Origin of the sequence: Colwellia sp. MB02u-14, from assembly GCF_014076915.1 — a bacterium.
Classification (GTDB): Bacteria; Pseudomonadota; Gammaproteobacteria; order Enterobacterales; family Alteromonadaceae; genus Colwellia_A.
On sequence record NZ_JACGUX010000087.1, the window covers coordinates 346,029 to 403,699 of the forward strand.

The following is a 57,671-nucleotide window of genomic DNA, read 5'->3' on the forward strand; positions in this document are numbered from 1 at the left end:
AAAATACCTAAAAGTAAATCACTCATGATTGATCAACTTTTAGCTATTAAAACTAAATATAATCATAAACTTATTTTTGTTGCTGCAGATAAAGCTAAAGATATTCACAGTTCAACATTAAAATTATTTGAAAAGTATTTAGGCACAACAAAAACATCGTTAGCAGTAAAAAAAGCACGTTTAGTCTTTTCTCAGCTTGATAATACACAAATATTTGCTTCGCCTTTTCCTACCCTTTGGCCCTTAGAAAACACACCATTTTCTATCAGTAATCACTCTGGCGTGTATGCCCGTGAAAAGCTTGATATTGGTGCTCGCCACTTTATGAAAAATCTTCCTGAAGTAAATGCAGGTACAAAGGTTATTGATTTAGGCTGTGGGAATGGCGTTATAGGCTTAACTGTATTAGCACAACAACCCGAAGCTTTAATCACTTTTGTTGATGAATCCTATATGGCTGTCGCTTCGGCCATGACTAATATCAGTCAAAATTTACCTGAACAGTTAGCGCAATGTCAGTTCGTCATTAATGACTGTTTAGCTGACGTAGAACCTAACAGTGTTGACTTAATTTTGTGTAATCCGCCTTTTCATCAGCAAAACGCGACAACGGATCATATTGCCTGGCAAATGTTCCGTGATAGTCATCGAGCATTAAAGAATGGTGGTGAATTACGTATTATAGGTAACCGACAATTAGGTTACCATATTAAGCTAAAACGACTTTTTGGTAATGAAAAACTGATTGCCAGCAACGATAAGTTTGTTACTCTTTCAGCCAGAAAATAATAGGATTAAGCAAATCATGAAAAATATATTCGTTCACAATAACGTAAAAACGCTAGCAGTAAGCACATTATTAGTTTTACTCACCGCTTGTGCCAACAAACCTACTCACGTGGTTATTGCACCTGATTTAAGCATCACCAATAACGCATCAAACCAAAGTAATTATCAGAATAAGCAGGCAAGTTTAACGGTTACTGATATGCGCACAGCTCAACACGTTGTACAAATTTTAAGAAAAGATGAAGCTGCCGAAGTTTATTCAAGCCAACAACCGTTAAACCAAATTATTGAGCAAACGTTAACTGCTGAATTTAAAAAGCAAGGCCTAGAAATTAATGCCCAAGCGGGTAATATAATTGAAATCATTATTGATAATGGCGTAATAAGCGTGCAACAAGAACTGATAAAATATAAAGTTAACAATGAATTAGTGATCCGCGTAACCGTCAATAATGGTACACAAACCTTGAGTAACACTTTTAAAGTACGTGGTACAAGCGAAGGCCCATTTAAAGCTGATATTGCAGTATTAGAGCGAGACTTTAGCCAGCAGCTTACTCAACTTTTATCACAAGTTATTACTAACAGTGAAATTCAACGCTTTATAAAATAATGATTAACAACTCTTAAAGAAGCAACAATGATGAAACATTTACTTTTCTTATTCATATTTTTATCGACAACTTTATCAGCAACGAATATTGCTATTGATCCCAATAACTTATTTCCAAAAGTAAAATTAGAAACGTCAAAAGGAATAATTATTGTTGAACTCGATCGTATTCGCGCTCCGTTAACCGTTGATAATTTTTTAACGTATGTCGTTAAAGGTGAGTATAACAACACGATATTTCATCGTATTGTCGTCAATTTTATCGTACAAGGCGGAGGTTACGATGAGAATTTCAATTTAAAAAAAGTTGATGGCGATATTGCTAATGAATCAGGCAATGGTTTAAAAAATGAAATAGGCACAATTGCCATGGCAAAAGAAAATCGCCCACACACGGCTAATCGTCAATTTTTCTTTAATATGGCAGATAATAAAAGCCTAGATCCTGGCCGTCGTTGGGGATATACGGTATTTGGCACCATTGTCGAGGGCCAAGAAGTTGTAAATGCAATGAACTTAGCCAAAACAGAGTACAGCGATGCTATGGGCTGGGATGATGTTCCAATAGAGCTAATAACCTTGAACAAAGCAACCTTGCTGCCCGCAGAATAGGTTTGACCGTTCAATTTCAAAAGAGTGTAAAGGCAATATATTTCTTTATCAAATGGTAATAACAAACGTTTTTGACTATTATTACTGTTAAATAGAATTAATTTGTCTACACCTTTGACAAATTCTTTTTAATCTACGATATATAAGGTAATAAATTGGCCATTCAACAACTCATAAAATTTCAATAAAGCGCTAGCTACTTTCTTACTTCCGTTTATTTAAACAGAAGAGCAAACTGAGGGTGTCATGATAATAGAGCCGTTTATCAACGAAAAAACACTGCAAATAGCTTATTATATTAACGCAGTTATTAATCAGTCACTACATTACACTGAACTAGACACATTCATTATTGATACCATGGAAGAGTGGACATTACTTAAAGTAAATGATGAAACACCGGGAAGTGCAAAAGAACGCGTTTTTTGGCACTTAGTTCATGAAATGAGTTTGCACGGTGCTCAGTCGCTTAACTACGACTTATATTTCAAAAGTGAGATAACCACCTGTTTAGATTTCTTCAGCGGTACGGGCAGTTATCCAATCGACTGTATTGGTTGGCGGCCTCTGCCTTGAGCAAATTAAAAAATAATGAACAAAACGTTCTAATTTCTTGCGCTATCTTCTTGCGTTCTGTTAGGCTAAGCGCTCTTAAAACTTAAAATAACCATCAATAAATGTCTGCTACTCACTCTTTTTCGGATACACTTTCTTACTTTAAAAACCGTCGTTTACTCAGTGTTTTTTTCTTTGGTATAGCCAGTGGTTTTCCATGGGTGATGACTGGATCAGCAATGAGTGGCTGGTTAAAAGATGAAGGACTCAGTCGGTCAAGTATTGGTTTATTTGGGCTTATCTTTGTTACCTATAGTATTAATTTTTTATGGTCCCCATTGGTCGATCGATTGAAGATACCTTTTCTGACAGTAAAAGTTGGACAACGTCGCAGTTGGATTTTACTGACACAACTTGTCATAGTTATTGCTACCTTTCAATTAAGTCAAGTGAATGTCGTTGATCAACTTAGCATTGTCGCATTATTTGGTTTATTAATTGCCTTTGCAGGCTCAAGCCAAGACATTGCTATCGATGCTTACCGTATTGATATACTCAGCAATGATGATAGTAATTATATGACCGCCGGTTCAGCAATGGCAACTGCGGGTTGGTGGACTGGTTTTGCAGGCTTAGGTAGCGTTCCTTTTATTTTAGTCGATCAACCTAACTGGCAATGGCCAGAAGTTTATTTTGTATTAGCCACTATGATGGCAGTATTAATGATCACTGCATTCGTAGTAGAGGAACCCAATAATGACCGAGAGCAAATACTCAATGCAATTCAGAATAATTATTTATTGGCAATGCCAAATCAAGGACATCGTCCTTTAGCCATTTTATTAATACTTCCGCTAATTTTTGTTAGTATTATTTACGCTAACATTGGATACCCCGCTTGGCCTGTAAGTTTTATTTCCACCGATTATCAACTTATTCTTATTACTTTATTTATTATCAGCTTATTGTTTATTTTTAGTCAGCAATTAAGTCGATTGAATCTATCGATTCGTCATGATCAAAACAGTAATAATATATCAGTAATACGTTTTAGTCATAAATTAACCGCTTGGTTATTAGCAACACTTGTTGCACCTATTCAAGAGTTTTTTGATCGAAACGGTAAGCATTTAGCGATTTCTATTTTATTATTTATTTTCTTATTCAAACTAGGTGAAGCTTATTTAGGCAGAATGTCGATTGTTTTCTACCGTGAAGTAGGTTTTTCAAATAGTGATATTGCTTATTACTCAAAAATGATCAATTGGGCAACTACCATCGTATTTTCATTAATTGGCAGTGTTTTTACTATTCGCTACGGTATATTGAAAGGCTTGTTTATTGGCGGTATTGCTATGGCATCTAGTAATTTATTATTTGCTGTAATGGCCGTTGTTGGTCCTGACAAGTTACTGTTCGCTTTTACTGTTTTTGTTGACGGGTTTACTTCTGCTTGGGGCTCAGTAGCATTTGTTGCGCTGCTGTCTGTACTTTGTAATAAAACGTTTACTGCCAGCCAATACGCATTAATGGTCTCATTAGGTACTTTTGGACGCGTTATGCTTGGATCATATTCAGGGATTATTGTCGACTGGTTAGATGGTAATTGGGCACTGTTTTTTGTTTTAACTGCTTTTATGGTCATTCCAAGTTTAATTTTCTTATATAGCATTAGAAAACCATTAACAGCGCTAATTGAAAAGAATGATCGTGAATCAAAAGGAAATGTTACAAGCCAATAGCAATTCAAACGTTTTTTACCTATGATGTTGATAAGCTTATTTTTAAAATTCGGACTCTTATGATCAAACTGTTCTTCCTCCTTCCCATTATTATGTGCCTTTTTTGGTGGCGATATTTAGATACTAAGGGCTTTAGTGTAAAAGAAGGTGTAAAAGGTTTTGCTTATATCATTGCCTTAAATATGGTGCTAATCGGATTCCTTGTGATGATGATATACGTAACTCACGGATGACCACTTTAGTTACCCTGATCTGAGCCCAACCCATTATCTTAATATTGACATCGTTCCCTGCTACTCATTTCGTTAACCTGAACTTGCCTACGTGACTGCAGGTATTTAGGTTTAGTTAGAAAAAAAAATCACCGTTGAACTGCACGGATACACTATTGCTTTGAAAGACAGGATGTCTGAGAGAGGCCATCCTGAATACCGTCATTCTTTCACATCCATGTGATCATGACATACCGTTCATCCTGAACACCGTCATTCTTTCACATCCGTATGATCATGACATACCGTTCATCCTGAACATAAAAAAGCTTACTCAATAAAATGAGTAAGCTTTTAAATTAACATTTTTTGACTTTTAAATTAAAAAACAGATCTAAATGATGAGCGACCACTTCGACGTGTAGAACGGCGATTTCTCATACGACTGTGAAGCTCTCGACGCTTTGAATCTAACCACTCTTCACGTGTAATTTTTGCATCGCCACTGCGCCCTTCTTCTCGACTGCGATAAGCGCAAAATTCTTCAAAGGCTTCAATATCGTCTTTTAGTTCTTCAGCAACTAATTCAATCATAATTGCATCGTCTAAAAAGCCTAATACAGGAATATGATCAGGCACTAAATCTTCTGGATCACTAAAGTAAGCCAAAGCACTTAGCACATCAGTGCGCTCTTCTGCTGGAATTTTCCATTCAGAGTCTTCTATCATCGCCACTAAAGTTTCAAGCTTTTTAATACGTTCGCTTACAAATTCAGGAACACTTCCTTTTATATCTTGGCTAATTTTCTTAGCGTTACTTAAAATAAGTGCTTCACTAAGTTTTTCAGCTCCTGATTGTGCTTTACGCATTACATCACGGAAGTGCTCTAAGTCTGATTCTGTTAATTCAAATTTCACTTCAAACGCCATTATAATTCTCCTGTATTTGGCTTTTCTATTTATACACTTTGCTTAAATCTTATTAACTAGCGCAATTATAAACAGAGTATATTTTCTTAGATTTATTTTAAAATCTAATTAAACTTAACAGATAGTTACGCAGACAGCACTAAGTTAACTTAAATTTTTTGTAAAAATTTATAATTTTTCATTCACACTTTTTATAAGCATAATGATATGATTTTGTTATATTGTTTCTAGCAACCTGCAAATACTTTTATGCGAAATAACGAGTTAGTTGAAAAAAACAGTGATGTTACCCTCAATGCAACCTTACCTGACAAGCCTGAATCCTTTAAAGTATCAGATGGTCATCAATGTGAAAATTGCCATCAACCACTCCGTGGTCCTTTCTGTGCACAGTGTGGTCAACAAGCCGAGTCGACATTAAAGTATTTTTGGGTGGTTATATTACATTTACTTGATGATATTTTTAGTTTCGATTCACGAGCTACTCGTACTATACTGCCATTACTTTCTCGTCCTGGTTTTTTAACCAACGAATATATCGCCGGAAAGCGCGTACATTTTGTGCCACCACTTAGGCTATATTTGTTCATCAGTATTGTTTTCTTTATAACATTGAATTTCTTAGTTTCTTTAGAAAACAACAAAATCTTAACTGTTAATAACAATCAAACAACAATAACTGAAATCAAAAAACACCTTACTTTACTTGAAGCTAGTAGGCTTTCAGCGATAAAAAAATCTCCTCTTAATACGAACGAATTATTAGAAATAAGCAGTGAAACATCAAAATTCCAAAATTTTTTAGATGACATGAATAAAGACTATAGTATTGATAAAAACAAAACGTTAGCAGATATTACCAGTAAGTTAGTAAAAATAGAGTTAAAGCAATTAAACAATGATCAAGCGCTATCAAAAGAACTAAAAAAACGTTACGAGTTACTTACGTTAAACATTACCAAGGTTAAAAATGGAGAGGAAATCACTAACGTCGATAAACCGGTTACTTTTGGAAATAATGCTGATGGTACATTATCTTTCGACTTTTTAAGTAAACAGAGTAATGAAAAGCTTAATGTTTTTGTAAAATCTTTGGTCAAGAAAGCAGAAAAAACCTTTCATTCAGATCCGACCCCATTAGTTCAAGAGGCCATAGGTAAATTACCTCAATTAATGTTTATACTCCTTCCAATTTTTGCGTTATTACTCAAAATAATGTTCCTTTTTTCAAAACGTTTATATATGGAACATTTAACTGTGGCGCTGCATAGTCATAGTTTTATATTTATCACTATATTACTCGTAGAATTACTCGATATTTTTTACGACTATTGTGAAACAGCTTTACCATCGCTTACGGGGACTATTGAAGTTGCCATTAAAGCATTACTCATTTGGATTCCTATATATTTATTCATCATGCAAAAACGTGTCTATAAGCAAGGGTATTTATTTACTTTTATTAAATATGCTTTCATTGGCAGTGCTTATATATTTCTGATTGGATTTACGGGTGTCATTGCTTTTATTTGGGGATTAACCGATATATAAAAGTTCACTCACATACCTTTAATTCTGAACACATACGTTCACTGGCATCCATGCCACCACGACATACCGTTCATCCTGGACATAAAAAAGCCGGATAAGTCATAACTTATCCGGCTTTTTAATATTCAATTACCTCTTTTAAAGGAGTAGTTAAAGACGCTACTCAGCTAAAGGACGCATATGTGGGAATAAAATAACGTCTTTAATCGTTGGTGAATCAGTAAATAACATCACTAAACGATCAATGCCAATACCTTCACCCGCTGTTGGCGGCAAACCATACTCAAGTGCTTGTATATAGTCTTCATCATAATGCATCGCTTCATCATCACCAGCGTCTTTACCTGCCACTTGGTTTTTGAAACGTGCCGCTTGGTCTTCTGCATCGTTAAGCTCAGAAAAACCATTGGCTAATTCACGGCCACCAACAAAGAATTCAAAACGGTCAGTAATAAATGGGTTGTCATCATTACGACGTGCTAATGGTGAAACTTCCCAAGGGTATTCGGTAATAAAGGTTGGTTGATCAAGCATATGCTCGGCAACTTCTTCAAATATTTCACAAACATATTTACCCGCACCCCAAACTTTAGAAGCTTCAGTTTCTTTAACGCCCACTTGTTTAGCCATTGCTTTAAGTGCGTCAAAATTTTCTTCTGGGTTACGTAAAACATTTTCATCCAAATCGTTACCGTATAATAAAATGGCATCAACCATCGATAAACGTGTAAACGATTTGCCAAAGTCATAGAATTTCTCTTCTGTTACTTCACCATCACTATTTTTAACAGTATTACGAATAACCGAGCTACCCATTACATTTTCAGCAAGCGTACGTAACATGTCTTCGGTAATGTTCATTAAGTCTTTATAGTCAGCATAAGCTTGGTAGAATTCAATCATGGTGAATTCTGGATTATGACGTGACGATAAACCTTCATTACGGAAGTTACGGTTAATTTCGAATACTTTTTCAAAACCGCCAACCACTAAACGCTTCAAGTAAAGCTCAGGTGCAATACGCATATACATGTCTATATCTAAAGCATTATGAAAAGTTTCAAAGGGTTTAGCTGTTGCGCCACCAGGAATGGTTTGAAGCATTGGCGTTTCTACTTCCATAAAGCCACGCACTGTTAAAAACTGACGAATACCTTCAACGATTTTAGAACGTATTTTGAACGTATTACGTGTTTCTTCATTGATGATCAAATCAACATAACGTTGACGATACTTGGTTTCAACATCAGATAAACCGTGGAACTTTTCTGGCAACGGGCGTAAAGACTTAGTCAATAAATGATACTCATCCATATTGACATATAAATCGCCTTTACCAGACATATGCATAGTACCCGTAACGCCAATAATATCGCCTATATCTAAAGTACCCCAACGCTCTTTAATGTCTTTTTGCACCGTTTTATGTGCATACGCTTGAATGCGACCAGACATATCTTGAAGAACAAGAAATGGACCACGTTTAGCCATAACACGACCAGCAATACTGTACGTTGCTGTTTCAGCTTCAAGTGTTTCTTTATCTTTTTCGCCATGCTCAGCTTGTAAATCAGCAGCGTAGTGTTTTCGGTCAAACTTGTTTGGATGACCATTAGCCGGACAGTTTTCACGAATCTTCGCTAATTTACCGCGACGTTCGGCGATTAATTTATTCTCTTCTTGCTGATTTACTTGTGCTTGGTCGGTCATGTTGTTTCTCGTTAACTTTTTAAGTTTTGATTATCGAACCAGGTTTCACGTGGTTCGACCTACATATTATTTTATAAACCAGATTTAAGGCTAGCTTCTAAAAATTTGTCTAAATCACCATCTAAAACCGCTTGTGCATTACGGTTTTCAACGCCGGTGCGTAAATCTTTAATGCGGCTGTCGTCTAAAACGTATGAGCGTATCTGACTGCCCCAACCGATGTCTGATTTTCCGTCTTCTAATTCTTGCTTACCTTCATTTTTCTTTTGCATTTCCATTTCAAAAAGCTTGGCTTTTAGCAATTTCATTGCCGTAGCTCTGTTTTTATGCTGAGAACGGTCAGCCTGACAAGCGACAACGGCCCCAGTAGGAACATGCGTGATACGGATAGCTGAATCCGTTTTGTTTACATGCTGACCACCTGCACCCGAAGCGCGAAAGGTATCAATGCGTAAATCTGCAGGATTAATATCTATTTGAATATTGTCGTCTATTTCAGGGTAAATAAAGGCCGAAGCAAATGAAGTATGACGACGTCCGCTTGAGTCAAACGGTGACTTTCTCACAAGACGATGAACACCTGTTTCCGTGCGTAGCCAACCATAAGCATATTCGCCGGTATATTTAATTGTACAGCCTTTAATACCAGCCACATCACCGTCAGTAATTTCAATCGCTTCAGTCTTATAACCGTGCGCTTCGCCCCAACGTAGATACATACGCATCAGCATTTCAGCCCAGTCTTGTGCTTCGGTGCCACCTGAGCCTGACTGAATATCTAGATAACAACTGTTTTCGTCGTGTTCACCAGAAAACATGCGGCGAAACTCTAGTTTTTCTAGGCTTTTCTCTAACGCCTTTATTTCTTCTTCTGCGTCATTAAAGGTTTCTTCATCTTCTTCTTCAACAGCAAGTTCAACTAAGCCTTCAATATCTTCACAGCCTCTGTCCATTTCGTCAATCGTTTCAACAATCGCTTCAAGTGATGACCTTTCTTTACCAAGCGCTTGTGCACGTTCGGGGTCATTCCAAACTTCGGGCGATTCGAGCTCTCGAACAACTTCAACTAAACGTTCGGATCTTTGGTCATAGTCAAAGGTACCCCCGAAGCATATCTGTACGCTCGCGGATATCTTTAATTTTGTTTATTACCGGGTTAGCTTCAATCATAGTTTATAATTTTACGTCGCAAATTTGGCGCTAAAATGAACGCCCTAAAGAATAAAATAAAATAGTGGCGCATTGTAGCGTAATTTAATTGCTAAATAAACGATTTAACTGACTAAACTGGGTGAAAAAAAGTGAAGAATAGCCCACTTTTTATGCAAGGTACTCAACTATAAATTGCACACTTTGTTTACCGCGAAATTCATTAATATCGAGACGATAAGCAAGGTGTACTTGTTGAGTTTTGTGATCAGGCCAGCGGGTTAAATCGACATTAAAAGCAATCGCATCAAAAACTTGCCCCTCTTTTTCAATAACGAGTTTTAAATGCTTGTGACCAACAATACGTTGCTGTACGAGGGTAAATTTATCGTCAAATAACGGTTCGATAAAATTTTGTCCCCAAGGACCTGAGTCACGTAGTAATTGGGCAAAAGATAACGTCATTTGATTCACGGGTAATTCACCATCAGAAGATAGTGTGCCCTTGAGGTCATCACTGCTTAACCAGAGTTCAGCATATTGATTAAACAACTGCTGAAATTTTTCAAAGTTATCTTCGGCTATTGATAAACCAGCCGCCATCGCATGGCCACCAAACTTTATAATGATATTAGGGTGTTGCGTATCAAGATGCTCGAGTAAATCGCGAATATGCAATCCAGGTATAGAACGTGCTGAGCCTTTAATTTCGCTGACTTTTCCTGATTTATCTGGAGATAAGTCGTCACTTGTTCCAGCAAATACGATACTTGGGCGATGAAATTTTTCTTTTAAACGCCCCGCAACAATACCAATAACCCCTTGATGCCAATCCCTTTGGAACAATGAAATAGCATGTGGTAAGTTGTCGTTTGAAAAGTTTAAGCTTTTTAATACTTGTTCTGCTTCTTGCTGCATACCTTGCTCTATTTCTCTACGCGACTTATTTAAGTCGTCAAGATCTGCCGCCATCACTCTCGCCGAAGTAAGATCTTTTGCGAGCAAACAATTAATTCCGTAAGACATATCGTCTAAACGCCCAGCCGCATTTATTCTAGGGCCCAAAGCAAAACCAAAATCACTGGCTACTATTCTTTTTTGATCTTTCCCTGCTATCTCTAATAATGCTTGAATACCGGGTCGCGTAACACCTGCACGTATTCTTTTTAAACCTTGCTCGACAAGAATACGATTATTATTATCAAGGGAAACAACATCAGCCACTGTCCCAAGAGCCACTAAATCGAGTAATTGGGCAATATTAGGCTCAGCTATTTTTTTATCAACAAACCAATTCTTCTCTCGTAAATATTTGCGCATTGCCATCATAAAATAAAAAGCGACACCCACACCCGCCAGCGCTTTACTGGGGAAATTACAACCCACTTGATTTGGATTAATAATAGCGTCGGCATCTGGTAGCGTCATACCTGGTAGGTGATGATCGGTGACAATAACACTTAAATCTAATGACTTTGCTTTGGCAACCCCTGCAACACAACTAATGCCATTATCAACCGTAATTAATAGCTCAGCACCCTGCTTAGCCGCAATTTCAACAATTTCAGGGGTTAATCCATAGCCATATAAAAATCGATTTGGCACTAAAAACTGATAATTATCGCTGCCAAACAAACGTAATGCCTCCATCATTAACGCCGTACTTGTGGCTCCATCAGCATCAAAATCACCGATAATAGCAATATTTTTATTTTCAATTAATGCTTGATGTAAAACCTGACAGCCTTGGTTTATCCCTTTTAAACTTTCTATAGCACAGAGCTGGCTAACCTTCAGTTCAAGTTCACGCTCATTTTTGATACCTCGACTCGCATATATTTGCTTTATAAGTGGATGGAGATGATTTGGCAGGTGATTATCATTAAGATAAGGGCGACGAACAATTTGCTTTTGCATAAGAAGGGAGTCTAATAATTAATTTCAATGAAAGTAAGAGAAAAATGGCAGGCCAAGGCCTGCCATCTAAGTGAGAATGATTCATGGTGGTAGGTAAGTTATCCTGCGACTTTCATCTGTTCAAGTATGCCAATAAGTGCATCAGGCTCTTGATAGCCCGGTAACATCATGCCATTTTCTAGAATAACAGCAGGTGTACCGCTGACCCCCACTTGGCGGCCAAAGTTAAACTCATCTTCTATAGGCTTGTCACATATGCGCTGGGCAACATTCGATCCCATTTTAGCTTTCGTTAATGCGTCGGCTGGGTCTTCATGACACCAAATCGAGCGGAGATCTTTAAAGCCTTGTGAGTATTGCCCCGTACGGTCTTTCACGCCTGAACGCGGATAAGCCAAATAACGTACAGTGATCCCTTTGTCATTATATTCATCCATCTGTTCGTGCATTTTACGACAGTAACCGCAAGTAATGTCAGTAAATACAGTAACAACATGCTTTTCATTTTTTGCAGGATAAACGATCATTGAGTCAGCAAATTTATCCATGCCGTCGAGTCTAACTTGCGCTAAACTTTCTTCTGAATAATTAACAACTTTACCGCCTAAACCATAAAGTTTACCTTGAATAAAAAATTTACCGTCCGCACTTGCATAGAACAAACCTTGGTTAGTAACCAGCTCAACTAAGCCTGGCATCGCTGAAGGTTTAATTACATCAATTTCTAAACCTAACATTAACGTGAGCTTTGCTTTTAATTTAGCCGCATCAAAATGAGTGGTGTTATTGATGGTAGCGGTATTAGTTGATGCGTTATTTACAGCAACTGTTGGCTGTTCTCCAGCAAAGACTAAACTAGCAACACAAACTGCCGTAAGGGCAAGGGAAATTTTCTTAAACATTAATGACTTCCTAAAAGTAGAACTTATAACCAAAGAATAATAATCAACCTAATAGATTACACCAGATCGATTTAGCTATATAACATGACCGTTTTATTAGCACTAAAATTACAGTGAATTGCCTGTAAATGCAATAAACCTGACCATATCCCCGTATTAATAAATGTAAATAGGTATTTTATTCGTTACCATTAATTTGTAAAAATCTCCGCACTGATTGTTATGGGTATATTTTTTTTACTGGTTTGATATGATCTATCTGGTAAACTCTTATAAAATAGCGGCTTTAAAGTCAGCCCGTTCACATTTTTTTAAGCTCAAATATATTCTTAAGGTTCCCTCATGAAAGTTGGTTTGTTTTACGGTTCTACCACTTGTTATACCGAAATGGCAGCGGAAAAAATTCAACAATATTTTATTGAACACTCGACCATTAAACCACAACTTCAAGTCGAATTGTTTAATATTAAAGAAACTCCCCTAGATAAAACCACTGATTTTGACATCGTCATTATGGGTATTTCGACTTGGGATTACGGTCAAATCCAAGAAGACTGGGAAGGCCACTGGGACGACATTGCAACATTAGATTTATCTGGGAAAATTATCGCACTCTTCGGCATGGGCGACCAAATAGGCTATACCGAATGGTTTCAAGACGCATTGGGCATGTTACATGAGCAAGTAATCGCCCAAGACGGTTTTGTGATAGGTTATTGGCCAAACCAAGGCTATGAATTTGAAGCATCAAAAGCGCTCACCGAGGATAAGAGCCAATTTGTGGGTTTATCATTAGATGAAGATAATCAATACGAACAAAGTGATGAGCGCATATCGCTATGGTGTCAGCAAATTCAAGGTGAAATCGCTGAAATTATTGAAAGTGAATAAAAAATCAAAATAAAAGGTGACTATCTCAAATAGCTTTAGCTAAATACCCTTTTTCACTTTATAATTCACCGCAATATTACCCTGACCGAAATTATACTTTATGTTTGAGCAATTTGACCTAGATTCAGCACTACTAGGCGGCATTCAAAATGCCGGTTATAAAAAACCAACCTCTATTCAAGAGTTGGTCTTACCTGTCGCCATGACCGGTAAAGATGTTTTAGCTTCGGCGCCAACCGGCACAGGTAAAACAGCTGCTTTTATATTACCTATCGCTCAACATTTATTAGATTACCCGCGTAAAAGCCCAGGTTTTCCTCGTGTACTTATTTTATCTCCAACGCGCGAGCTTGCTATTCAAACCAGCGAACAATGTACGCAATTAACTGAATTAACAGACATTAAAACAGGCTTAATTACCGGTGGTGTTAGTTACGATAGCCACAAAGACGTACTAACAAAAAATACCGATATTTTAGTCGCAACACCCGGTCGTTTACTCGAATATCTTGAATCAGAACAATTTGAAGCACGTGACATTGAAATTCTTGTGCTTGATGAAGCAGACCGTATGCTTGATATGGGATTCTCTGATGCAATTAACCGTATTGTGGGCGAAGCTCGCTGGCGTAAACAAACAATGCTTTTTTCAGCAACACTCGAAGGTGCTGGTGTTTTACGTTTTTCGAAAGAAGTACTTAACGAGCCCGTATTCTTAGAGTCTCACCCTTCACGGAAAGAAAAAGCTAAAATTCATCAATGGCTTCACTTAGCTGATGACAAAGAACATAAATTTAAATTGTTAATTAACTTGTTAAAACAAGAAGGCTTCGAACGGACGGTAGTTTTTGCCAATAAACGTGAAACCGTTCAGCATTTATCAGGAAAACTATACGCAGAAGAAATTCCTTGTGCATGGCTTGAGGGTAAAATGCCACAAGACAAGCGTAATCATGCCATTAATCGCCTGCGTTCTGGTATGGTGAAAGTACTCGTTGCTACCGATGTTGCTGCGCGTGGTTTAGATATTGACGACATTACCCATGTTATTAATTTTGACATGCCCCGTAAAGCTGACATTTATTTACATCGTATTGGCAGAACCGGCAGAGCAGGTAATAAAGGCACCGCGATATCTTTAGTAGAAGCGCACGACATGCCTGTAATAGCTAAAATTGAACGTTACATGGACGAGCGATTAACACGCAGAAATATTGAAGGCTTAAAGCCACAATATAAAGAGTCTAAACTCGCATTGAAAAAGCCAAAAATAAAAATAAGTAAGTCACAGAAAAAAGCTAAGGCGAAAAAACAAGCGAAACGTGCAAATAAAAAGAAATAAAGGTAGAGTATAAAAATAGGTAGATGAGGTATTGAGTATGTACCCCTATTTATTATTTCGACTTATTAACATATCTACAGTAAGACCTGAATGATATAAATACAGTCGTTTGCTATTAAGCAAGGATGCCGGCATGGTCGAATAAATATATCGATGTTTGCGTAAATTGAATTAACACAAGATATTTATGATGACTAAAATACAATGTAATAGTGAAATAGAAGTGCAAGCAAAATATTGGTTATGGCGCGTTGAACAAGGTTTATCGCAGCAGGAGCGACAAGCCTTTGTTGCTTGGGTAAACCAAGATAACAAGCATCATTTAGCATTGCACAAATATTCGCCTTCAATAAAGACCTCTAAATTATTTGCTGAGTTCAATGGCTTATTCCCGTTAGAAAAAAAACATTCAAACAATACTCAAAAACTATTTAAACACTTATCATTAGCTGCCAGCGTTATTTTTTTTAGTATGCTGACCAGTGAAATATTTTTAAATAAAAGTTTATTCTCATTTTTTCAACAAACTTCATCCGCAATTGTTTACCAACAGTTTTCTACTAAAACAGGTGAGCAAGCCAGTTTTAGCTTACCCGATGGTTCACTTGTTCACCTCAATACCAACAGTTTACTCACCCTAAGTTTCAGTGATAATCATCGCCAATTAAACTTGGTAAAAGGTGAGGCTTTATTTGACGTAGCAAAAGATCAATCCCGTCCATTTAGTGTCACTTCTGGTCAACAATCATTTACCGCTTTAGGCACCATTTTTAACGTACAGAAAAATGATAATAATCATCTAGAATTAATTGTTACTGAAGGGCGAGTATTAATCGCTGATTCTAATGAGCCACTCATTGAATTAACGCAACAGATAGCAAATACGGTTCAATTTCCTGAGAGAAACAACATTGTCATTGCGGGTGAAAAAACAGTTATAGCCAACAAAATTCAATTACCAAAAAATAAAATTTCGCCGCTAGCACTCTCCCATGAGCTTGCCTGGCAAAAAGGCATGCTTATTTTTGATGGTGAAACACTCGCAACGGCCCTTGATGAAATTAGCCGCTACACAGACATAAGGTTTACGATTCAAGATCAAGAGCTTGCCAAAATAAAAGTTGCGGGTTACTTTAAGGCTGGTGATGTTGAGACCTTGTTAGATTCCATTAGTTATAACTTCGATTTAACATATACAAAGACTAATAATAACAACGTATTGATCACTAAAGCGATTCATTCAGCAACCTTAGGGCCAACAACCTCAAGTACGCTATAGATTAGTGCGATGAACAAACATTATAAATAACAGGTGATCTTTTTGTATTCCATGATAACAATCAGAGCACTTGTTCAGATATTACTACCCTCTTCATTTAAAGAAAGAAAAAAAAGCGAATGAGCTATCCTTTAGCAAAAAAATTCAACACTTTCTCTTTATTAATCTTCATTACCTCCTCATTGACTTTTAGCTTAGTGAGTCGAGCTGACATATCAACGATTACGTCAAAAATTATTTACTTTAGTGTTGACGCGCAACCTGTTGACCAAGCATTAATTAAACTTGCTCAGCAAGCTGATCAGAGCATTTTATTTTCCTATGATTTAACTAATGCTTTAAACAGTAAAGCGATAGATGGATATTACTCAGTTTCTTTAGCTTTAAGAAAGCTGTTAAAAAACACTCACCTTATCGCTCAAATAAATGCTAAAGGCCAATGGTCTATTAAGCAAAAGGTTAAGGTTGAGGGTTATAAAGATACTAAGCCAATAATTAAAGCTAAAAAGAAGATAAAGTCTATTGAAAGAATAGCGATTGTGGGTAGCCATATCAATGGTAGAACAGTAAAAGACTTGCCTGTTCCTGTTGATATTATTTCTGGTGATACTTTACGCAATAGTGGCCACACAAACCTTGGCCAAATGTTGCAAGCGCTTGTGCCTTCTTTCAACTTTTCTCGGTCAGCAATAAGTGACGGTAGTGATGTATTACAGCCAGCAACTTTACGGGGATTAGGACCGGACCAAACACTTATTTTATTAAATGGTAAACGTCGTCATCAAGCGAGCTTAATTCATATAAACAGCTCTGTTGGTCGAGGCACTGCTGGAACAGATATGAATGCTATTGCAGTAAGAGCGATCAAACGAATTGAAATTTTACGAGACGGTGCCGCTGCTCAATATGGCTCTGATGCAATAGCGGGGGTGATTAACATTGTACTCAATGATAGTAGCGACCAATCAACCTTAGAAACATCTGTTGGTGCATATAAGCAAGGCGATGGTGAAGACTTTACATTATCCTATACGCAGGGTTTAGCGTTGAGTCATGATGGTTTTGTCAATGCTACCTTAAGTTTAGTTGAGCACCAAAGTACTAATCGGTCTGGATTACATGGTGCCTGCCAGTTTGACCAGTGTGTTCAAGTAGAAAATGGTCATTGGCAAACCAGTGATCCTCGGGAATTATCCGCTAGCAGGGAAACATTTCGAATAGGTGATCCCTCTTACCAGCAACTTTCTTTTGCGGCAAATAGTGAGTTAGAGCTAAATAAAGGACAACTTTATGGTTTCTTAACCTATTCACACCGAGAAAATGAATCGGCTGCTTTTTTTCGTCATAATGCAAATACTCACGAAAACCCAATCTTAGGCGATAGCAGTGCTGCTATCCCACAAGGTTATTTACCTAAAATAAATTCAGATATAGAAGATATTTCATATAGCCTCGGCTATAAAGTTTCTTTTGATAATGACGCTACTATTGATATTTCATATACCTATGGGAAAAATCAAATAGACTACACCACGAGTGATTCACTGAATGCCTCTTATGCTAACTATCTATTATATACCAGTGATTTAACAACAGATGAGCTTCGTACACAACTTCCTTGTTCTGCCTTTGCCTACGGTTTGTCATTATCACTAGAGACCGTTAATTTATTATTTAAAAAAGATTATGAAAATTATTCTCTGGTATTAGGCGCTGAGTTTCGCCAAGACAAATACGAAATAATACCCGGAGAAGCATACAGTTTTGAGGATTATGATACAAAAAACCATCAGCCGTTGTTTGAGCATGATGCGGCGGGGGGTATTCAAGGCTTTCCCGGTGTTTCACCTGAACTTGGCGTTAATGAAAGCCGGAATGTTGTTTCACTTTTTGCTGAATCTGTTACGCAAATCAATGATTTTTTACAACTTAGCGCGGCTGTCCGCTATGATGATTATGATGTCTTTGGTAACAGTAGTAACTCTAAAATTGCGGCTCATTGGCAGGTAAACGACAACATTATTTTACGTGGTGCTTATAGCACTGGTTTTCGTGCACCTTCGATGCAACAAATGTACTTTAATAACATTAGCACACAGTTTATTGTTGACGAAAGTGGTTCACTGTTAAGTGAGGAAGTGGAAACATTTAGAAATGATAGCACCTTAACAACTCGCCTTGGTGTCCCTACACTTAAAGAAGAAGAGTCTGACAACCTCAGTATAGGTTTGATTTACAGCCCTACTGATAATATTGATTTAAGTGTTGATTTTTATCAAATAAATATTGACGACCGTATCGTTATTAGCAGTAAATTAGGCATGGGAATATCTCATTTACTTGATCAAGCTTTTATCGAAGAAGGTGTCACCAAAGGGCAATTCTTCTTGAATGGGGCGGGTACAAAAACTCAAGGTACTGATATTGTCGCCTCTTGGCAGACTCAAGCTTTAGCAGGGAATATTAATTTCACTCTGGCTGCAAACTTTACAAATACAGAGGTAACAAAATTATTTACACCTAGCCACAGTACGTTACACACAATTGCGGTTGAAAAGATTTTTTCAGAGCAAGATATTTCTATTATTGAAGAATGGCAACCTCGCAGTAAAGTAAGCTTAAACACTCGTTATAAAAACCTATATTGGACAGTAAATTTATTACTCAACCATTATGGTAAATACACGATAACAGATGGAGGTAAACAAACGTATAGTGAAGAACTTTTGACTGACGTTTCGATTAATTATCAAGTGTCAAAAAAGCTTTCTGTTACTTTAGGCAGTCATAATTTATTCAATGTCATGCCTGATGTAAATAGCATAGGAAACTCTCGAGGTGGCACAATTGAAAATGAACAGGGCGATATAATTGTTGAAAGTACGGGGGTTTTTAAATATTCGCGCCGCTCTGCTCCTTTCGGTTTCAACGGCGCCTATTATTATATGAATTTACACTATGCTTTTTAGGCTGTGCTTTGCCTCTTAATAATAAGTCACGTCTTTAATTTCACGCTTGGGTGCAGAAGCGACATATATATTGTAAACATCTTCAAAATCTAAACTTAGCTCTGTGGTGTAACTGTCGCCTACCGGGTAGCTTTTTATCACTTTAGCTGCGCGAATAATGCCATAAACTGATGCCGACACCTCGTGCTTTCCTAGTAATAATTGTGACATGGTCATTTCACCATTTATTTTTTGTCCGTAGACTTGTTCAGCAAGTTCCGCATAAGCGGCAAGTTTTGACGCATTAATAGCCATCAGCATCCGCTGTGTCTCATGTTCTGAATTTTGCAAACTGATCGGTGCTTGTCCAATAGCCCGTAAGACAGGGAAGGTTTCAGGCTTCACACTTTGCCACTGTACATGTTTATCATACACACTAGAACAGCTCGCGAGTAAAAAACCGACCCCCATAAAAAACAATAAATTAAGAATTATTTTTTTCATCATAAATACCAAACGTTAGCCCTAAATTTATTTAAACAAATTAATTAATTAACAATTTCAATTGACCGTTCATCTTCAGCCAACATAACGCTGTTTCGAATGATTAATCCGTCTTTTATGCGCACACTTTCATCTTGATTAATTTGTTCGCCGATGACCCAACTTGGAATAAATGATTGCGCGGTTGCAACAACGACACGTGATTGCATACCAATCATACGGGCGTTAATCATCACACCATTTTCTTGTTCCATCATGGTACCCGTCACTACGTAGTCAATAATCTGGCGTTCGGGTAATTCTTTCCAGTCACGACTAAACACATAATCACCTTGGGGAGTTACACGAATATGTCCTGTGGTTTTAAAATCAATAACCACTAAACCATGACGTTGTAATTCATGAACAAAGTTTTCTGATATTTGGTTACCTAGCCAATTGGTTGACTCAAGATCTGCTAACTCAACAAAAGAAGCAACCGCAATAGGTGTTTTAGGATTAACAAAAGAGCTACTTTCAAGCATCTGATAAGTAAGACCTTTAACAACATCAGCTATTGCATGTCGAGGTAAATTAAAGCTGTCAATTTCACCTCGTACTTCTTGCTTTGATTTATAAAAGTCATCCTCTTCATTCATCATATTCATTGATGAACATGACATCAACGTTGGAATAAATAATGGAATAAATAATGGAATAAGCCACTTTTTCATTGAGCTCCCCTTAATCGCCATTAAGCGAATAATAAGTCTAATAGTAATATCGATAATCGACATTAAAGAGTATATGGCAAATATAAAGCACAAATCGCGCCAATGTATGTAACTATTACTGTATAAAATAAGTGGGCATAGAAACTGCATATTCACCTATTAATAATAAACCCATTTTTACTGACGGACATCTTATGCGCTTATTTATATTAGCTCTTCTTTTATTTTTCATGACTAATTCAGCTATTGCTCAATGGTATGAAGCACAAGGCAAGTCAGTAATAATGCAGGGAAACAGTGAACGAGCAAAAACATTAGCCATGGAGAATGCGTTAAAAAAAGCGCTGTTGGTTGCTGGTGCTTCTGTTTCAAGTGTTCAAAAAACGGTTAACGGATTATTGACACAAAATGAAATTAATATTCGCGCAAGTGGTACGGTTAACTCCTTTGAACTTGTCGATGAAACCTATGAAGGAAATTTAGTCACTGTGACCATTCGCGCTGATATATTTCCACAGAGCAAGCAGTGTTTTTCTTCAGATTACCGTAAATCATTATTAATCACACGCAGTAACTTAATGCATAGAGAACAGGCAAGCATTGGCAAAATTTATCCTATTGATAGTAAGTTGATGGAAAAACTTGCGTATAAAATTAATAATCAAGGCATTTACCTAGATACAAAATTATTGTTAAAAGAAAAAGCGCAATTTTCACGCTTAAACAATAGCTTGCAAATTGAAGCCATAAAAAACTTAACCATGTCGTTAGCGAATATTAGTGACACTCAATATGTGATGTATTCTGAAATTAATGATATTAGCTTTGAACAAGCAACCACTAACGGCTGGCAATTTTGGCAAGAAGATTTTTTTAACCGACAGTTTAGTGTCAGCCTATATATTTACAACGGTAGTAATGGCGAATCTGTTTTCAATAAAAAATACCGCAGCTCCGCCCCATGGGAATTCGGCAAACGTCAACAAGTTGATGTTCACAGTGAAGTTTTTTGGCAAAGCCAGTATGGTATGTCTATCGAAAAAGTATTATCTGATATGATCATCGACATAGACGAAAATATGATGTGCCAGCCTACTCGTGGCAAGATAGTACAAGTTTCAGGTAATTCATTAACAATTAATTTAGGTAAACGACATGGCGTAAAAATTGGTGATGAATTTTCTTTATTACACTTAAATAATATTATTACCGATGCAGGGAAAACCTATGCCGGTTTTAATGTTAGCCCTTATAACGTTAAAGTAACGCAAGTATCTCAGCAAAGTGCGCAAGCTGTGACCACTGATGAGCAATTACTGGGTAATATACAGTTAAATGATTTAGCGGTGCGTTACTAATGTTATTAGCGCTATGAATGTGTAAGAGAAATTCTTTTAATAAGTAGCGCTGAAAGTACTGCAAATAATGCAGAAATGATTAAACACGTTATTAGGTCTGTAAATTGGTAGATAACACCTGACATTACGGTACCTAATAACCGGCCAAGCGCATTAGCCATATAATAAAACCCAACATCCATTGAAACACCGTCTTCTTTTGCCATAGCAATTATTACATAACTATGTAGCGCTGAATTCACGGCAAAAACCACACCAAAAACAAATAAGCCAACGATGATAATAATTTCAGCGTTAATATTGAGCGTTGGAGCATAGAACATCAACAGTGCTAATAATAAAGTAACACCTGATAAAATTCCTCCCCAGCAGAAGAGTAAATAGCCATTAATATGATGTTGGTTATTTTTAATAAAGACCTTAGGTGTTAACCCTTGAACAATACCGTAAGCAATAACCCATAGCGCCATAAATATACCCACATCGGTGTGTTGCCAACCTAAATGGCTTACCAAATATATTGGCAGTGCTACAACAAACCAAACATCTCGGGCAGCAAATAAAAATAAGCGCGCTCCGGCTAAATAATTCAGCGAAGCATGATTCGAAAATATCTGCTTAAATTTAACTTTGTCTTTAGCTTTGCCTAAATCACCTTGCAACACAATAAGACTTAAGACAAAAACTATCGCTAAAACGCTTGCCATAATCAACATCGCTCCAGAGAAACCGACCGTGCTTAACAACAATGCCCCAAGAAAAAAACCAATGCCCTTTAAGGCATTTTTTGAACCGGTAAGATAGGCAACCCAGCGGAAGAGTCCATTTTGATATTCATTCTCATTACTTGAAGAAACCAGCGTTTTAATACTGCTTTTAGCACTCATTTTATTAAGATCTTTAGCAATACCTGACAATGCCTGCGCCAGCATTACCCAGACCACGGTTAAATACTGTTCAGGCACCGTAAGCATTAATAAGGCAATTACTTGGGTAAACAACCCAATATTCATGGTTTTATTTAAGCCAATACGTGCGCCTAACCATCCACCGACGAGGTTAGTTACCACCCCAAAGATTTCATAGAATAAAAATAACATCGCGATGGCAAGTGGGGCATAACCTAAATGGTGAAAATGCAATAACACCAGCATACGTAAAGCGCCATCAGTTAAGGTGAAAAACCAATAGTTAGCGGTAATCAATAAATATTGTTTTACCGCACTTGGCAGTGCGGTTAATTTTTTTAACATAAAAGTATCAGTATTGTGCTCTGCAACCAGCACGCCTGCTTTTTGTATGACTCATCATACAAATCGTTCAAAAATAGCAGCAAGCTATTATAATTTTTAGCCGACTAAAAAAGCCAATAATGGTGAACTCTATATGACTACTGATTAATATCAGAAAGCCCAACGAGAAGCATTAGCTCTGCAGCTCGATTCGCATAGCCCCATTCATTGTCGTACCATAAATACATTTTAAGTTGTGTGTCGTTAACGACCATAGTTGATAGCGCGTCAACAATACATGAACGTGGATCAGTTTTGTAATCAACAGAAACCAGTGGCCGCTCTTCATAGCCAAGAATACCTTTTAATTCGCCATGCGCGGCAGTGGCCATGAATTGATTAATTTCATCAACCGTTACAGCACGGTTGAGCTCAAAGACACAATCAGTAATCGAGGCATTAGCTAATGGAACTCGCACCGCATGGCCATTTAACTTCCCTTTAAGCTCAGGAAAAATATGCGTAATGGCTGTTGCTGACCCAGTAGTTGTTGGGATTAAACTTTGCCCACAAGCTCTCGCTCTGCGTAAATCTTTATGAGGCGCATCAAGGATAGTTTGCGTATTTGTAATATCATGAATCGTTGTCATACTGCCGTGTTTTATACCGACACTGTCTTGCAACACTTTAACCACCGGCGCTAAGCAATTAGTTGTACAAGAAGCTGCGGTAACTATTTTATGCAGTTCTTTATCATAAAGGTGATGGTTAACACCCATAACAATATTTAAAATACCCGCTTCTTTTACCGGCGCTGTTACCATGACACGCTTAACGCCTTGTTCTAAATAAGCGGTTAATAGTTTAGTGGTTTTAATTACCCCAGAGGCTTCAACAACAACGTCACACTGCGACCAGTCAGTTTCACCGATGGTCGAATTTTGGCTCATATTGATTTTATGCTCGCCAACATCATCACAAACAATTATTTGATTATCTTTGACCTGTGCATCGAGCGTCCAGCGACCATGAATCGAATCAAAATTGAGTAAATGCGCTAATGTTTTAGCATCGCCAGCGGGATCATTAATCTGAATAAACTCTACTTCAGGCCACTGCCATGCTGCACGTAAAACTAAACGCCCTATTCGACCAAAACCATTAATACCTACTTTGATTGTCATGACTTATTCCTATTTATTAATGTTTATTAATGTTTATTACTATTATTCGCAACATTTTTCCTGCCTGGTAGGCCGATTGCCCATACCCATAAGGTTAACGACACATTGCGCTATGTATTCTTGATTATTAACATTTGATAATTCGATCACTTCTTTTTGCCATTGCGGAATAACATCAACGAGACGATAAAAAACCCAGCGCCCTACTTTTCGTTCAGACAGCAGTTTATGTAATTTAAGTTGAGCAATATGACGGGATATTTTGGGTTGAGATAGACCCAAAGCTACCGTTAGTTCACAGACACACAGCTCTCTTTCCATCTGTATAAGTAAAATTATTTTTAGCCGTGTATCGTCTGCTAAGTTTTTAAAGAATTGAACAGCTGTAGAATTATTCATAAATTGGCAAAGTATTTATCAGAACGTTTATTTAGAAACGTCTATAAAATATAAATTAACAGGCATTATATATGTTTAAAAAACACATACGAAAAAACATATGTTATTTTATATAAAGAATATTTGCAAATACACAATAAAAATAAATATCGAAGGAGGAAAAGTGAGGCAAAAAAAAGCATGAGTTAACTCATGCTTTTATTTTTCAAAACGAACAGTTAAATTTCAATCATATCGCCTTTACTTTGTAACCATGTTTTTCTATCTGGGCTACGTTTTTTTGAAAGTAACATATCCATAAGCTCCATGGTTTCAGAATGCTCATCAACGGTTAATTGTACTAACCGTCTGGTATTAGGGTCCATGGTCGTTTCACGAAGTTGCAAAGGGTTCATCTCACCCAATCCTTTAAAGCGTTGCACATTCACTTTACCCCGTTTTTTTTCCGCTTCTATTCGGTCTAAAACACCGTCTTTTTCAGCTTCATCTAACGCATAAAAAACTTCTTTACCTACATCGATACGATAAAGTGGTGGCATCGCCACATAAACATGTCCTTTTTGTACCAGCGGCAAAAAATGCTGCATAAACAGGGCACACAATAAGGTAGCAATGTGTAATCCATCAGAGTCGGCATCGGCAAGGATACAAATTTTTCCGTAGCGTAATTCTGACAAATCATCACTGTCAGGGTCAATGCCCAATGCCACAGAAATATCATGTACCTCTTGTGAGGCCAGTATTTGTCCCGAGTCGACTTCCCACGTGTTTAAAATTTTACCTCTAAGCGGCATGATCGCCTGAAACTCACGATCTCTCGCTTGTTTAGCACTACCTCCAGCAGAGTCCCCTTCCACTAAAAACAATTCAGTTCGGGTAATATCTTGACTACCACAATCCGTTAATTTTCCAGGTAAGGCAGGTCCTTGAGTAATTTTTTTACGAATTATTTTTTTACTCGCTCGTAAGCGACGTTGAGCATTTGAGATACAAAATTCAGCAAGGTTTTCTGCTATTTCAGTGTGTTCATTTAGCCATAAACTAAAAGAGTCTTTAACTACCCCTGTAACAAAAGCGGCGCATTGTCGAGAAGATAAACGCTCTTTAGTTTGACCCGCAAATTGAGGTTCTTGCATTTTTACCGACAATATATACGAACATTTATCCCATATATCGTCCGGGGTTAATTTAACGCCACGTGGGATCAGGTTTCTAAATTCGCAAAACTCTCGCATTGATTCTAATAAACCTTGTCGCAAGCCATTAACGTGTGTACCCCCTTGAATCGTTGGAATTAAATTAACATAACTTTCACCAACCCCTTCCCCACCTTCAGATAGCCACGTTACCGCCCAATCAGCGGCCTCATGTGAAGAAGTAAAAGTGCCAACAAAAGGTTCTTCAGGTAAACAAATACAGGTTTTAAGAGAGTCTTTGAGATAGTCGACTAGACCGTCTTCGTAATACCATTGATATTTTTTGTCTTCATTTTTATCATGGAACTTAATTGTTAAGCCTGGGCATAAAACAGCTTTAGCTTTTAATAAATGAATTAAACGACGAGCAGAGAAATTGGGTGAGTCAAAATACTTAGGATCAGGCCAAAACTTAACTCTTGAGCCAGTATTTCTTCGACCTACTGTACCGGTTTCACGCAGTTCTTCAACTTTTTCTCCGTGCTCAAAAGCCATTTCATAGACTTTAGCATCACGGCGAACTGAAACGTCAACCCGAGTCGAAAGGGCATTCACGACAGAGATGCCAACACCATGTAAACCACCAGAAAATTGATAGTTTTTATTGGAAAATTTACCACCGGCATGAAGTTTACAGAAAATAAGTTCGACACCTGAAACCCCTTCTTCCGGATGTATATCTGTTGGCATGCCTCGACCATCATCGATAATCTCTAGCGATTGATCTTTATCGAGGACTACCGTGATATTTTGTGCATGCCCAGCTAATGCCTCATCGACCGAGTTATCAATAACTTCTTGGCCTAAATGATTTGGACGGGCTGTATCTGTGTACATGCCCGGACGGTGTCTTACTGGGTCTAAACCACTGAGAACTTCAATGGAGTCTGAATTATATTGTTCGCTCATTTAACTATTCTAATAATTTTTATGATGAAAAAATGTTTTAATACCTATCGGTCTATTTTATCAATCCGTTTGGTATAAATTAAAAAACATCGCAATTTGGGGTAATACTTTTGAGTAATGAATAAAGCTGTGATCACCACCTTGTTGAACAATTATTTGGCAGTCACAATATTTATCTACAGCTTCTTGATAATCTAACACTTCATCGCCTGTTTGTACCATGACCAAGTAATTATTTTTAGAAATAATTACTTGGTCAATATTTTTTAGTGACTTTATAAAGTGTTTTTCGATTAAAAACACCTCATTAGTATAAGGATTAGTCTGCTCGCCTAAATAATCAGCTAACAACTCAAAAGGCTTAACAGCAGGGTTAATTAATGCGGCTTTACTTTGATATTTTTCGGAGAGATACGTGGAAAAATACCCTCCTAGTGATGAACCAATAAAATACCAAATGTTTTCTTTATTACTTTTTGAATCAATTAATGTCGTTAACTGTTCAATAACTGCAGCTGGTGACGACGCGAGTTGAGGGCTAAAAAAGGAGATATTAGGGAAATGTTCACCAAAGTAATTTTTCGTTAATTGTGCTTTCATCGACTGTGGCGATGAATTAAAACCATGTAAATATAAAATATTAATGTGCTTAGACATTTTATTCCTTTGATAAAAAATAGTGATCTGCCTTTATTCTTCCATCAGAAAATAAAGAAAAAACACGGTACCCAGCCCCTTGCCCATTAGAAGTTCCACTACTCTTAGTTGTGTCAAATTGAATAGATGTTGCAGGACACGTAAATAACGAAAGGGAAGATAACGGCTCTGCATGTAACGTTAATGCTTGGTGAACATGACCACAAGCAATAGCTTTTATGCTCGAAAATTTATTAATCGTTTGCCAAAAATGCTCTTTATTTTCTAAACCATGTTGGTCAATAAAATACCCCACATCAATAGGATGGTGGTGCATCATCAGTAATTGATGTTTTTGTATATCGACAGTTGATTCTAGTGCGAACAAATCTCGGGTAGTCACTAACCCTTTTGGCGTATCACTTTTACTATTAAGTAAAACAATTTGCCAGTATTGTTCATTGATAACTTTTTCATTGATAAAGGGCGGGACTGATAAATACTTATCAAGTAATTCATGCTCATCATGGTTGCCCGCTAGGTAATAAAAGGGCACCGTTATACCACTTTCAAGTACCGCTTGCACAAAACGTTGGTAAGATTTCTCACTGTGGTCTTGCGTAATATCACCAGTGAATACGATCGCTTTTACTGCATGGTGATTTTTAATCTCGTGTAAAACACAGACTAAGTTTTGATAAACATTTGCACCATAATGCAGACCATCAGTTTGGGAAAAAAGATGACAATCACTTATTTGGGCTATTTTATAAAAAGGTGACAAAAGGATTACTCAAAAAGTGATAAGTTAACTTGACCTAACTTTAAACAAAGTTGCAGCCATTCTTTTAGAAATTGGTTAATCTGCTCCTTTTCATCGGGTAAATGCATTTTACTATTAGGATAATCGTATCGGGGTTTAACTTGCTTAATATCTTGATTGCTAATCACTTCTGCCATTCTGGCATCATGATATAAGCGAATTGTCATTTTAGGGCGTAAGATACGATCAAATATCGTTTGATTATCGTTACCCTTCACCTTTTTATCTTGCTTTGCATGAGGCAGTTCTTGACAGATACTAATAAGACTGGTGTAACGCGTAATTTCAAGTATCGTTATGTTGTAAGATAAAAAATCAGAAATAAAAAAGTCCCGTTTATCACCAACAACCTCTCCATCGTTATTACTTGCCAGTAAACGCACTAAGAACATATAGTTTATTTCACAAAGATTCATCAAGGTTGATAATCTAGGTTGATATTTCTTACTTTGCTTTATCATTTACGAAGACCATTTTTGCTGCAGCTGATGAAAGTTATTCTGTAGCCATTGTAACCCAATTATTGTTGCTGCATTGGTGATTTTCCCGTTTTCTAAAAGCGATATTGCCTGCTCTCTTGGCATGACATGTAACAAAATATCTTCATTTTCAGTTTCTAAACCATGCACACCATAAACATTTTCGCTATTAACATTAGCGACATAGAGGTGAATGACTTCACTCATACCACCAGGGCTTGAAAAATACTCCAGTACTTTATCTAACTGATTTTTATTCAACGTTAAGTCAGCTTCTTCTTTTGCTTCGCGAATAGCAACGTCAATAGGAGCTTCATCTTGGCCAAACATACCCGCAACAAATTCTAATAACCAGGGGGTTTCACCCTGACCAATAGCACCGACACGAAATTGTTCGATTAAGACAATACGGTCATTGGCGGCATCATAAGGTATTACAACTACCGCATGACCGCGTTCAAAGACTTCTCGCGTTAATACCTTACTTTCCCCACCATCAAATAAGCGATGACTAAGTTGATATTCATCCATTTTAAAAACACCTTGATAACAGGTTTTTTGTTGATAAATGGTGACATCTTCAGATGAAAACCGTAAAGATTGAGTGTTTTTTTTATACATAAACTTGTTTTTTTATCCATAATAAAGATTTTTAAGTAGAGAAAATATTACAGTTGAAGTAGCACTAGCAAAAAACATTTTGTTACACTAGAATGCTTTCCTAAACACTTATTTTATTTAGCTAAATAGAAAATAAGGATACGATAGTAACATAATAATATAGCGCACATGGCACACTCAAAGGAATAGCTCACTCATGAAAAAAACAATTTCGGCACTTATCATCGGTTTGGTTTGTGCAACTAACTCTACGTTAGTTAACGCTGAAGATTTATTGAGCGTATACAAACAAGCGCAAGCCAGTGATCCTACAGTATTAAAACTTCAAGCTTTATTTAATGCATCAAAAGAAGATATTGATCAAGCGAGATCTGTTTTATTGCCACAACTTAGTGCTGCTGCTAGCTACACAGAAAGTGAGGGTGAGTTTATACCTACATCAGATGATGGGAAATCGTCTGATCAAACACTGACTAATAAAAGTGATAGCCTACGCTATGGCCTTAACTTAAACATGCAACTATATAATCATAGCACTTGGTTAAGATTAGATAATGCGAAAAAAGCAGCCCATCGTAGTGATGTAACTTACCAATCGGCAAAACAAGAATTAATTGTTCGGGTAACAACAGCTTACTTTGATGTGCTCAGTGCAAAAGATGATTTAGATTTTGCAAAAGCTGAAAAAGCCGCAATAGAACGTCAATTAGAGCAAACAAAACAACGTTATTCTGTTGGCCTAAAAGCGGTGACGGATGTTCATGAGGCACAATCACAGTACGATAATGCTGTTACTTCTGAAATTCGTGCTGAAAATAGCGTATTTACTGCTGAAGAAGCCTTACGTGTTATTACTAATGTTTATCCTCGTGATTTAAATATATTAAATACTGAACGCTTTAGCACTTCTCGTCCTATACCTGATAGCGCTAACGAATGGCAACAAACAGCTGAAGCTAAGAACTTAGATCTTATTAGTCAAAAAATAGCGGTTGACGTAGCAAAAGAAAATATCAATATTGCAAGATCAGGTCATTACCCAACGTTAAGCCTAACCGGTAGCTATACAACTTCGGATCAAGACAATGAAGTAAACAATATTACCTTTAACAATCCTGCACTAGATAGTCAGTCTATCGGTATAACTTTAAACGTGCCTATTTATTCAGGTGGTGCTATCACAAGTGCTGTTCGTCAAGCGCAAAGTAACTATGTTGCCGCAAGCCAAGATTTAGAACAAACACACCGCAATGTTGTTCGTAATACACGAAATGCTTATAACACAGTGATTGCTGCTGTTTCAGCAATTAAAGCCCTAGAGCAAGCGCTTGTTAGTGCTGAGAGTGCATTAAAAGCGACAGATGCTGGCTTTGAAGTGGGTACTCGTACTATTGTTGATGTATTAGATAGCACGCGTAATTTATACAACGCAAAACGTAATTTGTCTTCAACGCGTTATAACTATGTACAATCAATTTTATCGTTAAAACGTGCGGCTGGAACCATTAGCGAGCAAGACTTAGTTAATATTAACAAAGGGTTAATAGAAGCTAAGTAAACGAATTGTTCATTACCATCCATGGCACCACGCTATTGCCTCCATGGATGAAGCTACTTAGTTATTGTCTGGAACAAAAAAACTGACCGTTGACGTGCATGGATGGACTAATGCCTAGAAAGACAGGATGTCTGAGAGAGGCCATCCTGAACATATACGTTCATTGCCATCCATGGCACCACGCTATACCGTTCATCCTGAACATAAAAAAGCCCTGAAATTCAGGGCTTTTTGTTATTAACTAAACATAGCTTTTACATCAGTCACCATTTTTTGAAATTCTTCGCTCTCCATAAAGTTCACGTCAGATAAAATGCCTTTATTCACATAACTCTTTAAAAGCACTTCACAGGTAGATTCATTTTTGAAAATACCGTGATAAATAGCACCGACGCGAATAAAATCTAAGTAATGAGCTTCTGCTGGCAATACCGTTAAATCCCCCCAACTCGTCACTAAAGTGATAAAATCGTTTGAGAATCCCCAAGCTTTAGTCACTTCCCCACCTATATCTCCAGATAACTTGGCGATAGCTTGCTTTAAGAATGTAGGGTTAGCGAAAACATCTGGGTGCTTTTCAGCTTCAGTTAAAATCGGTAAAACACCAATGTTATGCACGAGCGCGGCGAGGGTTAATGTATCTAATGTTAATGACGTATGTTTATGGCCTTGTATATAAAAAGTCATTAAGCTAATTGCGACAGAGGCAACATCGATAGTTTTTTCCCATGATTGTTTCAAATACATTGAAACAATCTTATTTTTAGAAACAAATACTTGTTCTAATGCCATTGCTGTAGCAATGCTTTTTATTTGGCGAAGCCCAATACGAGTAACCGCTTGATTAACTGTTTCTACTTTTACAGAACGGCCTAAAATAACGCTATTAGCAACTTTCAACATACCCATAGACAATGCTGGGTCATGACCGATAATATCACTCATTTGGTTTAAATTAATATCTGGATTATCTGCAGCCTCACGTACCTTGAGTGCTATTTCTGGTAACGTTGGCAGTACAAGTGCATCTTGTTTAATCTTTTCTACTAAAATTGTATAAAGGGCATTTTCAGCTCCCATAGTCTCGCCTTAATTATTATTATGATTTATAACTTCTAATACATAAAAAATAGCACACTTTTATGCTTATATTATTATTTTAAGTCAAATATTAGTAAATTTTTCAATACGGTACCTTTACAGATTTACCGCCTGTATTTGTAATTTATGTATTTAATGACTTATTATGATTTTCATCAAAGAACAGCTTAATAAGCTGATTGCCTAAGGTAAACGAAATTCTTATAATTTGCAGAATTTAAAATAACCTGCCTCATAAATTATCTTAGCACCTCAATTACTCTCTCCTGCTGGAAGCTTAAAAAATATGCGTTATGCCTTTGCTTACGAGGCTGATGCGGTCTATGCAGGCCAACCTCGTTATTTTTACGGGGATCTAATAATGAATTCAATCTAGAAAATTTGAAGATTGGTATCAATGAAGCTCATGCGTTAGATAAGACGTTTTATTTAGTTAATAATATTGCCCCGCACAATAGCAAATTGAAAACCTTTATTAAAGATATTGCCCCCGTTATAGCAATGAAACCTGATCTGATAATCATGTCTGATCCTGTACTCATCATGACGATACGAGAAGTATTCCCCGATATGGCAATTCATCTCTGTGTTCAAGCAAATACTGTAAATTGGGCAACAGTGAAATTTTGGCACCAATAAGGCGTTGAACGCGTTATTTTGTCACGTCAATTATCGATTGATGAAATTGAAGAGTTACACTTTCACTGCCCTAAAATGGATTAAGAAGTTTTTGTACGTTATGCGTGGCATATTCTGGCCGTTGCTTATTATCTGGCTATATCTATAAGCGTGACCCAAACCAAGGAACATGCACGAATTCATGTCGGTGGAAGTACGATAGCCATCAAGTAAAAGAAAACGAAACAGGCAATATAATTGCAATTAATCCAGAGATATTAGTAAAACCACAAATATTTACACCTAGCCCAAAAGACATCATCATTCCAGAGCAAAAACCAGTCGATGAACTTGTTTTACTTCAAGAATAAGGCCGACCCGGTGAATATATGTATGCGTTTGAAGATGAGTACGGCACTTACATCATGAATTCAAAGGATTTACGCGCTGTTGAACATGTTGAGCGTTTCGTTAAAATAGGGGGACATTCATTGAAAACAGAAGGCAGAACAAAGTCACTTTATTACGGGGCTCGAACTACACGAATTTATCGCCCAGCCATTAACGATACTTTAAACAATAAACCTTTTAATAAAAACTTAAATATTGATTTAGAGCATCTTGCTCACCGTGGTTATACCGAAGGTTTTTTAAAGCGTCATCGCCACGGTGACACACAAAATTATGACCAAGGCTATTCAAAGGGTGGCACCCAACAATTTGTTGGCGAAGTATTAGCTCACAACGAACCAACAGGTTTAGTTGAAATTGACGTAAAGAATAAGTTTTTAGTGGGTGACCACTTAGAACTAATAACACCTACAGGTAATAAATCTTTTACCTTGTCTCACATGGAGAACGTTAAGGGATAAGCCATTCTTGATACAAAAGGATCTGGCCATAAAGTATCAATCCTTTTAGAAACAGAGCATGATCTAACCTTTGGAGTTATTATGCGCTACCTTGACCAAGGAAGTACAACACGCCATCCCTTTGCAAAAAATCAACTAACCTAGTGACACTTTATGGCACTTATTATCCAAAGCACATGTATCGACTGTGATATGTGTATCCAGAATGCCCTAACGAGGCGATCGCATTAGGTGAAGATATTTACGAAATTGATACCAGTAAATGTACCGAATGCACCGGGCATTATGACAAGCCTACTTGTATTAGCGTTTGCCCTATTAATTGTATCAAAAAAAATCTAAAGCATATTGAAAATGAAGCGACGCTCTTAGCTAAATTTATGCGTATGCATGGTTAACTGTATTTTCAGCTAAAAAAGGAGCTAACCAGCTCCTTTTTTATTTAAGATAGAGGGTACTAAACAGAAATAGGCGCTTTTATATGAGCGTGAGATTTATAATCAACTAATTCAAAGTCTTCAAAAGTAAAATCAAAAATACTGTCTATGTCAGGGTTTATTTTCATGGTTGGCAAAGCTAATGGTGTGCGCGAAAGTTGTTCGTCAACTTGTTCCATATGATTTGAGTATAAGTGTGCATCGCCAAAAGTATGTACAAAATCACCTAATTCTAAATCACAAACTTGTGCGATCATCATCGTAAATAAAGCATAGCTAGCAATATTAAATGGCACCCCTAAAAAGATATCAGCACTACGTTGATAAAGCTGACACGAAAGTTTGCCATTTAAAACATAAAATTGAAAAAGTGTATGACACGGTGGTAAGGCTTGTTTGCCCTGTGCCGCATTTTCTGATGGACTAATAGATGTATCAGGTAACAATGCCGGATTCCAAGCCGTGATAATATGACGTCTAGAATCAGGGTTAGTTTTTAAGTCGTGTATAAGTTGTGCAAGCTGGTCAATCGTTTCACCGGTTGCAGATGGCCAATTACGCCATTGCACCCCGTACACTGGACCCAGCTCCCCCTCTTCGGTAGCCCAAGCATCCCAAATTTTCACACCGTTTTCACTCAAATACGCAATATTAGATTCACCCTTGATAAACCATAATAACTCATGAATAATTGATTTTAAGTGGCATTTTTTAGTGGTAACCAGCGGAAAACCTTTAGCTAAATCAAAACGCATTTGATAACCAAAAATACTTTTGGTGCCCGTACCTGTGCGGTCTGATTTTTCAACACCGTTATCACGAACATGTCGCATTAAATCTAAATATGCTTTCACTCTATTTCCTTCTCTAAAAATGCGTAGTCTTAAACAAACGGTATTTTATACAAAATGTTATTAGCTTAGTATCATTTTTAACGCAACTAACATTAAAAATATCGCAAATGCTTTTTTGATAGTACTCACGGGTAACTTGCTTGCCGCTTTAACCCCTATAGGAGCAAAAAAAGAAGACGTTATGATAATACCGAGCAAAGCTGGTAGATATACATAGCCTAAGCTGTATTCGGGTAAATGTTCTTCTCCAAAACCGGCAATAACATAACCACTAACACCAAATATAGCGACAACCATACCACTGACTGTTGCCACCCCAATAGATTGACGTAAAGGCACTTTAAAGTAACTTAGTACGGGCACCAAAATAGCGCCACCCGCAATACCCATAAGGCTTGCTAAGATACCGGTGAAAAAGCCAATAAGCTTAATGATGATATTTTTAGGTAGTTTTTCATCATCACTATTATTAATCAATTTATGTTTCTTGGCACGACTAATCGCAATAAACATATATGATGAGAGAAGAAACACCGCAATAGCAAACGTATTTTTTAAGGCTTCCACTGAAAGTATATCAGCAATAAAAGCGCCCAATAATGAGCCTAATGCAATCGCTAGCATTAATAGTTTTGCCAGGGGCCAAGGGATATTACTATTACGATGATGTGCCAAAGCAGCAGAGAGTGAAGTAATAACAATAGTGGCTAACGAGGTGGCAAGTGCCATCGGCATCACTAAGTTTGGCTCAATCCCTAACTGTGGTAATAAATAAACCAAAGCAGGGACAATAATGAGCCCACCACCAATACCTAAAAGGCCAGCACAAAAGCCGACAACCGAGCCGAGTAATACGCAAGTTAGAAAAATACTCAATAACATTATTAACTGCTTCTTAAATTAAAGTAACAAAGAAAACTACCTGCCTGCACGTACGAAGCCGCCTAAACCAAATAGCTCAAGTTGTTCATTTAAATAGCTGTGTACTTTTTTAGACGTTGATAGGGTAAGCACATGCGCCAACATCAATTTAACTTGATGAAAGTCAACATGACGGATCACCCATTTTATTTTTGCAATATTATGCGCGTTCATACTGAGTTTGTCATACCCCATTGCTAATAATAATAAAGCACCTGCTGGTTCACTCGCTAACTCACCACATAAGCTCAATGGCACTAATGAGCGAGTTGATTGCTCAGCTATATGGTTAAGTGCTCTTAAAACCGCGGGATGATATGAATTATATAAACCTGAAACACGTGCATTGTTACGATCAACCGCTAATAAATACTGGGTTAAATCATTACTACCTACCGAAAAAAAATCAACCTTGTCCGCTAATTCAGGCAGTTGATAAATAATACCCGGCACTTCAATCATTATACCAATTTTGGGACGAGTAAGCTTTTTTTCACTGGTAAAGTTAAGTTCAGCAGACAGTTCATAATAAGCTTGATTGATTAAACGAGAAGCTTCATCTACCTCTACAACACTTGAAATCATCGGTAACATTATTTCTAAGTTTTCTTGCCCAACATTAGCGCGCAACATCGCACGTACTTGTAACAGGAAAATCTCAGGGTGGTCGAGTGTGATACGTATGCCACGCCAACCAAGAAATGGATTGTCTTCATTTATAGGAAAGTATGGCAAAGACTTGTCGCCACCCACATCAAGCGTACGCATAGTAACAGGCTGATTGGGGAAGGCGCTTAATACTTGACGATAAAGTTGAGTTTGCTCACTCTCTGAAGGAAAACAACTACGATTCATAAAAGGAATTTCAGTACGATATAAACCGATCCCCGCTGCCCCTGAGTTTTTTGAATGTTCAAACCCTGAAGAAAGTCCTGCATTTAATTGCAGTTCAATAGCATGACCATCTTTTGTAATAGCAGGTAATTTCTCTACTTTTTTAACCTTATCAGCAAGTCGTGTCTCTTGTTTAATTAAGTGCTGATATTCACGTTGTAACGCCTCGTTAGGCTGAACAAAAAGCTCACCACTGTAACCATCAACAATGCAGTTTTTTTGATGTAAACGACTCAGTGAAATTTTATCGATCCCCATTACAGCGGGCACACCTAAAGCTCTTGCTAAAATAGCCGCATGGGAATTATTAGAGCCTAATAGCGAAACAACACCTTTCAAACCTTGGTGTTGATACTGCGCGAGCATAGCAGCGGTAACTTCTTCAGCAACGAGTATAAACTCGTTAGGAGGCGCTTTTTCATTGATATTTAAATTTTTTAAATTTAGTAGTAAACGATTACCCAAATCACGGATATCACTGGCTCTTTCACGAAAGTAACTATCATCTAATGCTTCAAATTGAATTACATAACCATCAATTATCTGCTTTAAAGCACTTTCAGCAGTCCAGCCTAGTTTTATTTTATCAGACACCTCTTTCCCGATATTAGCATTGTCTAATAGTTGCTTGTACATATCGAAAATATCAAGAGAACTGTCAGCAATAATGCCTTGCAGTTTACTTGTCATGAGATCGAAGTCTATGCGTGTTTTCGTAACCGCTTCTTCAAAGAGTTGTAATTCTAGAACAGGGGTTTTAGTTCGCTGCAAATATACGGTGGCTAAACTTACCACAGGATAAACAACAAACATTTCGCCTATCATGACCCCTGAAGATCCAGCAACACCTTGCAATGCTTTAGTCCAATGACTATTGGTATCTTGCTCGGTGATTAAAAAATTAGCTTCGGCATTGGCTAATGACGTTGCTAATTGGGCTGATAAAGTCACTAAAAAGGCTTCTTCATTTTCGGTAAAATACCTAGCCTCTTTTTGTTGAATAGAGAGTATGCCCAATACTTTACGGCGATGAATAATGGGGGTACCTAAAAAAGCATTGAGTTCATCTTCTTCAACTTCTGGGGCATGAACAAATTGTGGATGATGTTGCGCGTTCGCAATATTGAGGGGTTCTTCTCGTTGACCAACTAAGCCGACTAACCCTTCGGTGAAGCCAATCGTTGTTTGACCTAATGAACGTTCTGCTAATCCGTCAGAAGCCACCAATAAAAAATGTTGTTTATGATGATCCGCAAGATAAATGGAGCAACAATCAGTATTCATCGTTTCTTTTATTTGTACAACCATACGATGCAAAGCACTGTCGAGTTCAGCATTTTGGCTAAATTCAAGAACGATTTTACGTAGGGTTGTTAACATACTGCTCCTTAAATAAAAATAGCTTGCAAGCAAGCTATTTATAACCTATTACACTTTAAGATACAGCTTATATCTTAAAGTGTAATAGGTATATTATACATCTGTTGTTTTAATCGTAAAAACGGCTACATAATAATAATCAACTACGTCGTTTACGGTTATGATGACGATAAGAAGGCATAGACGCCTGCGCAAATTCCTTCATCACTTTACGGTAAACTTCACGTTTAAAAGACACCACCTGACGCACTGGGTACCAGTAACTTACCCAACGCCAATCATCAAACTCTGGATGATCAGAGTGAAGCAAGTCAACCGCAGACTCTTCTGAAGTTAGCTTAAGTAAAAACCATTTCTGTTTTTGCCCAATACAAACAGGTTTACTTTCATGCCTAATTAAACGTTTTGGTAATTTATATCTCAACCAGTGTTTTGTCGAAGCAACAATACTGACATGTTCCGGTTTTAATCCCACTTCTTCGTGTAATTCCCGGTACATGGTTTCTTCTGCTGTTTCTCCCTCATCAACCCCCCCTTGTGGATATTGCCAAGAGTGTTGACCATAACGCCTAGCCCAAAACACTTGTCCTCTATCATTGATTATGACTATGCCGACATTAGCTCGATAGCCTTCGGCATCTATCAAAGGAATTCCCAATAACTTCATAAAATATAGTTTGATTCTTCCATAATATGGGCTTGCGGGCAATTAATTAATTTTTTATTTTATTTAACTATAGCGCGAAAAGTTTCGAATCTTTATACTGACCAAAGAAAGATCACTACTAAAGAGCTTTAGTTATTAACATTAATATTCCCACTAATGAAAATGAATTACGCAAAAGAGCACAGGCACTAGCGGGGGTTAATTTAGCCGAAATAGCTGAGCAAGCAGGCGTAATCGTCCCTAAGAATTTAACACGCGAAAAAGGTTGGATAGGCCTTTTACTTGAGCAAGTTCTTGGCGCTAGCGCAGGGTCAAAGCCCGAACCAGATTTTCCACATTTAGGTATTGAATTAAAGTCATTGCCCATTAATACACAAGGTAAGCCTTTAGAAACCACCTTTGTTTGCGTTGCACCATTAACAGGCTTAGTAGGTGCGAGTTGGCAAACTAGTCATATTCGTAACAAAATGGCCCGGGTGCTATGGGTGCCAGTTATTTCTGAGCGACATATTCCAATAGGTGAACGCATAGTTGGCACTCCCTTTATTTGGTCTCCGTCTCCTGAAGAAGAACAATTACTTGCATTAGATTGGCAAGAACTTACTGATATGATTGTTCTAGGGGAAGTTGAAAATATTTCAGGAAAACACGGACAAGTGCTACAACTTCGCCCTAAAGCGGCCAATAGCCAAGCTAAAACACAAGCCTTTAATAAACACGGTCAACCGTTTCAAACTCTCCCTCGAGGTTTTTATTTAAAAACTTCTTTTACCCACATGTTATTACGTAATCATTTGCGTATTGATTAATCCTCAACATATTATTTGTTGTGGTTTAGGTAAGCTGAAATACTTGGAAGCGCTTTACAGCAAAGGTGGTGGGCGCGGCAGGAGTCCAACTTGCGACCGGAAGAGGTTAGCTTCGTAGCCATTTTTGTCTGCTCGGTCTATCAAGCATCATTTTAATCCTATAAAGCCTTCACTTTATTTTAGCCGAAAAAAAACCAATCCGAAGATTGGTTCATACCATTTCCATTAAGTTTGTGTTCAGCTTGTGCGTAGGGGAAATTAATCAGGACAAGGCACCCGATTGAGCAATAGCTGGCTATTGGGATTGAGAGTAACGCAGTAATGGTTGATTTTAACCAGCACAAATGAGCAATAACTTGGTGGCCCTGGTATCAATCCTGCTTTACAGCAAAGGTGGTGGGCGCGGCAGGAGTCGAACCTGCGACCGGAAGAGGTTAGCTTCGTAGCCATTTTTGTCTGCTCGGTCTATCAAGCATCATTTTAATCCTATAAAGCCTTTACTTTATTTTAGCCGAAAAAAAACCAATCCGAAGATTGGTTTATTCCTGCTTTACAGCAAAGGTGGTGGGCGCGGCAGGAGTCGAACCTGCGACCGCCTGGTTCGTAGCCAGGTACTCTATCCAGCTGAGCTACGCGCCCACAGTAAACGTTATTTAATATCTGGTTAAAAGATAATACCCATTATTTTTATAAGCTTGGTATATGCTTAACAATTTAAACACTATCACAAAGGATTATATTTTAATTATTGATGGTGCTATTTTACAGGAGAAAAAAAACCAATCCGAAGATTGGTTTTTTCAGCTTTACAGCAAAGGTGGTGGGCGCGGCAGGAGTCGAACCTGCGACCGCCTGGTTCGTAGCCAGGTACTCTATCCAGCTGAGCTACGCGCCCACAGTAAACCTTTTTTAATATCTTGTTCAAAGATAATATCCATTAATTTTATAAGCCTTGATATTTGCTTATTCCACAATTCAATAAAGAAGAATGGTGGGCGCGGCAGGAGTCGAACCTGCGACCGCCTGGTTCGTAGCCAGGTACTCTATCCAGCTGAGCTACGCGCCCTCACATGAACTATTTTTTATATCTTAGTCTAAAGATAGCAAATTTCTTTGCGTTTACTATTCTTATCAAAGTTACCCATGATAAAAGTAATGGCGGAGAGCGAGAGATTCGAACTCTCGAACGGATTTAAAGCCGTTACTCCCTTAGCAGGGGAGCTCCTTCGGCCACTCGGACAGCTCTCCATTTTTACTTCCTTACTACAGAGTTATGGTATGTATTTAACATGCATACTATATAAAACGCTCTATCAGGCTATTAACCAGATACTCCCTTAACGGGTGAGTGTCTTCAACCTCTCGGTCACATCTCCAGTGGGTGCGAATACTAATGGATCGAGAAAATAAGTCAAACATTTTTTTCAATTTTTCTATAGTTTTAGAACTGTTTGCTGGGAATTCAACCAACAAGGCTATTATTCATGCTTAAAATGGTATTGTTCAATAAATTAAGTAAAAATAAATTAATTTTTAGCCATTAAAAAAGTCGGCTTTTGCCGACTTTTTTTAACGACAGTAATTAACAAAGCTAAAATTTGTTACCTGCTTCTGTTTCCCCTTCGCTATTATCACTTCCTGTTTTCTCTGCTTGTATGCGCATGTAAATTTCTTCACGGTGAACAGATATTTCTTTTGGTGCATTTACACCAATGCGAACCTGATTACCTTTTACGCCTAAAACAGTAACGGTAACTTCATCACCGATCATTAACGTTTCACCAACCCTACGAGTTAAAATTAACATCCTAAATATCCTTTATGTTTAAAAGCCAGTCCACTAAAAAATTATAAGCTAGTAATAAATTTAGTTTAATTTTGGTAAAAGTACATAATAAAAATTAAAAACTTTGTAGAAAATAGTTACTTAAGTTCACTAATACTCAGTTTTACTGCTATTTACAAAGATTTTATTACCACAAGTGATAACGAGTTATTAACTTTGTACTTATAACCAATATTGGCATTCTAGCAAGCTTATTCAAGCAATAAATAGATTTTTATAATATTTTTATAACTATTTGTTATTATTAATATTATAGGTAACGTTAGCTAAGGTTACATTAACATTTTTGTAACCTACTTCGCTATTTAAAAGATTTCCCATCAAAAAAGGAGCTAAAGAGCTCCTTAATGAAATATTAGCTGAGTATCATATTACGATAGTTTATCAGTTAACCATGCTTTCGCAGCGTCTAGTGCTAATGTTAGATTCTCAGGCTGAGTCCCCCCTGCTTGAGCCATATCTGGACGTCCTCCACCTTTACCCCCAACGTGTTGAGCTGCTGTGTTAACTAAATCACCCGCTTTTACTTGTCCGGTTAGATCTTTGGTAACACCCGCGATTAAACCCACTTTCCCCTCTGATGCTGTGCCTAAGAGAATAATACCTGAACCCATTTTATTTTTGAGTTCATCCATCATGCCACGAAGCGCTTTAGACTCTACGCCCGCTAAATCTGCAATAAGTACTTTTACACCATTAACATCTACAGCCTCACTGATTAAATCAGAACCGGCTTGAGCCGCCACTTGCTGTTTTAGGATTTGAATTTCTTTTTCGAGTTGCTTACCACGACTTATTAATTGTTCAACTTTCCCAGGCATATTAGCAATATCAGATTTCACCATAGAAGCAATCAAAGCTATATTTGATCCTTGCTGCTCAGTGAAAGCAAGTGCACACTCACCAGAAACTGCTTCGATTCTGCGCACGCCAGCAGCTATTCCTGACTCAGAAACTATTTTAACAAACCCTATATCGCCAGTACGCTCAACATGAACACCGCCACAAAGTTCTGTTGAGAAGCCGCCTAAAGTAACAACACGTACTTCATCATCATATTTTTCACCAAACAATGCCATCGCGCCTTTTTCTTTAGCGTCATCTATCTGCATTAATTCAGTTTCACGTGCTAAATTATTACGTATTTGTTGATTGACTAAACGTTCGACAGTTTGTAGCTCTGTTGGTGTTACCCCCTCAAAATGAGAAAAATCAAAACGTAACTTTTCAGCATCACATAACGAACCTTTTTGCGTAACATGTTCACCCAAGACGCTACGTAATGCCGCATGAAGAATATGGGTAGCGGTGTGATTTTTAACAATAGCGGCACGTCGTTCAATATTTATTTCAGCTTTTACACGACGATTTACGCCTAAATCAGCACGTGCAATACCTTTATGAGCAAAGGCATTACCCATTTTAGTCGTATCATGTACTTCAAAAATCCCATCATCAATATGAAGAACACCTTGGTCGCCTGCCTGACCACCCGACTCTGCATAAAAAGGCGTTTTGTCTAAAATAACAATGCCCTGCTCGCCTGCTTTTAATTCAACAACCGACGTTTCACTATTGAATAACTCGACAATTGTTGAAGAAAATTCATTACGGGTATAACCTTTAAACTCTGTGTTGTGATCAGATTTAAGCTGATCATTATAATTAGAACCGAACTGACTCGCTTGCTGAGCACGTTCACGCTGCAGGCCCATGGCTATATCAAAGCCATTGTGATCGACTTTCAATTGACGCTCGCGAGCAATATCTGCAGTTAAGTCAGCAGGAAAACCATAGGTGTCATAAAGCTTAAAGGTATCCTCGCCTGAAATAGTATCGCCTTTAAGACGAGCTAAAATATCTTCAAGTAAGAGCATACCGCGATCAAGGGTACGGCCAAATTGCTCTTCTTCAATACGTAATATTTTTTCAATAACCGCTTGTTGACTAATCAGCTCAGGGTAGGCTTCACCCATTTGCTTGCCTAGTGAGGCGACTAGTTTATGAAAAAAGTGTGATTTCGCTTCTAATTTATGACCATGACGGACAGCACGTCGAATAATGCGACGTAATACATACCCGCGACCTTCGTTTGAAGGCATAACACCATCGGCGATTAGAAAGCTACATGAACGAATATGGTCCGCAATAACACGCAAAGATTTATGTTCTAAATCATTACATTGCAGTAACTCAGCCGTATCTTTAATTAATCCTTGAAAAATATCAATTTCATAATTGCTATGCACGCCTTGCATTATCGCTGAAATGCGCTCTAAGCCCATGCCTGTATCAACAGAAGGTTTTGGTAAGTTTTCCATGGTACCGTCAGCATGGCGATTGTACTGCATAAAAACTAAGTTCCATATTTCAATGAAGCGGTCGCCATCTTCATCGGGTGAGCCAGGAGGTCCACCAAAAATATTTTCACCGTGATCATAAAATATTTCAGAGCAAGGGCCACATGGCCCAGTATCACCCATTGACCAAAAGTTATCAGACTCGTATTTTTTATCTGGCGACTTATCGCCAATACGAATAATTTTTTCTACCGGAATACCAATTTCATCACGCCAAAAAGCAAAAGCTTCTTCATCGCTGTCATAAACAGTTACTAATAATTTTTCTTTAGGTAACGCTAATTTAGTGGTCAAAAATTCCCATGCAAAACGTATAGCATCTTCTTTGAAATAGTCACCAAAACTAAAGTTTCCTAGCATTTCAAAGAAAGTATGGTGACGGGCCGTATAGCCAACATTCTCTAGGTCATTATGTTTACCACCGGCACGAACACAACGTTGCGAAGAAGTCGCACGGGTATAACTTCGGCTCTCCCCCCCCAGAAAAACATCCTTAAAAGGAACCATGCCCGCATTGGTAAATAATAACGTCGCGTCATTACCTGGAACTAATGAACTACTTGGAACAATTTGATGTTGCTTCGACGCATAAAAGTCTAAAAATGTTTGACGTAATTGGGCACTAGTTTTAATCATGGGAACGTTCACTCTCTGAAAAGTTAATTCTTGAATTTTATTCGTTTAATCGTTACGAGTATCTTTAATCAGCGGTATGATTTCATCAGGAGAGAAACCTCGATACTGCATAAATCGAATGCGTTTTATTTTGTCTTTTTGGTCTTTTGGGTCTTTTTGGTCTTTTTGGTCTTTAATCATACTTTGCCAATACGTTTATTATACGCAAGCTCGGCTTGAAGATACCAACCAATTTGTGGCTTTTTGTTCAGTTCAACTATAATACTGTCACAAACACCTTTTTGTGCCAATTCATTACTGATATAAAGCCAACCATAACCTTTATTGAGACGATTACCAAACAAGCATTAGGCAAAGTGTTGCCCACTCAAATAGTTTTTTTCAATTCAGTATTCAAGAACTGGCGTAATTTCATCTTCACTGTGTTCACGTAATTTGAGTTTTTCCATTAACTCTTGATCAGAATGCTCGCGACGGGAGAGAATATCTACCGAACAATGTAAAATTGCTTTATTCAATGAATAATTACCTTTAAAGACATTTTTTCTCTTATTTTAACGCTAAATTAACGCATAATCATAGTGTTCACTATTTGCTTTTCGCATGAATAATTAAGTTTTTACTTTGAGTGAATAATCACGCAGAATAAGTTGTTATAAAGTAAGCGTTACGTTTATAGATAATCAGCAAATCAACAGGGATCTGTATGAAGGTATATTTTAAGAACCTCAGTCAAACTTTTACCATTTTTTGTATGACATTATTGCTTTCTGCCTGTGGTGGTTCTAATGATAAATCAAAAAATTACGCCATTAACGCTGATGTTTCAACGATTAGCTTTAGCAATGAGATAATTACTGAGTTTGACGATTCAATAACCGTTAATGTTACTTTTGCTGGCGACGGTTTATTAGTGGGTTATGCCCCTGACTCCCAACCTGTGGGCTGGCTAGCCTTTAGAACTGAAAACCTAACCAGCAATTCTGCCACTGTTCATATTGATTTAACCCAAGCAGACCAAATTAATTTAGGTGAATACGTCACAAAGCTGCGTTTTTCAACTGGCGAACTCTCTGATAATGGCGCAACCTTAGTGCATCATGACATCAACGTTTCATTACTTATTTGGCAAGCAAATATAGATACTGAGCTGGTCAGTTTTCGTGGCACCTTTGGTGATGTCAGCATTCCTAGCCAAACAATCGCTATCACCAGTGAGAGTAATAACTGGCAGTTAAGCAGTGATATTGACTGGATAACGTTTGACATATCTTTGGGCTCAGGTGATGCAACGGTCACCGTTACCCCGAATATTAGCAGTTTTACTGCCGCGCAGTTAGCAAGCGGAAATATTATACTCACCGAAACAACAACGGGTGATACTAAGCTAATCCCTGTTGAAGTTGGTTTAGATAATCAGTATTTGTATGCCAACCAAGCCAGCTTGGCTTTTACGTCAACCGCGAATATTTCAGTGCTTGAGCAAACCATCAAAGTCAGTACCAACAGCAGCGCTGAAATAAATTGGCAAGCAAGTTCCGCCTCAACCTGGTTAACCTTAACAAAACTCGACAATGACTTTCTCAAGGTTGCTGTTGATGTTAATGCCATGCCGGTAGCGGCAATAAGTCAAACTGAAATAACCCTCAATGCCATTGAAAATGAAGTTGTTATTGGGCATGTTCTACCGGTATCATTATTTCAAAGTGCTGAGCAAACAGAAACTAAAGTTATCACGGACATAGCCGCAAATATCGATACCGTGATAGCAGCACCTAACATGCCCTACTTTTATGTTGGCTCAGAAAACAACTTACTTGTTTATCAACAATATAGTGGTGAATTAATTGCAACCATCGCTATCGCTCCTGATAACACCCTACTTGAGCAATTTATTGTTCATCCTGACGGTAGTAAATTACTCGCAAAAGCGCTTGAAGTTGTTATCAATGAAGACGAAACCACCACTGAAGTTGTTCATCGTTATAATATCAATTTAAGCGATTATAGTTTTACTGAAATTGCATCACCAACCATAGAGTTTGAACCTAGCCGTTACGTACAATTTTCTGGCCGATACTTTATTGTCACGCAAACACTTGAATATGCAGATGAAGAGTTGCAACGCTTATTTTGGGATCGTGAGAATATCTTTTTCACGGCAACCATTGACCAAGCCAGTGAAACAGAAGCTTTATATGCACTAGACTTTCAAACAGCAACCTTAAAGCGCTATAACGCAAAAATTAATGACTTTAGTCAAGATAAAATCATTACTACCTCAACCCATGAATATAAACCAGAACGGTTAGCTGAAGCCGATAGTATTTCAAGCTTTGTCGTTAATAATAACGAAACGGCGCTTTATCTTATTAGCCCAACAAGTGAACACATTAGCTTTGATGGCACCGCTTTTACCGATATGGGATTACTCAACCAAGCAGACGGTGCAACGACGTTATTTGTTGAAAAGTCGAATAACAATTTTGCCCATTATCTTCGTTTTGTTCCCGCTAGCGGCTTCGTTGTGAATGTTTACAACCAAGCATCAGCACTGACTGCTACCATTGAAACTCAGGGACAACAGCCCACCAGCATTGATATTTCATCTGATAATAAACGCTTGTTAGTGAACGCGGTAAATAGTACTCAAATAGAAATGGTAACTTTAGCGCTGTTTGATGTGTCTGCATCTCAGTTGTCCTTTAATACTACCTTAGGCAATGCCAGCGTTGCTAGCCAGGAATTGACTATTTCAGGCGTGAGTGATTCATGGCAAGCAACGACAGATGTTTCATGGTTATCCTTTACCCAAACAACAACGGAAGAGAGCAAAACGCTTGTCATTTCCATTGACTCAAAGGAGATCACCGGTTGGGGTTTATTTACCGGTATCATTACTATTACCGACCCAGAGACAGGTATCAATGTACAAGTAGTGGTTGAGTTAGCGGTTGATGAAATAAGGTTATTCAGTAACGCTTCAGCATTAACTTTTACTTCACAAGCGGACAAGTCAACGCTCAGTCATACGGTAGATATTGTCACCAATAAATCCAGTACGGTAGCTTGGCAAGCACAAAGTAATGTTAATTGGTTAACGTTAACGGCTGATACCGTTAATAATACCCTAGCGATCGACGCTGATCCAAGTAAAATAACGACTAATGGTTTGTACTATGGCGAAATCACCTTAGCACCCGTCAATAGTTCTGAAAGCCTCAAGGGTACAATAAAAGTCAGCTTTGAAAAAGGCGATTTTGACACAACAAGCATCAGTGAAATTGTTATCACTGATATTACACCTAATACCTCAGCTGTCGTATTAGACCCGCTTCGTCCTAATATTTATATCGGCCAAGGTGATGTGGTAAAAGTGTTTAATATTATTACTGGCGCTGCAATAACAACGATTAATTCACCGCTTGGCGGTGTTGACTTAACCGACTTGGTTATTCACCCAAATGGCACACTGTTGTTAGCTTCAAATAGTGAAAATTACAACGATGAAAATGGACAGCCACAAAAGCGTATTAATCATTATCAAATAAACCTTAACGATTTCAGTATTAACTTACTGCCAGCAGCTAGCATAGATCTACAATTTAGGCCTAAAACTATCGCGATGGTCGCCGGTAAAGCCATTGTTATCAGCCAAGCGTTAGAATATGCAAACTTAGCCTTAGCGGTGCAGTTTTGGGATAGAGAAAATACTTTCAATTCACCCATTATCTATGACATACCAGCAAGTAATCATGTTATTGCTTATAACGCTAACACTTCAGCATTGCTACAATATACTTTAGCGTACAATGCCTTTACTGCTGAAAGTGTTCAACAAATCGCCAGTAATGAAAATATTAACAGCGCTTATAGTGGCGTTTTATCAAATATAGTCACCAGTAGTCGTGGTACAGATCTTTATACAGCGAGTACCACTTCAGAGTGGACAACTTTTGATGGTACAAGTTTTACTGACCAAGGCGTTTTGCGAGCGAGTATTCGAACGGTTAACGTAGCCATTGACTCGGCTAATAATAGTTATTTCTATCGTTTCGATAGTAGTGGCTTTTTTATTCTCAGTAAATATGATGAAAACCAACAAGCTTTATTTACTGTCGGATATACTGCCGGTTCTGTTGACAGTTATATATCGCCAAACTACCAGCGAATAATTCACTACAATTCGACTGAAAATAGCTTGGTACTTGATTATATTCCTGATTAAACTCAGCTATATATTGCACTTATGTAATCCTGTGCTCGCACGGGATTTTTATTTCCACTAAAGCCTACTTATTTATCTTATTCTGTATTTTACAAAAATAATCAAGGTAAAAGCTGACAACTTAACAATTCAGCTTTATTAATCAGTTACTCACCGTTTTTAAATGTGCTGCGTCTTGTAGCTTGGCGAAGTGCAACATAGAATCAGTCTATTAACTTTGTTGATGATGGATTAACAAAGTCATTTTATTTACCAACATTTAATAAAAGGTCATTTATGAAGAAGCGCTTATTAGCCCCTCTTGCCATTGCTATTGCATTAGCGGGTTGTCAATCAAACGACAGCAACACCAGTAAAGCTCAAAAAAGTAAACAAACAACTCAGCAAGCTGAACATGTAAATCTATTGTTTAGTGAGTTTACGACACCACACGGCATTCCTCCTTTTGATCAAATTCAAAAAAGTGATTACTTACCTGCTTTCGAACAAAGCATCATCGATAATAAAAAAGAAATTGCTGTCATTGCGAATGCGACAAGTGAAGCAACATTCACAAATACTATTGAAGCCATGGAAAAGTCAGGTGACTTTCTCAACCGAGTAAGCAATGTGTTTTATGGCTTAACGGGATCAATGTCTGACGAAGAAATGCGTAGTATTGCCAAAGCTGTATCACCACAATTATCAGCGTTAAACGACGATATTAATCTTAATGCTAAATTATTTGCACGTGTAAAAGTGGTTTATGACAAAAAAGATCAGCTGAACTTAAAAGTAAACGAATTAACCTTACTTGAAAAGACCTACAAAGGTTTTGTCCGTGGTGGTGCTAACTTGTCAGATGCTGATAAAGTAAAGTTACGCCAGCTTAATACACAATTAAGTGAATTAAGCTTAAAGTTTGGTGAAAATTTATTACACGAAACTAACAGCTTTGAAATGGTTATTGATAACAAAGCTGACTTAGACGGTTTGCCCAGCGATATTATTGCGGCTGCTGCTGTTACCGCAACAGAGCGAGGCTATGATGGTAAATGGGTGTTTACTACACATCGTCCCAGCAAAAACCCGTTCTTAACCTATGCAACTAACCGCAAATTACGTGAAAATTTATATAAAGGTTACACCATGCGCGGCAATAATGACGACGCGTTTGATAACAAAAAAATTGCTGCAGAAACAGCAAGCTTACGTTACAAAAAAGCGCAGTTACTCGGTTATAAAACGCATGCTCATTTTGTTCTTGAAAATGCAACAGCCAAAACACCAGAAAACGTTTTTGGTTTATTAAATCAGGTTTGGCCAGCCGCTTTAGCAAGAGCAAAAGAAGAGTCAGCCGATATACAAAAACTGGCGAATCAACAAGGCGCAAAAATCGAAGTAGAAGCATGGGATTGGTGGTTTTACTCCGAAAAAATTCGCAAAGCTCGTTACGACATCGACGCCGCTGAAACTAAGCCTTATTTTTCACTTGAAGGGACTTTACAAGGTATTTTCTTCACTGCTGAAAAACTGTGGGGCGTAACGTTTAAAGAACGTAACGACTTACCTAAATACCATGAAGATGTACGTACCTTTGAAGTCTTTGATAAAGACGGCAGCTATGTTGGTATTTATATGACTGATCATTACGTGCGCGAAAGTAAACGTGGTGGTGCTTGGATGAGCAGTTTCCGTAAGCAACACCGTATGTATGGTGAAGAAGTTACTCCTATTATTTACAATGTATTGAACTACCCTCGTCCTGTTGGTGATACACCGACATTATTAACCTTTGACCAAGCCTCAACCTTATTCCATGAATTTGGCCATGCTATTCAAGGGTTATTGTCTAATGGTTATTATCGCTCTCAAACAGGTACTGCTTTACCGCGTGACTATGTTGAGTACCCATCACAAGTGATGGAAAATTGGATGACAGAGCCAGAAGTATTAGCAAACTTTGCTAAACACTACAAAACAGGCGAAGTGATCCCAATGGAGCTGGTTGAGAAAATTCAAGCTTCAGGAAAGTTTAATCAAGGTTTTGGTACCACAGAATACCTTGGTGCCGCTTTGCTTGATATGAGCTGGCATTCTTTAGAAACGGCTGAATTACAAGATGCAGCGGTATTCGAGAAAAAGGTCTTATCAGAAATTGGCTTAATCAAAGAGATATCACCTCGTTATAGAACCGGTTACTTTTCTCATATATTCTCTGGCGGTTATTCATCAGGTTATTACGGCTACATTTGGTCGAATATCTATGATGCAGATACTTGGTTAGCGTTTAAAGAAAATGGCATATTCGATGAGAAAACTGCAGATTTATACCGTAAGCATATCTTAGAGCCCGGTGGTAGTGAAGACCCAGCAATAATGTACCGTCGTTTTAGAGGTCAAGACCCTAAAGTTCAACCTTTGCTTGACCGTCGTGGTTTAACGACAACTAAATAACGTTAACAGCAGTATTATTAATATCCGTTATTTAAGACTCCGTCATGCTGATACTACATTTATATGAGTACCAGCATGACGATTTACAACTAAAAAAGAGATTAACTGACATAGCGTTTTATAGTCGCTAAAAAACGCTATGTGCTTATATTTACATGCTGATATCATACTCACTACTATTTTCTTTTGTGGGATAACGTCCAGTTTTAAATTTTTAATAAAAGTTTATTTATATTGTTTATAACCTAATAATGTAATAATAATATTCTTTCAACGCCATATAGCTCACTAAAGTTACCCCCCAATTATGAAGTTAAAATCTGCTGTATTACTCATATTGAAAGGTGTTGTAAAAATGAGTATTATTTTCAATAACCGTAAAATAAAGCCCTCGCTGTTTTTATTTTTGCTGATACTTTTCCCTTCCTGCGTTTCATTCGCTGCGGTGCAATCGACTCGGTTTGAGCGTCTATCTATTGAAGATGGACTACCACAAAGTGATGTAAATCAAATACTACAAGACAGACAAGGCTTCATATGGGCAGGGACTTCCAACGGGTTAGCACGTTTTGACGGCTATACGTTTAAAGTATTTAAACATAGTGGTAAAAATCAGAACTCACTAACAGGCAATGTAATTCGCACTATATTTGAAGATAGAAGTGCTAACCTCTGGATAGGTACAGAACTTGGACTTAATCACTTTAATCCGAGAACGGAACAGTTTAATCGCTTTCGTCACAATGCTAACAATCCAAAGAGCTTAAGCCATGATGTTGTCAATGCAATAACGCAAGACCGCTCAGGTAATATCTGGATTGGTACTCGGGGCGGACTTAATCGTTTTGATTCAAAAACAGAGCAGTTTACTCATTATAGATATAATATAAATAATCCAAAGAGTTTAAGCCATAATAATGTCTGGGCAATATTAGAGGATAATAATGGCGAAATTTGGGTTGGCACTCATGCTGGTCTTAGTCGCTTTAATACAAAAACTGAGCAATTTACTCATTACTTTCACAACGCTAACGACCCCAATAGCATAACTCAAGGAACAGTTTGGTCAATAATTACCGATAGGCAAAATGATCTTTGGATGATTACTGAAAACGGCTTAAATCGATTTAATCTGCAAACTGAGCGATTTACTCATTACCGCCATAAGGCTAATAATGCTAATAGTTTAAGCGATGGCGTAGTTTTAACGTTAGCGGCTGATAAAAATGGCAACCTTTGGATTGGGACAAGTATAGCATTAAATAGAATGAACCTTGAAACTGAAGTTTTCACCTATTACCGTCATGAAGAGGCCAATATAAATAGCTTAGGCTCTGGCAATGTTATGGCTATTTTAGAGGACAGAGAAGGTAATATATGGTCAGGCACTAATAAAGCGGGTCTTAGCCGCTTCAATCCAAAAATAGAACAGTTTGGTCATTACCGTCGAGATATCCTTACCCCCGCAAGCTTAAGTAATAATTGGGTTGCTGCTATCGTTGAAGACCAGCAAGGTAATCTTTGGGTGGGGGTTGATTCAGAAGGCATTAATCGCTTTAATAAAAAAACTCAGCAGTTTGAGCATTATAGTATCAATGAAACTAGTCCAGACAATGTAAGTAATAACTGGGTTAACGCGATAACTAAAGATCACCAAGGCAATATTTGGTTTAGCACTAGAAGTGCATTAAATAAATTCACCCTCAACACTGAAGTATTCAGTACGTATCGGCATAATTTGGATAATTCAGACAGTTTAGGTAGCAGAGGTATCAAAGCAATAACGGAAGACAGCCAAAATAATCTTTGGGTAGGAACAGCTAATGGCCTAGATTATTTTCTCCCTAAAACTGCAAAATTCAGGACCTATCAGCATAGTGAAGTTAATTTAAACAGTTTGAGCCATAACCATGTTTTAGCAATAACTGAAGATAGCCAAAAAAATCTTTGGGTGGCTACTGCTGAAGGCCTTAATTATTTCAATCCTAAGACTGAAGTATTTACTCATTATCGTCATGATATGACTCAACCAAGCAGTTTAAGTCATAATTATATTAGCTCAATAGCTTTAGATGATGAGGGTAACCTTTGGGTAGGCACCATGAATGGCCTCAACCTTATGGATATGAAGTCGGGGAAGTTTGTACGTTTTACTGAAGAGGACGGATTACCTGATAGCACCATTTATGCAATAGAGATTGATGAGCAAGGTTATTTATGGATAAGTACTAATCAAGGCTTATCTCACTTTAACCCCAAGTCTAAAACGTTTAAAAATTATGATGTTGGCGATGGCTTACAAAGTAATGAATTTAATGCTCGCGCTTCTTATAAGAGTGACAGTGGCGAATTGTTTTTTGGCGGCATTAATGGTTTTAATCGATTTTTTCCTGATAAGCTAATTCAGGATAACAATAAACCTGTGGTCGTTTTCACCGAAATGCTATTGTTGAATCAATCAGTCGCTATCGATGTCAATAAAGAACACAATAAGAATAAGGCGAAACCTGAAGATGGTACATTTTTTTTGGAGAAAGGGATCCATGCAACATCAGCAATCACTTTAACCCACAAAGAAAATTTAGTAGCGTTTGAGTTTAGTGCTTTACATTTTTCAGCCCCCAAAAAAAATCAATATGCATACAAGCTTGAAGGTTTTGATGACCATTGGATAATGACTGATTATAAAAATCGCCGAGCAACGTACACCAATCTATCTGATGGTGAATACTTACTAAGAGTAAAAGCAAGCAACCCTGATGGTATTTGGAATGAAGAAGGTGTTTCACTTAAAATAACCGTCCTACCACCGTTCTGGAACTCTTGGTGGGCATATATCTTATATTTCATCTCATCTTTGATCATATTAGTCTTTTTTGTTAGGGCTCATCACAAAAAAGCTATTTTTGAACGTGACCTTATTCGGCAATTAGAGCACCAAGTTTCCACACAAACGGCTTCAATCAAACAAGAATCGAAAAAGGTTATTAAAGCGAATGAAGTTAAATCTCAATTCTTAGCGAATATGAGCCACGAGATAAGAACACCTTTAACCTCTATTATTGGCCAAACTGAAGCGATATTACATGGTGATATTGATAACAGTGCTGATGGCATAAAAGTCATTTATAATAATAGCTTGCATTTATTGAGCTTATTGAATGACACCCTAGATTTAAGCAAAATAGAGGCAAATAAATTTGAATTAGAAATAACGGCCTTAGATCTCATACAAATACTTGTCGACATTAAAAATATTTTCTCAGAACAAGCTAAATCTAAGGGTTTAAATTTTACTATATACCATACTTTACCCTCCCCTTTTATGATCAATATTGATGGCTTTCGTTTAAAGCAAATCCTTATTAACCTTTGTTCAAATGCCATTAAGTTTACTGAAAAAGGGGATATTGCTATTGAAATATACGCGCAGCATTATAATCATATCAACGAATTAACCTTCAAAATACGTGATACAGGTATAGGTATCAGTAATGAACAATTAAGAAAAGTGTTTGACGCCTTTACGCAAGCAGATACCAGCATTAGTCGGCGCTTTGGTGGCTCAGGTTTAGGGTTAAATTTATCTGAAAAATTAGCAGACTTCATGGGGGGAATAATCGATGTTGAAAGTGAGATAGGTCAGGGCAGTATTTTTACGTTGATATTACCGTTCACTCCCACCAGTTCAACTGAGATTGTAAAAGAATTCGAAGTAACAAAGAAGACCTTCAGTGGCGCTATTTTATTGGCCGAAGACCATGATGATAATAGGCATTTAATGAGTAGACTACTGACCGGACTAGGTTTTGAGGTTTATACAGCGACAAATGGCTACGAAGTAATAGAGTCTTACTTTAAAAATAAACCTGATTTAATCTTACTTGATATTCAGATGCCAAAAATGGATGGTATACAAGCGATAAAAATTCTAAGAGCTAGATCTTGTGAGGTACCGATTATAGCATTAACAGCAAATACCTTAGCCAAAGAGCTAGAACAATACTTAGCGCTAGGATTTAATGGATTTCAAGCTAAGCCTTTTGAGCGACAAAACTTTATCAATACTATAGCCAAGTATTTTGAACCGCCTGTCAATACCAGCCACGAAGACAATAGCTCGCTAACTCATAGCAGTATTTATATATCTGATTTGGTTGCTAAATTTGAAGTGGGTTTAATTGCAGAACATAAAAACTTCATATTGTTGAACCAAACGAATGATAATGATGCACTTGCTAAACAAGCACATAAACTAGCTGGAGCCGCACAAATGTTTGGTTATAACAACATAACACGAGTCGCAATGAGCTTAGAGTCCCATATTAAGAAAAAAAATTCTGCCGATATTAAATCTAGCACCCATGAACTTATTGCGGCGTTATTAACGGTTATTAACAAAAGTGACTGATAACGTTTCTCTTCATTTTATTTGTTAGCACATTTGAAGCATATTTATTAGGCTCTTAGCACCACATCATATTGTTCGCCGTAAACGTAAAAACCCCAGTAAGTGCAAACTTACTGGGGTTTTTATTATCTTAAGCTAAAAGTAACGCTTATTTCATGTAAGGGTCACTTTCAAAAAAAGCAAAAACAGTATCAAAGGCGGGCTCTTGGTATTGCTTCAAGCCGGTATCACGAAAATCAATATCTATTTGACTTCTTACCAGGGTTTTTTTAACAAAACTACCCGCAATAATTTCTACTTGTAGTTCTTTTATAAGTTGAATACACGCTTCTAATTTAAAGCCGATCGGTCCACCTGAAAATTTACCTTTTAAAGCACGACCACGGATAACTACTTTATCAACGTGATAGTCTTCCATCAATTTAGCAAAGGTAAATTGAAAGTGTTGCACTGCTTCGGAATCACCTGCATCTACTAAAGATAGTTTTTGCACACGCGTTTGCGGAATATCATACAAACCGTTTTCACGTGACATAATACAAATAATTGCATCATTACCTTTTAATTCAACACCACATATTCTCATAAATCACCCTAATTAAATTCGCGGACGCATTATATACCGAAACAGTGAATACCGAAACGAATTAATGATATTAGTTGTATTACCCTACGGTGTTGCTTTTAATTTAATCCCCTTTTGCTCAGTAAAGTCTAAATAGTCTTCTAAGGCTTTGGGGTTACCTCTATTTTTCTGGCAAACACTTTTTTGATACTGAAAACTGAACATATCAAACCATTGATCTAATAATTTTGCGTTTACTGGCTCTTCTGCCATTGCTAACATTCTTGCGGCAACTTCTGCGGTAGCAAACTGATAGTTTTCTTCGGCAATGCGTATTTGATAGCGAGAGGTATTAGCTGCTTCGTCAAGTAAATGTGGGTCAAAAGCCGCAATGGGAAACTGGTTCAAGTAAGGGCTTTTACGAAACATTTTTTTCGCTTCACGCCAGCAACCGTCCAACATAACAAAGAGTGGTCTTTTACCTGAAGGTATGGTCATTTCATTACAAAAAACCTCACGTTCAGCCTGTGCATACTGTTGTGGAAAAACAACATAAGGTTGCCATTGCTCGTCGTTTAAAATGGCTAACATTTCTTTATTTTCTTTAGTTCTTGACCAAAGAAATGCAAAGGTATCTGGCACGACATCAGCAATTAACTTGCCTGTATTACTCGGTTTTAGTACTTCTGTGTCATACATCAATAATAAAAAACCAGCATTACTGGTAGATTTTGGCGAATATGAACAAATACAATGAGGTTTTGCTAGACGACATAAGTCACAACGTATAACACGTTGCCCACGAGACTTGTAAGTCGTCGTGCTCAGACTCATACGATAATGATGAAGTTTATGTACAGCGTGCATAAGTGTAATGAAGACCAATTCCAACAAAAAAAATAGCGGCAATTAAGGCCGCTACTTTAGTGATTTTTAGTTTGATGTGCAATGCTTAAAACCGCGGTTCACTGAATAAGTTAACTTACTCGAACCCATTGGGGTTTTGTGATTGCCAGCGCCAAGTATCAGTGATCATCGTATGTAAATTACGTGTTGCTTGCCAACCTAATAAATTATTTGCTATTGAGGTATCAGCGTAAACAGTGCCAATATCACCCGCGCGGCGCGGTACAACTTTATACGCAATATCTTGGCCACTAATTTCTTTAAACGTATTCACTATTTCTAATACCGAAGTCCCATTCCCCGTACCGATATTAATCGCTTTACAACCTTGTATTTTCGTTAAACTCTCTAACGCTTTAACATGACCAATCGCTAAATCTACCACATGAATATAATCGCGAACACCCGTGCCGTCTGGCGTGTCGTAATCATCACCAAACACTTGTAGTTGAGGTAAACGCCCTACTGCCACTTGTGCTACATAGGGTAATAAGTTGTTAGGAATACCGTTAGGGTTTTCACCAATAGTCCCTGATTCATGTGCGCCAATCGGATTAAAGTAACGTAAACAAGCAATTGACCATTCGCTATCACTTTTAGCGAGATCGAAAAGAATATGTTCGACCATTAACTTAGTTTGGCCATAAGGGTTGGTCGCAGATGTGGGCATGGTTTCATCTAACGGTGAAGGGTTGTTTTCACCGTAAACGGTTGCTGATGAGCTGAAAACCAAGTTTTTTACGCCATGTTTTGCCATTACTTGAAATAACGTTACAGAGCCTGAAACATTATTCTGATAATAACTCAGTGGTATTTCGTTGGACTCGCCAACCGCCTTTAAACCGGCAAAATGTACAACGGCTTCAATGTTATGCGCTTTAAAAACAGCATCAAGCGCAGCTTCATCGCAAATATCTGCTTTAATGAAGGTTACTGTTTTCCCCGTAATCGCTTTAACGCGATCAAGGACTAAGGT

The 57,671-nt window shown here is 37.6% G+C and carries 44 protein-coding genes, 4 tRNA genes and 2 pseudogenes (2 of these 50 cut by a window edge); 18 read left to right on the forward strand and 32 right to left on the reverse strand.

All coding sequences use genetic code 11. The annotated features are described in order from the left end of the window. The 5 genes from H4J52_RS17920 to H4J52_RS17940 form a co-directional block, all read left to right on the forward strand. Window positions 1–789, forward strand: partial view of a methyltransferase gene (locus tag H4J52_RS17920; protein ID WP_182181894.1) — the 3' portion only. 363 nt of this gene lie to the left of the window's left edge; 789 of the gene's 1,152 nt are visible here — the last part of the coding sequence; its start codon lies beyond the left edge, outside the window; its stop codon occupies window positions 787–789. A 16-nt stretch (window positions 790–805) separates the two neighbouring features. Further along, entirely contained in the window at window positions 806–1,402 is a 597-nt protein-coding gene (locus H4J52_RS17925) for a YajG family lipoprotein (protein WP_182181893.1), read from the forward strand. A 27-nt stretch (window positions 1,403–1,429) separates the two neighbouring features. Then, window positions 1,430–2,014, forward strand: coding sequence for a peptidylprolyl isomerase (locus tag H4J52_RS17930; protein ID WP_310649595.1), 585 nt, complete (start codon window positions 1,430–1,432; stop codon window positions 2,012–2,014). Between the two features lie 246 nt (window positions 2,015–2,260). Beyond that, on the forward strand, window positions 2,261–2,590 hold the full coding sequence (locus H4J52_RS17935) for a hypothetical protein (protein WP_182225332.1): 330 nt from the start codon (window positions 2,261–2,263) through the stop codon (window positions 2,588–2,590). Between the two features lie 101 nt (window positions 2,591–2,691). Next, window positions 2,692–4,311: an AmpG family muropeptide MFS transporter gene (locus tag H4J52_RS17940; protein WP_182181891.1), complete on the forward strand. Its 1,620-nt coding sequence runs from the start codon at window positions 2,692–2,694 to the stop codon at window positions 4,309–4,311. 593 nt (window positions 4,312–4,904) lie between these two features. Here H4J52_RS17940 and H4J52_RS17945 read toward each other — a convergent pair. Then, the gene (locus H4J52_RS17945) at window positions 4,905–5,453 is read right to left on the reverse strand and encodes a YkvA family protein (protein ID WP_182181890.1); all 549 of its coding nucleotides are present in this window, start codon (window positions 5,451–5,453) and stop codon (window positions 4,905–4,907) included. Between the two features lie 249 nt (window positions 5,454–5,702). On the opposite strand from H4J52_RS17945, the gene H4J52_RS17950 reads away from it, so the two are divergent. Beyond that, the gene (locus H4J52_RS17950) at window positions 5,703–7,004 is read left to right on the forward strand and encodes a DUF3667 domain-containing protein (protein WP_182225333.1); all 1,302 of its coding nucleotides are present in this window, start codon (window positions 5,703–5,705) and stop codon (window positions 7,002–7,004) included. Window positions 7,005–7,163: 159 nt separating this feature from the next. Here H4J52_RS17950 and lysS read toward each other — a convergent pair whose 3' ends face one another. The 4 genes from lysS to dsbC all read right to left on the reverse strand — a co-directional run bounded on the left by lysS (window position 7,164) and on the right by dsbC (window position 12,682). Next, complete coding sequence (gene lysS, locus H4J52_RS17955; RefSeq protein ID WP_182181888.1) at window positions 7,164–8,714, reverse strand: lysine--tRNA ligase; 1,551 nt, start codon at window positions 8,712–8,714, stop codon at window positions 7,164–7,166. A gap of 71 nt (window positions 8,715–8,785) precedes the next feature. Then, a protein-coding gene (gene prfB / locus H4J52_RS17960) for a peptide chain release factor 2 (RefSeq protein WP_182225334.1) occupies window positions 8,786–9,884 on the reverse strand; the annotation gives its coding sequence in 2 pieces (ribosomal slippage) (window positions 8,786–9,808 and window positions 9,810–9,884; 1,098 coding nt in all). Window positions 9,885–10,034: 150 nt separating this feature from the next. Further along, entirely contained in the window at window positions 10,035–11,780 is a 1,746-nt protein-coding gene (gene recJ / locus H4J52_RS17965) for a single-stranded-DNA-specific exonuclease RecJ (RefSeq protein WP_182225335.1), read from the reverse strand. A gap of 98 nt (window positions 11,781–11,878) precedes the next feature. Beyond that, window positions 11,879–12,682, reverse strand: a complete 804-nt coding sequence (dsbC, locus tag H4J52_RS17970; RefSeq protein WP_182181885.1) for a bifunctional protein-disulfide isomerase/oxidoreductase DsbC — start codon at window positions 12,680–12,682, stop codon at window positions 11,879–11,881. A 342-nt stretch (window positions 12,683–13,024) separates the two neighbouring features. On the opposite strand from dsbC, the gene fldB reads away from it, so the two are divergent. The 4 genes from fldB to H4J52_RS17990 all read left to right on the forward strand — a co-directional run bounded on the left by fldB (window position 13,025) and on the right by H4J52_RS17990 (window position 19,163). Next, window positions 13,025–13,573, forward strand: coding sequence for a flavodoxin FldB (gene fldB / locus H4J52_RS17975; protein ID WP_182181884.1), 549 nt, complete (start codon window positions 13,025–13,027; stop codon window positions 13,571–13,573). A gap of 100 nt (window positions 13,574–13,673) precedes the next feature. Beyond that, window positions 13,674–14,915: an ATP-dependent RNA helicase SrmB gene (gene srmB / locus H4J52_RS17980; RefSeq protein ID WP_182181883.1), complete on the forward strand. Its 1,242-nt coding sequence runs from the start codon at window positions 13,674–13,676 to the stop codon at window positions 14,913–14,915. A gap of 187 nt (window positions 14,916–15,102) precedes the next feature. Next, complete coding sequence (locus H4J52_RS17985; protein ID WP_182181882.1) at window positions 15,103–16,194, forward strand: FecR family protein; 1,092 nt, start codon at window positions 15,103–15,105, stop codon at window positions 16,192–16,194. 119 nt (window positions 16,195–16,313) lie between these two features. Further along, window positions 16,314–19,163, forward strand: coding sequence for a TonB-dependent siderophore receptor (locus H4J52_RS17990; protein ID WP_182225336.1), 2,850 nt, complete (start codon window positions 16,314–16,316; stop codon window positions 19,161–19,163). Window positions 19,164–19,178: 15 nt separating this feature from the next. Here the strand turns inward: H4J52_RS17990 and H4J52_RS17995 are convergent, their stop codons facing one another. Next, a complete protein-coding gene (locus H4J52_RS17995; protein WP_182223406.1) occupies window positions 19,179–19,646 on the reverse strand; it encodes an LPP20 family lipoprotein in 468 nt (155 codons plus the stop codon). Window positions 19,647–19,690: 44 nt separating this feature from the next. Next, complete coding sequence (locus H4J52_RS18000; RefSeq protein WP_182225337.1) at window positions 19,691–20,359, reverse strand: FlgO family outer membrane protein; 669 nt, start codon at window positions 20,357–20,359, stop codon at window positions 19,691–19,693. A gap of 194 nt (window positions 20,360–20,553) precedes the next feature. Between H4J52_RS18000 and H4J52_RS18005 the strand changes: the two genes are divergently transcribed. Further along, window positions 20,554–21,717: a flagella assembly protein FlgT gene (locus tag H4J52_RS18005; protein ID WP_182223337.1), complete on the forward strand. Its 1,164-nt coding sequence runs from the start codon at window positions 20,554–20,556 to the stop codon at window positions 21,715–21,717. An 11-nt stretch (window positions 21,718–21,728) separates the two neighbouring features. On the opposite strand, the gene arsJ is transcribed toward H4J52_RS18005, so the two are convergent. From arsJ to H4J52_RS18045, 8 genes are all read right to left on the reverse strand, one after another. Beyond that, on the reverse strand, window positions 21,729–22,970 hold the full coding sequence (gene arsJ, locus H4J52_RS18010) for an organoarsenical effux MFS transporter ArsJ (RefSeq protein ID WP_182223336.1): 1,242 nt from the start codon (window positions 22,968–22,970) through the stop codon (window positions 21,729–21,731). 137 nt (window positions 22,971–23,107) lie between these two features. Next, window positions 23,108–24,133: an ArsJ-associated glyceraldehyde-3-phosphate dehydrogenase gene (locus H4J52_RS18015; protein ID WP_182223335.1), complete on the reverse strand. Its 1,026-nt coding sequence runs from the start codon at window positions 24,131–24,133 to the stop codon at window positions 23,108–23,110. 42 nt (window positions 24,134–24,175) lie between these two features. Further along, window positions 24,176–24,532 carry a metalloregulator ArsR/SmtB family transcription factor gene (locus tag H4J52_RS18020; protein WP_182223334.1) on the reverse strand — a complete coding sequence of 119 codons (357 nt, stop codon included), beginning with the start codon at window positions 24,530–24,532 and terminating at the stop codon, window positions 24,176–24,178. Between the two features lie 218 nt (window positions 24,533–24,750). Then, window positions 24,751–26,637, reverse strand: a complete 1,887-nt coding sequence (gene parE / locus H4J52_RS18025; RefSeq protein WP_182181876.1) for a DNA topoisomerase IV subunit B — start codon at window positions 26,635–26,637, stop codon at window positions 24,751–24,753. Between the two features lie 60 nt (window positions 26,638–26,697). Then, the gene (locus H4J52_RS18030) at window positions 26,698–27,294 is read right to left on the reverse strand and encodes a YqiA/YcfP family alpha/beta fold hydrolase (protein ID WP_182225338.1); all 597 of its coding nucleotides are present in this window, start codon (window positions 27,292–27,294) and stop codon (window positions 26,698–26,700) included. Window position 27,295: 1 nt separating this feature from the next. Continuing rightward, a complete protein-coding gene (locus H4J52_RS18035) occupies window positions 27,296–28,057 on the reverse strand; it encodes a metallophosphoesterase (RefSeq protein ID WP_220460687.1) in 762 nt (253 codons plus the stop codon). 5 nt (window positions 28,058–28,062) lie between these two features. Further along, a complete protein-coding gene (locus H4J52_RS18040) occupies window positions 28,063–28,557 on the reverse strand; it encodes a DUF1249 domain-containing protein (protein ID WP_182223332.1) in 495 nt (164 codons plus the stop codon). After that, window positions 28,558–29,196 (reverse strand): NUDIX domain-containing protein, encoded by a 639-nt coding sequence (locus H4J52_RS18045; protein WP_182223331.1) that lies wholly within the window; start codon window positions 29,194–29,196, stop codon window positions 28,558–28,560. 196 nt (window positions 29,197–29,392) lie between these two features. Here H4J52_RS18045 and tolC point away from each other — a divergent pair, with 196 nt between their 5' ends. Next, entirely contained in the window at window positions 29,393–30,754 is a 1,362-nt protein-coding gene (gene tolC / locus H4J52_RS18050) for an outer membrane channel protein TolC (RefSeq protein WP_182225339.1), read from the forward strand. A gap of 237 nt (window positions 30,755–30,991) precedes the next feature. Here the strand turns inward: tolC and H4J52_RS18055 are convergent, their stop codons facing one another. Beyond that, window positions 30,992–31,834 carry an HDOD domain-containing protein gene (locus H4J52_RS18055; RefSeq protein WP_182223329.1) on the reverse strand — a complete coding sequence of 281 codons (843 nt, stop codon included), beginning with the start codon at window positions 31,832–31,834 and terminating at the stop codon, window positions 30,992–30,994. 262 nt (window positions 31,835–32,096) lie between these two features. Between H4J52_RS18055 and yegQ the strand changes: the two are divergent. Both yegQ and H4J52_RS18065 read left to right on the forward strand, forming a co-directional pair. Continuing rightward, window positions 32,097–33,489, forward strand: a pseudogene (yegQ, locus tag H4J52_RS18060) (tRNA 5-hydroxyuridine modification protein YegQ). A 9-nt stretch (window positions 33,490–33,498) separates the two neighbouring features. Beyond that, window positions 33,499–33,743, forward strand: a pseudogene (locus H4J52_RS18065) (YfhL family 4Fe-4S dicluster ferredoxin). Between the two features lie 59 nt (window positions 33,744–33,802). On the opposite strand, the gene H4J52_RS18070 reads toward H4J52_RS18065, so the two are convergent. The 4 genes from H4J52_RS18070 to rppH all read right to left on the reverse strand — a co-directional run bounded on the left by H4J52_RS18070 (window position 33,803) and on the right by rppH (window position 38,477). Next, window positions 33,803–34,636, reverse strand: coding sequence for a thymidylate synthase (locus tag H4J52_RS18070; protein WP_182181870.1), 834 nt, complete (start codon window positions 34,634–34,636; stop codon window positions 33,803–33,805). Between the two features lie 60 nt (window positions 34,637–34,696). Further along, complete coding sequence (locus tag H4J52_RS18075; RefSeq protein WP_182181869.1) at window positions 34,697–35,518, reverse strand: sulfite exporter TauE/SafE family protein; 822 nt, start codon at window positions 35,516–35,518, stop codon at window positions 34,697–34,699. A gap of 36 nt (window positions 35,519–35,554) precedes the next feature. Further along, a complete protein-coding gene (ptsP, locus tag H4J52_RS18080) occupies window positions 35,555–37,831 on the reverse strand; it encodes a phosphoenolpyruvate--protein phosphotransferase (protein ID WP_182225340.1) in 2,277 nt (758 codons plus the stop codon). A gap of 139 nt (window positions 37,832–37,970) precedes the next feature. After that, complete coding sequence (gene rppH / locus H4J52_RS18085) at window positions 37,971–38,477, reverse strand: RNA pyrophosphohydrolase (RefSeq protein WP_146799994.1); 507 nt, start codon at window positions 38,475–38,477, stop codon at window positions 37,971–37,973. A 161-nt stretch (window positions 38,478–38,638) separates the two neighbouring features. Here rppH and mutH point away from each other — a divergent pair, with 161 nt between their 5' ends. Further along, the gene (gene mutH, locus H4J52_RS18090; protein ID WP_310649602.1) at window positions 38,639–39,307 is read left to right on the forward strand and encodes a DNA mismatch repair endonuclease MutH; all 669 of its coding nucleotides are present in this window, start codon (window positions 38,639–38,641) and stop codon (window positions 39,305–39,307) included. Between the two features lie 562 nt (window positions 39,308–39,869). Here mutH and H4J52_RS18095 read toward each other — a convergent pair. The 9 genes from H4J52_RS18095 to H4J52_RS20165 form a co-directional block, all read right to left on the reverse strand. Next, window positions 39,870–39,946, reverse strand: a tRNA-Arg gene (locus H4J52_RS18095). Between the two features lie 179 nt (window positions 39,947–40,125). Then, window positions 40,126–40,202 (reverse strand) — tRNA-Arg (locus H4J52_RS18100). Between the two features lie 94 nt (window positions 40,203–40,296). Then, a tRNA-Arg gene (locus tag H4J52_RS18105) sits at window positions 40,297–40,373 on the reverse strand. Window positions 40,374–40,463: 90 nt separating this feature from the next. Then, window positions 40,464–40,555 (reverse strand) — tRNA-Ser (locus H4J52_RS18110). A gap of 343 nt (window positions 40,556–40,898) precedes the next feature. Beyond that, entirely contained in the window at window positions 40,899–41,114 is a 216-nt protein-coding gene (gene csrA / locus H4J52_RS18115; RefSeq protein WP_182225341.1) for a carbon storage regulator CsrA, read from the reverse strand. A 410-nt stretch (window positions 41,115–41,524) separates the two neighbouring features. Then, window positions 41,525–44,149, reverse strand: a complete 2,625-nt coding sequence (alaS, locus tag H4J52_RS18120) for an alanine--tRNA ligase (RefSeq protein WP_182223328.1) — start codon at window positions 44,147–44,149, stop codon at window positions 41,525–41,527. A gap of 45 nt (window positions 44,150–44,194) precedes the next feature. Beyond that, complete coding sequence (locus H4J52_RS18125; protein ID WP_182188775.1) at window positions 44,195–44,329, reverse strand: RecX family transcriptional regulator; 135 nt, start codon at window positions 44,327–44,329, stop codon at window positions 44,195–44,197. Continuing rightward, entirely contained in the window at window positions 44,326–44,493 is a 168-nt protein-coding gene (locus H4J52_RS19710) for a hypothetical protein (protein ID WP_182250275.1), read from the reverse strand. Before H4J52_RS19710 ends, H4J52_RS18125 begins: the two co-directional genes overlap by 4 nt. Window positions 44,494–44,535: 42 nt before the next feature. Continuing rightward, window positions 44,536–44,667: a hypothetical protein gene (locus tag H4J52_RS20165; protein ID WP_259367884.1), complete on the reverse strand. Its 132-nt coding sequence runs from the start codon at window positions 44,665–44,667 to the stop codon at window positions 44,536–44,538. A 188-nt stretch (window positions 44,668–44,855) separates the two neighbouring features. Between H4J52_RS20165 and H4J52_RS18130 the strand changes: the two genes are divergently transcribed. The 3 genes from H4J52_RS18130 (at window position 44,856) to H4J52_RS18140 (ending at window position 55,224) form a co-directional block, all read left to right on the forward strand. Continuing rightward, window positions 44,856–48,377 carry a BACON domain-containing protein gene (locus H4J52_RS18130; RefSeq protein ID WP_182225342.1) on the forward strand — a complete coding sequence of 1,174 codons (3,522 nt, stop codon included), beginning with the start codon at window positions 44,856–44,858 and terminating at the stop codon, window positions 48,375–48,377. 276 nt (window positions 48,378–48,653) lie between these two features. Beyond that, on the forward strand, window positions 48,654–50,813 hold the full coding sequence (locus H4J52_RS18135) for a M3 family metallopeptidase (protein ID WP_182225343.1): 2,160 nt from the start codon (window positions 48,654–48,656) through the stop codon (window positions 50,811–50,813). 355 nt (window positions 50,814–51,168) lie between these two features. Further along, entirely contained in the window at window positions 51,169–55,224 is a 4,056-nt protein-coding gene (locus H4J52_RS18140; RefSeq protein ID WP_182225344.1) for a hybrid sensor histidine kinase/response regulator, read from the forward strand. Window positions 55,225–55,372: 148 nt separating this feature from the next. Here H4J52_RS18140 and H4J52_RS18145 read toward each other — a convergent pair whose 3' ends face one another. From H4J52_RS18145 to galE, 3 genes are all read right to left on the reverse strand, one after another. Then, on the reverse strand, window positions 55,373–55,810 hold the full coding sequence (locus H4J52_RS18145; protein WP_182181860.1) for a DUF3010 family protein: 438 nt from the start codon (window positions 55,808–55,810) through the stop codon (window positions 55,373–55,375). Window positions 55,811–55,894: 84 nt separating this feature from the next. Next, the gene (locus H4J52_RS18150; RefSeq protein ID WP_182225345.1) at window positions 55,895–56,656 is read right to left on the reverse strand and encodes a tRNA-uridine aminocarboxypropyltransferase; all 762 of its coding nucleotides are present in this window, start codon (window positions 56,654–56,656) and stop codon (window positions 55,895–55,897) included. A gap of 115 nt (window positions 56,657–56,771) precedes the next feature. After that, on the reverse strand, window positions 56,772–57,671 hold the 3' portion of the coding sequence (gene galE, locus H4J52_RS18155; protein WP_182225346.1) for a UDP-glucose 4-epimerase GalE. Its footprint extends 111 nt past the window's final position; only the last 900 of its 1,011 coding nucleotides appear in the window; its start codon lies beyond the right edge, outside the window; it ends in the stop codon at window positions 56,772–56,774.

Excerpts from the sequence above, each read along its gene's own strand:
- H4J52_RS17925 (WP_182181893.1), top strand. The coding sequence starts at position 806 with ATGAAAAATATATTCGTTCACAATAACGTAAAAACGCTAGCAGTAAGC.
- H4J52_RS17930 (WP_310649595.1), top strand. The coding sequence starts at position 1,430 with ATGATGAAACATTTACTTTTCTTATTCATATTTTTATCGACAACTTTA.
- H4J52_RS17935 (WP_182225332.1), top strand. The coding sequence starts at position 2,261 with ATGATAATAGAGCCGTTTATCAACGAAAAAACACTGCAAATAGCTTAT.
- H4J52_RS17940 (WP_182181891.1), top strand. The coding sequence starts at position 2,692 with ATGTCTGCTACTCACTCTTTTTCGGATACACTTTCTTACTTTAAAAAC.
- H4J52_RS17945 (WP_182181890.1), bottom strand. The coding sequence starts at position 5,453 with ATGGCGTTTGAAGTGAAATTTGAATTAACAGAATCAGACTTAGAGCAC.
- H4J52_RS17950 (WP_182225333.1), top strand. The coding sequence starts at position 5,703 with ATGCGAAATAACGAGTTAGTTGAAAAAAACAGTGATGTTACCCTCAAT.
- lysS (WP_182181888.1), bottom strand. The coding sequence starts at position 8,714 with ATGACCGACCAAGCACAAGTAAATCAGCAAGAAGAGAATAAATTAATC.
- recJ (WP_182225335.1), bottom strand. The coding sequence starts at position 11,780 with ATGCAAAAGCAAATTGTTCGTCGCCCTTATCTTAATGATAATCACCTG.
- dsbC (WP_182181885.1), bottom strand. The coding sequence starts at position 12,682 with ATGTTTAAGAAAATTTCCCTTGCCCTTACGGCAGTTTGTGTTGCTAGT.
- fldB (WP_182181884.1), top strand. The coding sequence starts at position 13,025 with ATGAAAGTTGGTTTGTTTTACGGTTCTACCACTTGTTATACCGAAATG.
- srmB (WP_182181883.1), top strand. The coding sequence starts at position 13,674 with ATGTTTGAGCAATTTGACCTAGATTCAGCACTACTAGGCGGCATTCAA.
- H4J52_RS17985 (WP_182181882.1), top strand. The coding sequence starts at position 15,103 with ATGATGACTAAAATACAATGTAATAGTGAAATAGAAGTGCAAGCAAAA.
- H4J52_RS17990 (WP_182225336.1), top strand. The coding sequence starts at position 16,314 with ATGAGCTATCCTTTAGCAAAAAAATTCAACACTTTCTCTTTATTAATC.
- H4J52_RS17995 (WP_182223406.1), bottom strand. The coding sequence starts at position 19,646 with ATGAAAAAAATAATTCTTAATTTATTGTTTTTTATGGGGGTCGGTTTT.
- H4J52_RS18000 (WP_182225337.1), bottom strand. The coding sequence starts at position 20,359 with ATGAAAAAGTGGCTTATTCCATTATTTATTCCATTATTTATTCCAACG.
- H4J52_RS18005 (WP_182223337.1), top strand. The coding sequence starts at position 20,554 with ATGCGCTTATTTATATTAGCTCTTCTTTTATTTTTCATGACTAATTCA.
- arsJ (WP_182223336.1), bottom strand. The coding sequence starts at position 22,970 with ATGTTAAAAAAATTAACCGCACTGCCAAGTGCGGTAAAACAATATTTA.
- H4J52_RS18015 (WP_182223335.1), bottom strand. The coding sequence starts at position 24,133 with ATGACAATCAAAGTAGGTATTAATGGTTTTGGTCGAATAGGGCGTTTA.
- H4J52_RS18020 (WP_182223334.1), bottom strand. The coding sequence starts at position 24,532 with ATGAATAATTCTACAGCTGTTCAATTCTTTAAAAACTTAGCAGACGAT.
- parE (WP_182181876.1), bottom strand. The coding sequence starts at position 26,637 with ATGAGCGAACAATATAATTCAGACTCCATTGAAGTTCTCAGTGGTTTA.
- H4J52_RS18030 (WP_182225338.1), bottom strand. The coding sequence starts at position 27,294 with ATGTCTAAGCACATTAATATTTTATATTTACATGGTTTTAATTCATCG.
- H4J52_RS18040 (WP_182223332.1), bottom strand. The coding sequence starts at position 28,557 with ATGATAAAGCAAAGTAAGAAATATCAACCTAGATTATCAACCTTGATG.
- H4J52_RS18045 (WP_182223331.1), bottom strand. The coding sequence starts at position 29,196 with ATGTATAAAAAAAACACTCAATCTTTACGGTTTTCATCTGAAGATGTC.
- tolC (WP_182225339.1), top strand. The coding sequence starts at position 29,393 with ATGAAAAAAACAATTTCGGCACTTATCATCGGTTTGGTTTGTGCAACT.
- H4J52_RS18055 (WP_182223329.1), bottom strand. The coding sequence starts at position 31,834 with ATGGGAGCTGAAAATGCCCTTTATACAATTTTAGTAGAAAAGATTAAA.
- H4J52_RS18075 (WP_182181869.1), bottom strand. The coding sequence starts at position 35,518 with ATGTTATTGAGTATTTTTCTAACTTGCGTATTACTCGGCTCGGTTGTC.
- ptsP (WP_182225340.1), bottom strand. The coding sequence starts at position 37,831 with ATGTTAACAACCCTACGTAAAATCGTTCTTGAATTTAGCCAAAATGCT.
- csrA (WP_182225341.1), bottom strand. The coding sequence starts at position 41,114 with ATGTTAATTTTAACTCGTAGGGTTGGTGAAACGTTAATGATCGGTGAT.
- alaS (WP_182223328.1), bottom strand. The coding sequence starts at position 44,149 with ATGATTAAAACTAGTGCCCAATTACGTCAAACATTTTTAGACTTTTAT.
- H4J52_RS18125 (WP_182188775.1), bottom strand. The coding sequence starts at position 44,329 with ATGATTAAAGACCAAAAAGACCAAAAAGACCCAAAAGACCAAAAAGAC.
- H4J52_RS18130 (WP_182225342.1), top strand. The coding sequence starts at position 44,856 with ATGAAGGTATATTTTAAGAACCTCAGTCAAACTTTTACCATTTTTTGT.
- H4J52_RS18135 (WP_182225343.1), top strand. The coding sequence starts at position 48,654 with ATGAAGAAGCGCTTATTAGCCCCTCTTGCCATTGCTATTGCATTAGCG.
- H4J52_RS18140 (WP_182225344.1), top strand. The coding sequence starts at position 51,169 with ATGAGTATTATTTTCAATAACCGTAAAATAAAGCCCTCGCTGTTTTTA.
- H4J52_RS18145 (WP_182181860.1), bottom strand. The coding sequence starts at position 55,810 with ATGAGAATATGTGGTGTTGAATTAAAAGGTAATGATGCAATTATTTGT.
- H4J52_RS18150 (WP_182225345.1), bottom strand. The coding sequence starts at position 56,656 with ATGCACGCTGTACATAAACTTCATCATTATCGTATGAGTCTGAGCACG.